This is a genomic window from Porphyromonas bennonis DSM 23058 = JCM 16335 (assembly GCF_000375645.1).
GTDB classification, from domain to species: domain Bacteria; phylum Bacteroidota; class Bacteroidia; order Bacteroidales; family Porphyromonadaceae; genus Porphyromonas_A; species Porphyromonas_A bennonis.
Map to the genome: position 1 here is coordinate 1 of NZ_AQWR01000011.1, position 54237 is coordinate 54237.

General features: G+C 57.7%; 44 protein-coding genes and 4 tRNA genes. 37 read left to right on the top strand and 11 right to left on the bottom strand.

The features are described 5' to 3' along the window. Positions 1-253 precede the first annotated feature (253 nt). The 5 genes from sppA to dnaJ all read left to right on the top strand — a co-directional run bounded on the left by sppA (position 254) and on the right by dnaJ (position 5525). Positions 254-2110: a signal peptide peptidase SppA gene (gene sppA, locus B088_RS03190; RefSeq protein WP_025081987.1), complete on the top strand. Its 1857-nt coding sequence runs from the start codon at positions 254-256 to the stop codon at positions 2108-2110. A 24-nt stretch (positions 2111-2134) separates the two neighbouring features. Next, a complete protein-coding gene (lpxK, locus tag B088_RS03195) occupies positions 2135-3211 on the top strand; it encodes a tetraacyldisaccharide 4'-kinase (protein ID WP_018106966.1) in 1077 nt (358 codons plus the stop codon). A gap of 23 nt (positions 3212-3234) precedes the next feature. Then, positions 3235-3675, top strand: coding sequence for a dUTP diphosphatase (gene dut, locus B088_RS03200; RefSeq protein WP_018106967.1), 441 nt, complete (start codon positions 3235-3237; stop codon positions 3673-3675). 108 nt (positions 3676-3783) lie between these two features. Next, positions 3784-4356: a nucleotide exchange factor GrpE gene (locus B088_RS03205; protein WP_018106968.1), complete on the top strand. Its 573-nt coding sequence runs from the start codon at positions 3784-3786 to the stop codon at positions 4354-4356. Positions 4357-4361: 5 nt separating this feature from the next. Further along, positions 4362-5525: a molecular chaperone DnaJ gene (gene dnaJ, locus B088_RS03210; protein ID WP_018106969.1), complete on the top strand. Its 1164-nt coding sequence runs from the start codon at positions 4362-4364 to the stop codon at positions 5523-5525. A 661-nt stretch (positions 5526-6186) separates the two neighbouring features. Here the strand turns inward: dnaJ and B088_RS03215 are convergent. Further along, positions 6187-7449: a phosphoglycerate kinase gene (locus B088_RS03215; protein WP_018106970.1), complete on the bottom strand. Its 1263-nt coding sequence runs from the start codon at positions 7447-7449 to the stop codon at positions 6187-6189. Positions 7450-7572: 123 nt separating this feature from the next. On the opposite strand from B088_RS03215, the gene B088_RS03220 reads away from it, so the two are divergent. From B088_RS03220 to B088_RS03230, 3 genes are all read left to right on the top strand, one after another. Next, the gene (locus B088_RS03220; protein ID WP_018106971.1) at positions 7573-8553 is read left to right on the top strand and encodes an aminodeoxychorismate synthase component I; all 981 of its coding nucleotides are present in this window, start codon (positions 7573-7575) and stop codon (positions 8551-8553) included. After that, entirely contained in the window at positions 8550-9197 is a 648-nt protein-coding gene (locus B088_RS03225) for an aminotransferase class IV (RefSeq protein WP_018106972.1), read from the top strand. The genes B088_RS03220 and B088_RS03225 overlap by 4 nt, the downstream gene beginning before the upstream one ends. 82 nt (positions 9198-9279) lie before the next feature. Further along, entirely contained in the window at positions 9280-11418 is a 2139-nt protein-coding gene (locus tag B088_RS03230) for a DUF349 domain-containing protein (RefSeq protein ID WP_018106973.1), read from the top strand. A 443-nt stretch (positions 11419-11861) separates the two neighbouring features. On the opposite strand, the gene B088_RS03235 is transcribed toward B088_RS03230, so the two are convergent. The 3 genes from B088_RS03235 to rpsA all read right to left on the bottom strand — a co-directional run bounded on the left by B088_RS03235 (position 11862) and on the right by rpsA (position 15593). After that, positions 11862-12947 carry a hypothetical protein gene (locus B088_RS03235; RefSeq protein ID WP_018106974.1) on the bottom strand — a complete coding sequence of 362 codons (1086 nt, stop codon included), beginning with the start codon at positions 12945-12947 and terminating at the stop codon, positions 11862-11864. After that, positions 12944-13357 (bottom strand): FeoB-associated Cys-rich membrane protein, encoded by a 414-nt coding sequence (locus B088_RS08285; RefSeq protein WP_018106975.1) that lies wholly within the window; start codon positions 13355-13357, stop codon positions 12944-12946. Before B088_RS08285 ends, B088_RS03235 begins: the two co-directional genes overlap by 4 nt. A gap of 457 nt (positions 13358-13814) precedes the next feature. Beyond that, on the bottom strand, positions 13815-15593 hold the full coding sequence (gene rpsA, locus B088_RS03245; RefSeq protein WP_018106976.1) for a 30S ribosomal protein S1: 1779 nt from the start codon (positions 15591-15593) through the stop codon (positions 13815-13817). Between the two features lie 381 nt (positions 15594-15974). On the opposite strand from rpsA, the gene B088_RS08560 reads away from it, so the two are divergent. Beyond that, a complete protein-coding gene (locus tag B088_RS08560) occupies positions 15975-16142 on the top strand; it encodes a hypothetical protein (protein ID WP_018106977.1) in 168 nt (55 codons plus the stop codon). 101 nt (positions 16143-16243) lie between these two features. Here B088_RS08560 and B088_RS03250 read toward each other — a convergent pair whose 3' ends face one another. Beyond that, positions 16244-17341, bottom strand: a complete 1098-nt coding sequence (locus B088_RS03250) for a PspC domain-containing protein (RefSeq protein WP_018106978.1) — start codon at positions 17339-17341, stop codon at positions 16244-16246. A 30-nt stretch (positions 17342-17371) separates the two neighbouring features. Further along, on the bottom strand, positions 17372-17791 hold the full coding sequence (locus B088_RS03255; protein ID WP_018106979.1) for a PadR family transcriptional regulator: 420 nt from the start codon (positions 17789-17791) through the stop codon (positions 17372-17374). A gap of 455 nt (positions 17792-18246) precedes the next feature. Here B088_RS03255 and B088_RS03260 point away from each other — a divergent pair, with 455 nt between their 5' ends. From B088_RS03260 to B088_RS03310, 11 genes are all read left to right on the top strand, one after another. Further along, positions 18247-18615 (top strand): DMT family protein, encoded by a 369-nt coding sequence (locus tag B088_RS03260; RefSeq protein WP_025081994.1) that lies wholly within the window; start codon positions 18247-18249, stop codon positions 18613-18615. 151 nt (positions 18616-18766) lie between these two features. Continuing rightward, positions 18767-19354 (top strand): hypothetical protein, encoded by a 588-nt coding sequence (locus B088_RS03265; RefSeq protein ID WP_018106981.1) that lies wholly within the window; start codon positions 18767-18769, stop codon positions 19352-19354. An 11-nt stretch (positions 19355-19365) separates the two neighbouring features. After that, on the top strand, positions 19366-19953 hold the full coding sequence (locus B088_RS03270; protein WP_050560117.1) for a PepSY-associated TM helix domain-containing protein: 588 nt from the start codon (positions 19366-19368) through the stop codon (positions 19951-19953). Then, positions 19950-22736 (top strand): TonB-dependent receptor, encoded by a 2787-nt coding sequence (locus B088_RS03275; RefSeq protein WP_018106983.1) that lies wholly within the window; start codon positions 19950-19952, stop codon positions 22734-22736. The genes B088_RS03270 and B088_RS03275 overlap by 4 nt, the downstream gene beginning before the upstream one ends. Continuing rightward, complete coding sequence (locus B088_RS03280; RefSeq protein ID WP_018106984.1) at positions 22733-23101, top strand: hypothetical protein; 369 nt, start codon at positions 22733-22735, stop codon at positions 23099-23101. The genes B088_RS03275 and B088_RS03280 overlap by 4 nt, the downstream gene beginning before the upstream one ends. Further along, the gene (locus B088_RS03285; RefSeq protein WP_155802276.1) at positions 23098-24624 is read left to right on the top strand and encodes a DUF6850 family outer membrane beta-barrel protein; all 1527 of its coding nucleotides are present in this window, start codon (positions 23098-23100) and stop codon (positions 24622-24624) included. The genes B088_RS03280 and B088_RS03285 overlap by 4 nt, the downstream gene beginning before the upstream one ends. 13 nt (positions 24625-24637) lie before the next feature. Then, positions 24638-25855 (top strand): DUF4876 domain-containing protein, encoded by a 1218-nt coding sequence (locus B088_RS03290; RefSeq protein WP_018106986.1) that lies wholly within the window; start codon positions 24638-24640, stop codon positions 25853-25855. A 22-nt stretch (positions 25856-25877) separates the two neighbouring features. Continuing rightward, positions 25878-27122: a DUF4876 domain-containing protein gene (locus tag B088_RS03295; protein WP_155802278.1), complete on the top strand. Its 1245-nt coding sequence runs from the start codon at positions 25878-25880 to the stop codon at positions 27120-27122. 4 nt (positions 27123-27126) lie between these two features. After that, positions 27127-28017, top strand: coding sequence for an ABC transporter ATP-binding protein (locus B088_RS03300; protein ID WP_018106988.1), 891 nt, complete (start codon positions 27127-27129; stop codon positions 28015-28017). A gap of 6 nt (positions 28018-28023) precedes the next feature. Further along, the gene (locus tag B088_RS03305) at positions 28024-28692 is read left to right on the top strand and encodes a hypothetical protein (protein WP_018106989.1); all 669 of its coding nucleotides are present in this window, start codon (positions 28024-28026) and stop codon (positions 28690-28692) included. After that, positions 28689-29816, top strand: coding sequence for a DUF4857 domain-containing protein (locus B088_RS03310; protein WP_018106990.1), 1128 nt, complete (start codon positions 28689-28691; stop codon positions 29814-29816). Before B088_RS03305 ends, B088_RS03310 begins: the two co-directional genes overlap by 4 nt. An 817-nt stretch (positions 29817-30633) precedes the next feature. Here the strand turns inward: B088_RS03310 and B088_RS03315 are convergent. Both B088_RS03315 and B088_RS03320 read right to left on the bottom strand, forming a co-directional pair. Beyond that, positions 30634-31104 carry a hypothetical protein gene (locus B088_RS03315; protein ID WP_018106991.1) on the bottom strand — a complete coding sequence of 157 codons (471 nt, stop codon included), beginning with the start codon at positions 31102-31104 and terminating at the stop codon, positions 30634-30636. Beyond that, positions 31073-31462, bottom strand: coding sequence for an ISAon1 family transposase N-terminal region protein (locus tag B088_RS03320; RefSeq protein ID WP_018106992.1), 390 nt, complete (start codon positions 31460-31462; stop codon positions 31073-31075). The genes B088_RS03315 and B088_RS03320 overlap by 32 nt, the downstream gene beginning before the upstream one ends. Positions 31463-31689: 227 nt before the next feature. Here B088_RS03320 and B088_RS03325 point away from each other — a divergent pair. The 17 genes from B088_RS03325 to B088_RS03405 all read left to right on the top strand — a co-directional run bounded on the left by B088_RS03325 (position 31690) and on the right by B088_RS03405 (position 51145). After that, positions 31690-31771: transfer RNA gene (locus tag B088_RS03325), tRNA-Tyr, on the top strand. 54 nt (positions 31772-31825) lie between these two features. Then, a tRNA-Gly gene (locus tag B088_RS03330) sits at positions 31826-31898 on the top strand. Positions 31899-31939: 41 nt separating this feature from the next. Then, positions 31940-32011: transfer RNA gene (locus B088_RS03335), tRNA-Thr, on the top strand. Positions 32012-32149: 138 nt separating this feature from the next. Next, positions 32150-33424 carry an elongation factor Tu gene (gene tuf / locus B088_RS03340; RefSeq protein WP_018106993.1) on the top strand — a complete coding sequence of 425 codons (1275 nt, stop codon included), beginning with the start codon at positions 32150-32152 and terminating at the stop codon, positions 33422-33424. Positions 33425-33508: 84 nt separating this feature from the next. Then, a tRNA-Trp gene (locus B088_RS03345) sits at positions 33509-33581 on the top strand. 35 nt (positions 33582-33616) lie between these two features. After that, on the top strand, positions 33617-33838 hold the full coding sequence (gene secE / locus B088_RS03350) for a preprotein translocase subunit SecE (protein ID WP_018106994.1): 222 nt from the start codon (positions 33617-33619) through the stop codon (positions 33836-33838). A 239-nt stretch (positions 33839-34077) separates the two neighbouring features. Next, a complete protein-coding gene (nusG, locus tag B088_RS03355; RefSeq protein ID WP_018106995.1) occupies positions 34078-34653 on the top strand; it encodes a transcription termination/antitermination protein NusG in 576 nt (191 codons plus the stop codon). A gap of 217 nt (positions 34654-34870) precedes the next feature. Continuing rightward, positions 34871-35317, top strand: coding sequence for a 50S ribosomal protein L11 (rplK, locus tag B088_RS03360; protein WP_025082107.1), 447 nt, complete (start codon positions 34871-34873; stop codon positions 35315-35317). Positions 35318-35338: 21 nt separating this feature from the next. Then, entirely contained in the window at positions 35339-36037 is a 699-nt protein-coding gene (gene rplA, locus B088_RS03365; RefSeq protein ID WP_018106997.1) for a 50S ribosomal protein L1, read from the top strand. 52 nt (positions 36038-36089) lie between these two features. Beyond that, entirely contained in the window at positions 36090-36638 is a 549-nt protein-coding gene (gene rplJ, locus B088_RS03370) for a 50S ribosomal protein L10 (RefSeq protein WP_018106998.1), read from the top strand. A 189-nt stretch (positions 36639-36827) separates the two neighbouring features. After that, positions 36828-37208, top strand: a complete 381-nt coding sequence (gene rplL, locus B088_RS03375; protein ID WP_018106999.1) for a 50S ribosomal protein L7/L12 — start codon at positions 36828-36830, stop codon at positions 37206-37208. A 118-nt stretch (positions 37209-37326) separates the two neighbouring features. After that, entirely contained in the window at positions 37327-41145 is a 3819-nt protein-coding gene (gene rpoB / locus B088_RS03380; RefSeq protein WP_018107000.1) for a DNA-directed RNA polymerase subunit beta, read from the top strand. Positions 41146-41193: 48 nt separating this feature from the next. Beyond that, entirely contained in the window at positions 41194-45507 is a 4314-nt protein-coding gene (rpoC, locus tag B088_RS03385) for a DNA-directed RNA polymerase subunit beta' (RefSeq protein ID WP_018107001.1), read from the top strand. A 359-nt stretch (positions 45508-45866) separates the two neighbouring features. After that, complete coding sequence (locus tag B088_RS03390) at positions 45867-46439, top strand: RNA polymerase sigma factor (protein ID WP_018107002.1); 573 nt, start codon at positions 45867-45869, stop codon at positions 46437-46439. Continuing rightward, on the top strand, positions 46412-47566 hold the full coding sequence (locus B088_RS03395; protein ID WP_018107003.1) for a hypothetical protein: 1155 nt from the start codon (positions 46412-46414) through the stop codon (positions 47564-47566). Before B088_RS03390 ends, B088_RS03395 begins: the two co-directional genes overlap by 28 nt. 146 nt (positions 47567-47712) lie before the next feature. Beyond that, positions 47713-48549: a GLPGLI family protein gene (locus B088_RS03400; RefSeq protein WP_018107004.1), complete on the top strand. Its 837-nt coding sequence runs from the start codon at positions 47713-47715 to the stop codon at positions 48547-48549. Further along, positions 48473-51145: a carboxypeptidase-like regulatory domain-containing protein gene (locus B088_RS03405; RefSeq protein ID WP_155802280.1), complete on the top strand. Its 2673-nt coding sequence runs from the start codon at positions 48473-48475 to the stop codon at positions 51143-51145. The genes B088_RS03400 and B088_RS03405 overlap by 77 nt, the downstream gene beginning before the upstream one ends. 54 nt (positions 51146-51199) lie before the next feature. On the opposite strand, the gene B088_RS03410 is transcribed toward B088_RS03405, so the two are convergent. From B088_RS03410 to B088_RS03420, 3 genes are all read right to left on the bottom strand, one after another. Then, the gene (locus tag B088_RS03410; protein ID WP_245546719.1) at positions 51200-51694 is read right to left on the bottom strand and encodes a nucleoside deaminase; all 495 of its coding nucleotides are present in this window, start codon (positions 51692-51694) and stop codon (positions 51200-51202) included. Beyond that, positions 51651-53117, bottom strand: a complete 1467-nt coding sequence (locus tag B088_RS03415; RefSeq protein ID WP_018107007.1) for a CCA tRNA nucleotidyltransferase — start codon at positions 53115-53117, stop codon at positions 51651-51653. Before B088_RS03415 ends, B088_RS03410 begins: the two co-directional genes overlap by 44 nt. A 120-nt stretch (positions 53118-53237) precedes the next feature. After that, positions 53238-54237, bottom strand: a 1000-nt coding sequence (locus B088_RS03420; protein ID WP_018107008.1) for an ABC transporter permease, incomplete at its 5' end; no start/stop codon positions are given.

Consider the following 54237-nt stretch of genomic DNA (forward strand, 5'->3'; position numbering starts at 1 on the left):
GCAACGCCTGACCCCCGGGTCGTCGGGGCTACGCCCCTCGACCCGGGGCTAAAAAGCGGGCACCCCTGTCGGGGTGCATCGTTCACCACTCTTCACAATGAGTGGAGTGGCTCCTGTAACGCTTAAATGCGTTACCCCTGGAGAATCGGGGACAGTCTGTCGTCCAAATTTGCTAAAGATTGGTAAGTTTGTGGATGATGGGAAGGGTGGAGCCTTCGCACGATCAATCAATGGACTATATACAACTTCGGCAATGAAAGATTTCTTCAAAATGGTAGGCGCATCCTGTCTGGGATTTGTGCTGGCCAATGTGGTAGTCATCATCCTCTCGATGCTCATCCTCGGGGCGATGATCGGCGGTATCACCGACCTGATCAAGAGCAATAAGACCAAAACAGAGGTGTCCCTCTCCTCCGGCAGTGTCCTGCTGCTCGACCCTATAGGCGAGATCGCAGACACCTCCGCGGACGACGCCTTCACCTCGATCCGCTCCCTGGGTGGAGACAATAGCAAGAAGAGCTACACTCTCCCTGAGATCGTCGGTGCGATCGAGGAGGCGCGGTCCAATGCGAAGGTGGATGCCATCGTGCTGAGACTGGACAAGTGTTTCATGAGCTTTGACACCGCACAGGCGATCCGTGACGCACTGCTGCGCTTCAAGGAGGGTGGCAAGCCGATCTACGCTTATGGTAAGGCTTTTACCCTCGGCAATTACTACATCTCCTCCGTGGCGGATAAGGTCTACGCCGGTCCGGAGGCAATGATGGCGCTGTCGGGTCTGAGCTCGCAGATCCCCTTCTACACCGGTCTCCTGCAGAAGCTCGGGGTGAAGTTTCAGATCTTCAAGGTCGGTACTTTCAAGAGCGCCGTGGAGCCCTATATGCTCGACCACATGAGTGAGGCCAATAGGCTGCAGACGCAGACTTTCTTAGACGGTCTCTGGCAGGGTACGGTGAGCGAGATGGCTGCCTCGCGCGGGATCGATGAGTCGGTCTTCCACCGCTACGCTGATGAGGGACTCTTCATGAGCCGCATCGATACCGCCTTAGTGTATGGGCTGGTCGACTCGCTCGTCTACGAGACCGACATCGAGCAGGTACTTGCCTCCAAGATCTACGACGATGAGGATGAGGACGAACTGGACGAGGTGCGGGCAGACCTGGTACTCAATGCGCGCAAGCCGGTGAAGTCTGTGAATAAGATCGCCGTCGTCTACGCCGAGGGCAATATCGTGGATGGTCGTCCGGCGAGTGACAACCCCTTTGCCACTCAGTCCAAGCTGATCGACCAGCGTATCGCCGACAAGCTCCACGAGCTTGCCGATGACGACGACATCAATGCCGTGGTGCTGAGAGTCAACTCCGGTGGCGGCTCCGCCTCTCAGTCGGAGCTGATCTGCCGCGAGGTGATCCGGCTCAAGGAGCAGAAGCCGATCGTCGTCTCTATGGGCGGTATGGCTGCCTCGGGTGGGTACTACATCTCGTCCAATGCGAGCGAGATCATTGCCGGGCCCTACACGCTGACCGGTTCGATCGGCATCTTCGGCATGTTCCCCACCTTCAAGGGTACAGCGGACAAGCTGGCACTCACCTTTGACACCGTGAAGACGAATAATATGTCAGACTTCGGTGACCCCATGCGCGAGATGCGCCCCGAGGAGCAGGCACTGATGCAGAAGTATGTGGAGGAGGGGTATGACCAGTTCCTCACCCGCGTCTCGGAGGGGCGCGAGATGACGAAGGCGCAGGTCGACTCGATCGGTCAGGGTCGGGTATGGCTCGGACAGGACGCCCTTCGTCTCGGACTTGTCGACAAGCTCGGTACCCTTGATACGGCGATCCGGGAGGCTGCCCGACTCGCCGACCTGGACGACTACAAGGTGGTTGATATGGTGGAGAAGGAGGACTTCTGGTCGTCCCTCTTCGGTACCAGCATAGAGACTCGCCTGCGGATGATGACCGCCAGCCGGGAGGATCGACTGATGGAGTACGCCGCCCGGATGCTGGACAGCCAGATGGGTGTCCGCGCTCAGGTGCCGTACGAGCTGCAGGAGGGCCTCTGGATGAGCAAGCCCCGGGAGAGCAGTCTCGTGCCGGCTCTGCTGCGGTAAGGATAAGGATAAGCGTCACTCGTCGTGAGGATCGGAAGCCACAATATCCTACTCAAGGTTCCCGCCCTGCTCTATGGGTGGGGCGTAGGGGTGCGCAACTTCCTCTACGATGAGGGTATGCTCAAGGGGTACAAGTCCTCCATCCCCGTCATCTGCATAGGCAACGTCGCTGTCGGGGGGACAGGCAAGACGCCGCATGTGGAGCGGGTGATCCGGATGCTTCGCGACGAGTATCGGATCGCCGTGCTGACTCGGGGCTATGGTCGGTCGGGCAAGGGACCTGTGGTGGTCTCGGCCACGGATGATGCCTCGAGGGTGGGAGACGAGCCGCTTCAGATCAAGCGGAAGTTTCCCGAAGTGATCGTCTACGTCGATGGTGATCGGAAGCGGGCGCTGCAGAGTCTGGAGCTGATGCCGGAGGAACTGCGCCCCGACGTGGTAGTGATGGATGACGGATTTCAGCACCGGGCGGTGATCCCTGCCTACAGCATCGTCCTCACCGCCTACGACCGTCCCTTCACGCGCGACAGCTACATGCCCTATGGTACGCTTCGTGACGATCCCTCCTCGGTGGATCGGGCGGAGTCGATCATCGTCACCCACACACCGGACGACTGCAAGCCGATCGACCTGAGGATGATGATGGGCGAGCTTCCGCTCAAGGACTACCAGGATGTCTACTTCAGTCGTCCCATCTATGGCGCCGTGACCCCCCTCTTTGACACTGATCAGCCTGCACCGCTCCCGACTTGCGAGTCACGTGTCTCCGCCGTTGCAGGTATTGCCGACCCGGACCACTTCTTCGACAAGGTGCGGGAGCTCTATCCGGAGACGGAGGAGCTGATCGTGTACGACGACCACCACAGCTACGACGAGGATGACCTGGAGGAGCTTAGGGAGCTGATCCGAGAGCCGGACTGCTTCCTCATCACTACGGAGAAGGATGGGATGCGGCTCCTGAGCCACGCCGACAGCCTTACGCCCGAGGAGCGCAGCCGGATTCTCTACCTCCCGATCGAGGTAAGTCTGTCGCCGAAGCAGGAGCGGCGGTTCCTGGAGCGGCTGCACCGGGCGATCAAGAATAACGGACTCCACCTCTGACCCCACTTTTATCCCATTTACCCATGTCTACGACCATTCGGATAGTGAATAAGAGCGGACACCCGCTCCCCACCCACGCCACAGCCGGATCTGCCGGGCTCGACCTCCGTGCCGCTCTCGAGGAGCCGGTGACGCTGGAGCCACTCGATCGCGCGCTGATCCCGACCGGGCTCTACTTCGCCATCCCGGCGGGGTACGAGGTACAGATACGCCCCCGCAGCGGACTTGCGATGAAGCACGGCATCACGGTGCTCAATACCCCCGGCACCATCGACAGCGACTACCGTGGAGAGATCCGCGTGGCGCTGATCAACCTCTCCCGTGAGCCCTTTACCATAGAGCCGGGAGAGCGGATCTGCCAGATGGTCCTCGCCCGCTATGAGCAGGTGGAGTGGGTCGAGACCGAGCAGCTGGACGATACTGACAGGGGCGAGGGCGGCTTTGGTCACACCGGTCGCAACTGACAGCGTAGGAGATAGTCGGGCGGTCTGGTACCCTTTTTGCATACCCAAGGATGCCGACCGCCCCTCTTGTGTGCGGTCACGTAAGAGACAATAGTATTTTATCGAGATATGAAGGAGAATAAGAAGCATAAGAAAGACCCCCACCAGGAAGATCCGGTGGAGCAGGTAGAGCAGCAGGAGACCCCTACAACCGACGAGGAAATGGCTGCTCCCGAGCCCAAGGGAGAGGAGGAGTCCAAGGTGGACGACCTGCTCGACAAGTACGCCGAGCTGCAGGACAGCTATCTGCGACTGAGGGCAGAGTTTGACAACTACAAGAAGCGCACCCTCCGCGAGAAGTCCGACCTCATGAAGTATGGCGCGGAGCGCACCGTGGTGACGATGCTCGACGTGCTGGACGACTTCGATCGCGCCGTCGAGAGCATGGATCAGGCGGCCGACGTCGATGCGGTGAAGGAGGGTGTCCTACTGGTGAGGGACAAGTTCATCAGCGCCCTCCGCTCCGAGGGCGTGCATGAGATGGAGGTACAGGGCGTCGACTTTGACCCCGAGCTGCATGAGGCTGTCGCCATGAGCGACGGCACGGAGGAGCAGAAGGGGAAGATCATCGACTGCGTCCTCAAGGGCTACGTGCTCAATGACAAGGTGATCCGCCATCCTAAAGTGGTGGTCGGCAAGTAAGAGATATGGCGACGAAGAGAGACTACTACGAGATACTGGGGCTCACCAAGGAGGCCTCGGCCGATGAAATCAAGAAGGCGTACCGGAAGACTGCCCTCAAGTACCATCCGGACCGCAATCCGGGCGACAAGAGTGCCGAGGAGAAGTTTAAGGAGGCCGCCGAGGCTTACAGCGTCCTGAGCGACCCGGAGAAGCGTCAGCGGTATGACCAGTTTGGTCACGCCGGTGTGGACGGTGCCGCCGGTGCGGGAGGCTTCGGTGGCGGAGGCATGTCGATGGAGGACATCTTCAGCCAGTTTGGCGATCTCTTCGGAGGCTTTGGCGGTTTTGGTGGCTTCGGAGGCTTTGGCGGAGGCGGCGGCAGCTACAGCCGTCAGATGCGCGGATCTGACCTGCGCATACGGGTTCACCTCACTCTGGACGAGGTGCTCAAAGGGACGACGAAGAAGCTTAAGATCAAGAAGCAGGTCCCCTGCGAGCACTGCCACGGCTCCGGCGCGGAGAGCCCGAGCGACGTCGTCACCTGCCCCACCTGTCAGGGATCGGGTACGGTGATCCGGACCCAGGAGTCCTTCTTCGGACAGATGCAGACTCAGAGCGTCTGTCCCACCTGCCACGGCACCGGCAAGGAGATCCGGAAGAAGTGCTCTCACTGCTCCGGTCAGGGGGTAAAGTCGGGCGAGGAGGTGCAGGAGATCCGCGTCCCCGCCGGCGTCGAGGATGGCATGCAGATGCGCATCCGAGGCGGTGGCAATGCGGGACCCAATGACGGCGTGAGCGGCGACCTGATCGTCGAGTTTGCCGTCCGCTCCGATGAGCGCTTTGTCCGCCACGGCAGCGACCTGCTCTACAGCCTTCTCCTGCCGATCGACGAGGCGATCCTCGGTGGCAAGGTGATCGTGCCGACCCTCGAGGGGGATGTCAAGGTGACGATCAAGCCGGGGACACAGCCGGGAGAGATCCTACGACTGCGCAATAAGGGACTGCCCTCCGTCGATGACGCCCGGAGGGGAGACGAACTGATCTCCATCCAGGTCCACATCCCCTCACGTCTCAGCGGCGACGACCGCAAGTTGGTGGAGCAGATGGCGACACGGTCGGCATTTCACCCCACGGAAGCGGACCGCAAGGCACACGCCTCCAAGCAGCGCAGCCGTATGGAGCTGTAAAGGGTCGCGAGACAAGTGTCAGAGAATCAGCTCCCGGACTAATACAGGTAATAGAAATTTCCCTCCCCTGTAAGGCATCAGCACATCAGGGCTGACGCACTTGAGCTCATCGTGAAGAGTAAGGACCGATGCGCCCCTGCGGGTGACCGCATACCATCTACTTACTGGCGCCCCACCATAATCCCAAGGATGAGGATCACTCGGCCGCGTGGCACCCCGGCAGGGGTGCTCGTTGTTTAGCCCGGATGTCGAGGGGCGCAGCCCCGAAGACTCCGGGTTACGATGGGGCTTTAACCCAGCGACCCCGCTAGGGTGTCGCACTGATTGCCTGACTGGTAAGTGCGACACCCTGGCGGGGTCGGATATCATTCCCGAGGTCGTCTTTCCCGGGGTCTTCGGCACTTCGTGCCTCGACACCCGGTCTAAACAACGATGATCCCTCCGGGGCTGCGCCCCTGCGGGATCAATAGGCGGAGAGGCGCTCAAAGAGTTGCTTTCTTCTCAGTTGTAAAGCTCAAATGCGCCACTCCGGATCAGCGCATAGGGGGGGCGATCCCTTTGGGGTCGGTAAGAGCAGCTCTCGCTGCACGATGAACGAAAAAAGGCGGGCACCCTCCACACCGGAGGATGCCCGCCTTTTTCTTTTATCCTAATAGAGAACTTACTTCTCGATCGCTGCGATGCCGGGAAGCGTCTTGCCCTCGATAGCCTCGATGAGTGCGCCGCCACCGGTGGAGACGTAGCTCACCTGGTCAGCGAGGTGGTACTTATTGATCGCCGCTACGGAGTCGCCACCGCCGACGAGGGAGTAGGCGCCGTCCTTCGTCGCCTCAGCAACCGCCTTAGCAACCGCCTCGGTGCCCTTGCCGAACTTGTCAAACTCGAAGACCCCCGCAGGACCATTCCAGAGGATTGTCTTAGACTGCAGGATCACCTCACGGAAGAGCTCGATCGTCTTGGGACCAATGTCCAGACCCTCGCGATCATCGGGGATGTCGTTGCAGGGGACGACCTTGCTGTCAGCATCGGGAGCGAAGTCTGTGGCTGCGACGCAGTCGGCGCCGAGTACGAGACGGACGCCATTCTTCTTGGCCGTCTCCTCGATCTCGCGCGCCACGTCGAGCTTATCCTCCTCTAAGAGAGACTTGCCGACCTTGCCGCCACGAGACTTCATAAAGGTGTAGGTCATGCCGCCCGTGAGGATCAGGTTGTCCACCTTGCCGAGGAGATTCATAATCACGTCGATCTTTGTGGATACCTTGGAGCCACCGAGGATGGCGGTGAAGGGGTGCTTGGCGTTATTCAGGATCTCATTGACCGCATTTACTTCCTTCTGCATCAGGTAGCCAAACATCTTGTGCTCCTCATCGAAGTAGTCGGCGATCAGCGCCGTGGAGGCGTGGGCGCGGTGAGCGGTACCGAAGGCGTCATTGACGTACACCTCGGCGAGGTCTGCCAGCTCCTTGACAAATCCCTTCTGGCTCGCCTTGACAGCCTTCTTGGCAGCTGCGGTCTCCTCCTCGGAGGCGTCCTTGGGGAGTCCCATCGGCTTGCCCTGCTCCTCAGCGTGGAAGCGAAGGTTCTCCAGGAGGAGCGCCTCGCCGTCCTTGAGCTCCATTGCCATCCGCTTCGTCTCCTCACCGACGCAGTCGGGAGCGAGCTTCAGGTCCACGCCGAGCAGCTCAGAGACGTGGGATAGGATGTTCTTCATGGAGAGCTTGGGGTCGGCGCCGGTCTTCGGGCGACCGAGGTGGGATGCGATGATGAGCCGACCGCCGTCACCGATGACCTTCTTGAGGGTGGGGAGGGCGGCACGGATGCGGGTGTCGTCCGTGATCTGGAGATTATCGTCCAGAGGGACGTTGAAGTCGACACGCACGAAGACGCGCTTACCGCCGAAGTTGTAGTCTTGGATCTTTGCCATAGCTATAGGGTTTATTAGTGTATTGATCTCTTTCTTACCCTACAAATTTAGTAATTTCTTGGGGAATAAAGGGAAGGGCTATCCTATCGTGAGGATTGTCCAAAGGTCGTGGTACATTTGTCCATGCTTCAGGAAATCATCGATAACTTCAATCATCTGGGCGCCTCCAGTACGCCCTTCTACTTCCTCATCAATTATCGGGGGGATAGCTGCTACATCGATCGTATTGACCGGTCGGGCGAGACGCCATTTTTCCTCTCCATAGAGGGTCGGGCGAATCGTCCGCCGGAGAGCCTGCCCTACGACGGCTCACCGGCACCGCTGACGCTGACCGCTCACCCTGAGAGCTATGACCGCTATGCGGAGCGCTTTGCCGTGATCCGAGAGGGGCAGCTGCGGGGGGACTCCTTCCTCGCCAATCTGACGCTCCGGACGGCAGTAGACTTCGCCGGAGACCCGCGTGAGCTGCTGAGCCGGGTGCGGACGAAGTACTGCGCCTGGCTGCCGGGGCACTTCCTCTGCTTCTCCCCGGAGATCTTTGTCCGGATCTCCTCCGACGGGGTGATCAGCTCGTATCCGATGAAGGGGACGATCGACGCCACGCTGCCGGATGCGGAGCAGAGGATACTCTCTGACCCTAAGGAGCAGGCTGAGTCGGCGACGATCGTCGACCTGATACGCAACGACCTCTCTTCGGTGGCGGAGCATGTGCGGGTGGAGCGGTACCGCTACATCGATCGCGTGGAGACGCGGGGCGGAGCGCTGCTGCAGGTCAGCTCGGAGGTGACGGGACAGCTGCCCTCGGGATGGCAGGGAGAGCTGGGCACCATCCTGAGCAAACTCCTGCCGGCGGGGTCGATTACCGGAGCACCTAAGGCTGCCACGCAGGCGCTGATCGCACGAGCGGAGCAGCATGAGCGGGGCTTCTATACCGGGATCTGTGGTTTCTTCGACGGAGAGAGTCTCGATACGGGCGTAATGATCCGCTTCATCGAGAGGGATGGCGAGCACCTCTACTACCACGCCGGCGGCGGCATCACGATCAATAGCGACTGCCGCAGTGAGTACGAGGAGGTGATCGAGAAGATCTACTTACCCCTATGACCTACTACATTGAGACCATAGGCGTGGAGGAGGGCGACCGGATGCCCCTGGCAATGTATCACCTCCGTCGGGTGAGCGAGACACTGTGCGGGGTGCCGCCCTTCCTCTCGTCTGAGGAGCAGCTGAGAGCGCTTCTCAGGGCAGCTCGACCGGAAGGGGCAGCCGCACCGCTCAAGATGCGCATCGTCTACTCCTCGGTCGGGATCGACGAGGTGACCGTGACCCCTTACACCTACGACATACGCACGGTCAGGAGACTGCAGCTCTACCGTGTGCCGGACGGCTATCGGTACGACCGTAAGTACCTCGACCGGACACTCCTTGACCGCATCGCCTCTTCGCTACCCGATCACGAGACGGTGGCTCTCCTGATCCGTGGAGATCGGGTCACCGACACCACCTTTACCAATATCTGTCTGCGGAGAGCAGGGCGGTGGGAGACCCCCGACCGCCCACTCCTGGAGGGGACTCGCCGGCGCTCCTACCTGGAGTCTGGTGAGATCAGTGCCGTTTCCGTGACGATAGACGATCTCCTCGCTGGACGCTGGAGCGAGATCTCGCTCATCAATGCCCTCAATCCCCTCGGTCGCCTGATCCTCCCGGTCACCGCTATACGTGGTCCCATCATCGAGGGGTGGTCATAGTGTGATAAAATGTGTACCTTAGGGGGCTGATCGAGGTATATTCGACCAGCCTGCAATAATCTATCTAACGTATATTTGAGCCATGGACTTGAATCCCACAGACATGAATACCGCTCCCCAAGACGAGGAGCAGAAGACCATCACCGGAGCAGAGGCAGAGCCGACCGGAGAGACCCAGACCACCGAGACCGTAGAGACAGAGGAGGCTGAGGTCCCCGAAGCTGAGCCTGCCACAGAGACGACCCCGACGGAGGAGAAGATCGTCACACCCGACGAGGGTGAGCCCGATGAGCAAGATGAGGAGGATGAGTCCGAGGAGAGCGAAGAGGGTACACGGAAGCCCCGTACCGATCTCTCCAAGCTCAGTGGCGACGAGCTCTATGAGGCGATCAATGCCATGGTCGAGGGTGGTACCGTCCCGACACAGCGCGATATGCGTCGTCTCGAGCGCCAGATGATGCCTAAGGGCGGCGTCACCCCTGCGCCTGCCGCTGAGGAAGGTGCCGAGACAGAGTCGACCCCTGAGGACGAGGCAGCGATCCGCTTCATCAACCTCAAGACCCGCGCACAGAAGCTCCGCAGCGAGCAGCGCGAGCAGGAACGGTCGGAGCGGGAGGCCAATCTTGCCGCCAAGAGACAGCTGGTCGAGCGACTGAGAGAGCTCCTCAGCCCCACCAATACGATGAATCCGATCACCCTTCGCAACGAATTCTTCAACATCCGTCACTCCTGGAGCGAGGTCGGTCGTGTCCCCGATAACGATCGCAACGCCCTGATGGACGAGTACTCCGGTCTCCTCGACCGTTTCTATGAGGAGAAGGAGATCGGCGAGGGAGAGCGGATCCAGGACTACGCCGACAACCGCGCTCAGAAGGAGGAGATCATCCGCAAGGCAAGGGCACTCAGCGAGGAGCCAGATGCGGTCAAGGCCTTCCGCAAGATGAAGGGTCTCCTCGATGAGTGGAAGGAGGTGGGACCCGTGGCACCCGAGTTTAAGGACAGCCTCTGGAAGGACTTCAAGGACGCCCAGCAGGTGGTCTATAAGCGTCACGACGACCACTTCAAGGCGATCCACGAGGACGAGAAGGCCAATTATGAGAAGAAGAAGGAGCTGGTAGAGACTCTCGAGAAGATGCTCGTCACCCTTCCCGACAGCCGTCAGGGCTGGCGGCGTTATGAGAACGAGCTGAAGAGGATCCACACCCAGTGGATGTCCATCGGTCGCGTCCCCAAGGACCTCTTCATCGAGCTCAGGAGCCGATACGACCTGGTGAGGGACGAGTTCTACATGCAGCGCAAGGCTTTCCTCAAGGAGCTCTCCGCAGAGATCACCCCCAAGCTGGAGCGTCTCCGCGAGCTGGTGGACGAGGCCGACGCACTCAAGGACAGCGAGGACTGGGGACCTACGACCGAGAAGCTCAAGGCTCTGCAGAGAGAGTGGACGGAGAACTCCCGCTTTGGCACTCAGGTGGGCGAGGCACAGCGTCTCTGGAAGCGCTTCCGCGCATCCTGCGACAAGTTCTTCGAGCGTAAGGCGGAGCTTCACAAGCAGCGCAATGCCGATCGTAAGGAAAACCTCCAGGCCAAGTACGATGTCGTCGATCGTCTCGAGGCGCTCCTCGACCGACGTAATGATCCCTCCATCGCTGACGAGGTGAAGGCGCTCGAGCAGGAGTGGCGCTCCATCGGACCGGTGCCCAATGACGAGAAGGACGATGTGCTCAATCGCTACTTTGGTGCCATGCGCATCCTCAATGGCAAGGGCGGTCGCCGAGGAGGCAACCGTCGTGATGGGGGCAATAGAGACCGCCGCGGGGGCAACCGCCGAGACGATCGCCAGAGGGAGCCGAAGTTCTCCAAGGTCAATCTCGATAAGGACCTCACCAAGCTCTCCAAGGACGACCTAAAGGACGAGCAGAAGAATGTGAAGCACGGCATCTCCAAGCTGGAGGACGAGCTCCTGCAGTTGGAGACCAATTTTGGATTCTTCTCCGGCGACCCCAGCAATCCCATGGTCAAGCATGTACAGAAGAAGATCGATGAGGTCAAGGCCAAGATCTCTCAGTACCAGGATCGCGTAGGAGAGATCAAGGAGGAGGTGAAGAAGCCCGAGGAGGAGACTCCGACCAAGGCACCTGCTGAGACTCCCGCCGAGACTCCCGCCGAGACTCCCGCCGAGACACCCGCCGAGACTCCTGCTGAGGAGAAGGCAGAGGAATAATCCCATCTAGACCCTATAAGCGGGGGCTGCATCCGATTAGGGTGCAGCCCCCGCTTTTTCTTCTCTGGCGGTGGGGTGCCTACTCACCAAGGTGTGACGAATTTAAGCTTTACATAAGTGATTCGACTCATCGTGAGAGCGAAGCACCCCGGCAGGGGTGCCCGTTTCTTAGCCACGCGGTCGAGGGGCGTAGCCCCGATGACCCGTGGATCAGGCATAGCAAGCGACCCCGCGACCCCGCCAGGGTGTCGCACTGATTGCCTGACTGGTAAGTGCCCCTCCCCCCTTCACCTCGACTGACGTTCCCCCTCACTTATCCGTGAGCTTCAGCGGTGCAAATATAGCACCCCCACCGAGAGGAGTTGTCTCACAGAGTCTTTATATGTCTCTTCCTGTCTCATCCTAAACAAAATTGCGTTTCCTGCGGTCTTCGTCATCCCTGCTTACTCCCCGAGGAGAGCCGCAGATACCTGACGCCTCAGCTCCTCATACTCCTCAGGGGTGAGCCGCCGGGAGAGGGAGACGGCGCTGTATCCCCCATAGTTCATTGCCCAGTTATTGACATTCCGCACCGAGCCAAAGCGCTCCACAAAGCTTCGCCCTTCGACTCCACTCTCCCCCTCTACAGCAGGGACTTGTTCCTCCGGCTGCGGTCTCTCATACGCTGCCAGTAGGGCAATCTCCCGCTCGTGAGATAGGATCTGCGCATGCTGCTCATCCGGCAGACGCTGCTGCACCTCCAGCGCCTCAGGCCAGAGACACTGCCGCCACAGCTCCTCGCGCAAGTCCTCCAGCACGCCGCGCTCCAGGAGTGAGCCCCTGCGGAGTGTGCCGAGGAGGAGGGACGTCTCTCTCCGGAGTTCGTCCGGCGAGAGCTTCGCACCGCTCAGCAGCTCCGCCCACTCCCTCAGCGGACCCCGCTCGCCCAGCTGGATCAGCTGCTCCACCGCCTTTGCCCGATCGGACCGGTATGCCGTAAGCGCCCATGCTGCCAGCCGCTTCGTCTCCGGCGGATACGAGTCAGCGGTCAGCACCTCAGTCAGATGAGAGCGGGCCGCAAGCGTATCCCCCTCCATACGAGCCAGCGAGTAGGCCATCGCCGGGTCGGGAGCAAGCTCCAGGAGTCTCCTCAGACGGACGGTGTCACCGAGGAGTGCCGCCGCCATCATCGCCTGACGTTTATCCTGCGACTCCAGCGCCACCTCAGGGTGTCCCGTCCTTAGCCCGATCCGCTCCAGGAGAAGGGTATCCCCCAGAGCGTCGGCGGTGCGGAAGAGTTTCTCCCCCTCCCCGGCAGGTAGAGATCTGAGCGGATAGAGCAGGAGCGGGTAGTCCGTCAGCTCCGCGGGACGATCCTCATGCGAGAGGTCGTCAAGGGAGCGCCGGAGATAGGTCCGGGCGTTGAGCCGCTCCACCCGGTCGAGTAGAGAGCAAGAGGAGAGAAGTAGGGGAAGGAGTAGAAGGAGCACGCCGCAGCTCCTTGCCCATCGGCTGAGAGGAGAGCAGAGGTCCACGGCGTACGATCTCACTGATTCATCACCACGCTGAGGCGGTGCGTTACCTCGTCAGCGACGCCGGCAGGGAAGTGGATCCCCCGCCGATGGATACTGGTCACCCAGCCGGGCACATCCGCATCCTGCAGCGTCCGGAGGACGTGGCGAAACTCCTGAGTCTCCATCTCAGTATAGAGGTCTGCTGCCCGACCGCGGAAGCGATCCAGCTCCTCATCCTCGTAGTAGAGGATCATCGGTCGCCGCTTGTCCGTGAGATCGATCGGTGTCGTGCAGCCGACCGAGCAGGAGAGACAGCCACCGCCACACTCAGCCGACACCGCCGCGTCGGGTGCCTCACCGCCATTTTGCCGGATCATACGCACCAGCCGCCGGATCAGGAGTCCGACAGCCACAGCCAGTATCAGTAGAGTAATGAGTGTAGACATATATTATAGGGTGTTTCTTATGCAAAGGTACCCATTTTACCGTAAGGTAGGGGGTAAAGGGAGTCGGACGATCCCGCAGGGGCGAAGCCCCGGATGGATCATCGATTTTTAGACCGGGTGTCGAGGCACGAAGTGCCGAAGACCCCGGGAAGAGGATCCCGTGAAAGATATACGACCCCGTCAGGGTGTCGCACTTACCAGTCAGGCAATGAGTGCGACACCCTAGCGGGGTCGCGGGATCGCACGCAATGCCGGATCCCCGGGTCGTCGGGGCTACGCCCCTCGACCACGGGGCTAAAAAGCGGGCACCCCTGCCGGGGTGCTTCGCTGTCCACTCTTCACAATGAGTTGAATGGCTTATGAAAACTCAAATGCGTCACCCCTGGGTAAGCAGAGCGAGGGCTGCCTCCCGGGTGGGAGACAGCCCTCGCTTAGTGTTTCCTATAGGGTCCGGAGATTACTCCTGTCCCTCAGCGTCCTCCATCTTCTCGCGGAGCTCGGCAAGTGCGTCGAGGTCTCCGAGGGTAGACTTCTCTGCCGGAGCAGAGGGGGTGTTGCTAAAGTCTGCTGCGGTCGTCGTCTCAGCGCTGATGCCCTTAGCAGCGTCCTCGTAGGTGCGAGTGTGGCTGACGATGATGCGCTTGGCGCTGCGGTTGAACTCGAGCACCTTGAAGTCCAGCTCCTCGCCGGTCTCTGCCTGAGCGCCGTCCTCCTTGGTGAGCTGCTTCAGGGGTGCAAAGCCCTCGATCTCGTCGGGGAAGTTGATCACGGCACCACGTGCGCTGATCTCGCCTACCTTACCCTTGTGTACAGAGCCGATGGCGTAGACGCCCTCGATGCTGGCCCAGGGATCGGGTGTGCACTGCTTGTGTCCGAGTGAGAGACGGCGGCTCTCCTTATCGACATCCAGTACGACGACGTCGATCTTAGAGCCGATGGTGGTGAAGTCGCTCGGGTGCTTGATCTTCTTGGTCCAGGAGAGGTCGCTGATGTGGATTAGACCATCGATCCCGTCCTCGAAGGTGACGAAGATACCGAAGTGGGTGAAGTTGCGCACCTCAGCGGTGTGCTTGCTTCCGATCGGGTAGCGCTCCTCGATGCTCTCCCAGGGATCGGGAGTGAGCTGACGGATACCGAGGCTCATCTTGCGCTCCTCGCGGTCGATGGAGAGGATGACGCACTCGATCTCCTCGCCTACCTTGAGCAGGTCAGAGGGGTGGTGTACGTGCTTCGTCCAGCTCATCTCGCTGACATGGACGAGACCCTCTACACCGGGCTTCACCTCTACGAAAGCACCGTAGTCGGTGAGGACAACGACCTTGCCGGTCACCTTGTCGCCCACCTGGAGACCCTCCTCGAGAGCGTCCCAGGGGTGGGGAGTGAGCTGCTTCAGACCAAGAGCGATACGCTTGCGATCCTCATCGTAGTCGAGTACGACGACATTGATCTTCTGTCCGATCTCGACCACCTCCTCGGGGCTATTGATACGACCCCAGGAGAGATCGGTGATGTGGACGAGACCGTCGACGCCACCGAGGTCGATAAAGGCACCGTAGGAGGTGATGTTCTTCACCGTACCCTCGAGTACCTGACCCTTCTCGAGGTGAGAGATGATCTCGGCACGCTGTGCCTCGAGCTCCTCCTCGATGAGTGCCTTATGGGATACGACGACATTGTGATAGTCGGGATTGACCTTGATGACGCGGAACTCCATCGTCTTGCCGACAAACTCCTCGAAGTCGCGGATCGGACGGACGTCGATCTGCGAGCCGGGGAGGAAGGCATTGACACCGAAGATATTGACCAGCATACCACCCTTGATACTCTTGTCGATGTATCCGGTGATGGTCTCCTTGGTCTCCAGTGCCTCCTCGATGCGCTTCCAGGCGCGGTCGCGCATCGCATCCTCGTGAGAGAGCAGAGGACGACCGTCCTTGGCCTCTGTCTTGCGGACGTACACCTCTACCTCGTCACCGACCTTGAGATCCTTATTGTAGCGGAACTCGCTTGTGGGGATGACGGCGGGAGCGCGCAGACCCACGTCTACCTTGACCTCACGCTTGTCCATGGCGATCACCTTACCGGTGATGATCTCGTCCTCGTTGATGTTGGGGATCGTCTCAGCGTACTTCTTCTTCTCCTCCTCCAGCTGCTCAGCTGAGATGTCGGACTCGCGATTGTACTTGTCCCAGTCAAAGTCCGCGTTGGGCTTTGTCTCGTCGTACTTTGTAATCATGCATTAATAGCTCTACGCTATCATGTTTTTAAAAGGGTTAAACAATACGTTACTATGCCCGTCCGCCCCTTTCCCTCGGGAAATCGGTGGACAAGCACGGCGCAAAGGTAACGTAAATAATTGAAACCTAAAACCCTGTCCTCTTAATTGCACCCACGCCGCCGTCTCCTGCCGACCCTTACGCCGGAGCCTATCCGGGACAAGCCTTGGATCTAATATACAAATGTATGCATAAGTCGAGAGGCTACAGGACATCTTCGCGGGTCTCAATAGAGTGCTTGTTCTTTAGAATAGGTTATCTTTGCCATTGCATTTCGTTAGTATAACGACCCATTCTGTATGCTGAGACATCTTATTCCGGTCCTTATAGGGCTGTCCGGGATGATTATCTATATCCGTAATCTCATCGGACTTGAGCGAGAGAAGGAGTCGCTGGACAATCCCCTCTATGTGTCGGCGCGCCGACGGGAGATCTACCTCTGGCTCGTGATCTTCTTCGTGATCATGGTGGACCATATCGGACCGTTAGTTCAGCTGCTCTTCCATTGAGCAAAGTAGAAGAAGCCCGCCCCTCGATGTCACATCGGAGGGCGGGCGGATTCTTAAATAGTTCTTGGCTGTATGAAAAGATGGACCTTGCTACTAAGGTCTTAGAATATTATGTGCCAAAGGGCAAGCAGGATGATGACCCAGAGGGCGATGCTGACGGTCTTGACCGTCGTGCTGCTGTGCTTGCTCCGGAGGATCATCCCGATCGGAATCACCCCGACCACGTAGATCAGCAGGGCGGCGATCGGTAGGGCGGCAAGACCACCAGCGATGGAAAAGAGTAGCCCGGCCGCTGTGCTGCGGAAGTACTCCCCGTCGTGGAAGAAGTCGTACTGGAAGAGATCCCCGTCGGCGAGACCTGTGATGACTCCTCCCATGGCGACGAAGAGTCCCAGGATAAGCAGAATGGAGCCTGTCCAGAGTAGTCCCTTGCGCCAGCCGGGGGAGAGGAAGTCGGAGGGGCGGGGGAAGGCACTCTTACGATCACCCGACTCCTTGCCCTCCGCCTCGCTCTTGGTGATCGTCTCGTCGATGTCCTGCCAGATCGTCGAGGGGGAGACCGGCTTGCCGTGGAGCTCCAGCCGCTGGGTCACTGTCTTGGCCTGAGGGACAAAGATTGCCATTGCCAAGTAGACGAGGATGATCGCCGGTGCGACGGGGGTGAAGAGTAATAGGATGAAGGTGAGGCGGAAGAGTAGGGCGTCCATGCCGAGGTACTCTCCGAGACCACCGAGGACACCGCCGAGCCAGCGGTCCACGGTGGAGCGGTAGTAGATGTGTCGGGGACGCGGCCCCTCCATGGCGGTCGGTGGGATCGGTGGGGTGGGGATCCTCCTCTGCTCCGTCTCGGTCTCGGGGGCAGCGGTGTCGTAGTGGATAGACTCATCGGCTGCCGGTATCTCCTCCTCAATAGGATGCTGCTCCTCCTCGTCGTCGAAGAGGCGATCCAGCGAGCCGACCCGCTCTATCGTGCGGCGAACGGCATCGATGGTGATAGTGGCTCCGGGCCCCTGCTGCCGGATCTCGTCGGCAAAGAGGTCGGCGATACGGCTCTCGAAGTCGGAGACGATCTCTCCGTCTGGATCCTCGGGAGCATAGTGTGACCGGATGCCCTCGATGTAGGCATTGAGGGCGAAGTAGGCGTCCTCATCGATCGTGAAGGAGCGGCCACCAAGGGTGACTGAAAGGTTCTTTTTCATGATGCTCTGTTTTTTTGCCCTTATGGTTCTCTATTCCTTGTCTGTCGGTCGCATCTCATCGACGGGCTCCTGCATGGGAGCGGGGGTGATCTGCGGACCGTTATTCTCATGCTTGGCAGCTCGTATGCGGTCGACCTGAGCATTCATCTCAGCCCAGTTCTGATTGAGCTTATCCAGTATGCTTCGCCCCTTGTCTGTCAGGGTGTAGTACTTGCGAGGAGGTCCCTGGGTACTCTCCGCCCAGGTGTAGCCAATGATGCCGGCACGACGCATCTTGCTCAGGAGAGGGTAGAGTGATCCCTCCACGATGAGCAGGTCGGCCTCCTTGAGCAGATCGATGATGTCTGCCGAGTAGGCCTGGCGACTGTCGAGCAGGAGAAGTAGGTAGTACTCCAGGAGCCCTCGTCTCATCTGTGAGCGGAACTTGTCCGCCAAGTCAGTCTTTGCCATGATGCTCTTACTATCGTTAGTGAAAATGATTCTATCTCTATATTGTACGGCAAAGATACGTATAATCTTAGTACCTTGCAAATATAAGGTAGTACGAAGTGGATGGTGAGAGTCGGACAAGTCGGACGGGTCAGACAGGTCGGACAAGTCGGGAGTGAGACCAAGGGCAGGTAGGGGCGCAGCCGGAGCAGCAGCGAATGAGCTCCCCGGAGGAGCCCTCAGACTAATATCGGTATTAGAGATTACTATAGTCGGTATTAGTGATCACTATTATCGGTAATAGTGTTCACTAATACCGGTAATAGATCTGCGCCTGCGCAGACAGCTGGTAGCCAGTCTTCTGTGAGTCGGTCTTGGAGCACCATTGCCGGCGGCTCATTACTTCGTAACTTCGTGGGCTCGATGGGAGGGCATCTTTTTTTCTTTACCCTATATATTAATGTGTACGTGCTGATATGAATGGATGGCTAACGGTGGCGATGCTGCTGGTCTCAAATGTCTTCATGACCTTTGCCTGGTATGGGCATCTTAAGCTCCAGGAGCTCCATATCCTCCGAGACAGTACGCCGCTCTATGTGGTGATCCTGCTGAGCTGGGGGCTGGCGCTGATGGAGTACGCCTTTCAGGTGCCGGCCAATCGGTACGGCTTTGTGGGCAACGGGGGAGCCTTTACGCTGCTGCAGCTCAAGGTGATCCAGGAGGTGATCTCGATCACCGTCTTTACGCTCTTTACGGTCATCTTCTTCCGTGGCACGCCGCTGCAGTGGAATCACCTCGCCGCCTTTGTCTGCCTCGTCCTGGCAGTCTACTTCGTTTTCCGGTAATTATCGGGCTTTACCGGTAGAATACCCTAAAGAGGGTAGGTGTTGAGTCATAAAATACCCACTTTTGGGAATGGGCTCACGTCTTGATTAGGGTCATCTTTGCAGCGATATGGGGCATGGTCCCTAATTGCATAACTAAAGATTAAGAAAGATGACTTCGATCAGCAAGTGGAGCCTCACGCTGCTCCTCGGTATGACCCTCGGCCTCGCATCCTGCGGGGATGATAGTAATAAGAGTAAGGAGCAAGCCTCCTCGGAGGAGGTGGCTGCTGCCGCCCTCGAGGTGGATCAGGTCTTAGCCGACCCGGATAGCCTGGTCGGTGATACCATCGAGATCGAGGGGATCTGTACTCATATATGCAAGCATGGAGGAGGAAAGATCTTCCTCATGGGCAGCGACGATACCAAGACCCTCCGTGTAGAGGCGGGTGAGTCGATCGGCAGTTTTCCTCAGGAGACCGTCAATAGCATCGTACGGGTGACCGGTGTCCTGGTGGAGGACCGCATCGACGAGGACTACCTCGCTCAGTGGGAGGCTCGGATCGCTGATCAGGCTAAGGAGACTCAGGGGGAGGGTGGCTGCGCAGCCGACATGAAGGCCAATGCGGAGGCGGCGACCAATAGCGTCCTGGAGCGGATTGCCAATTTCCGGTCCCGCATTGCAGAGCGTACAGAGAAGGAGGGTAAGCCCTACGTCAGCCTCTACCACATGGAGGGACTCTCTTACGAAATCCGCTGATCCCTCGGACCATGGCAAATAGTCCCGGATGGGACCGGTCTAAGAGTATGGTGAAGGCGTGCCGGTGGATCCACAGGCACCTCTCCTTCTTCTTTGCCGGTATCGTCATTATCTATGCCCTCTCCGGCATCCTGATGAATCATCGGGATGAGATCAATCCTACCTACTCCGCGAGGAGGATAGAGCTCCCCAGTGTACTCGCCGAGACCCCTCGGGCGAAGGGGTCAGTCACCGTGGCAGAGATAGAGACACTCCTCGGTGAGATCGGAGAGAGAGGGCGCTATACGAAGCACTACTATCCGGATGAGAGGACGATGAAGGTCTTCCTCAAGGGCGGCTCCACACTGGAGGTGGATCTCCAGACCGGCGCCGGCGTGTATGACCGCTTGCGGAAGCGGCCGCTCCTGGGCGACCTTGTCCGCCTTCATTACAATCCCGGTCGCTGGTGGACCTACTTCTCTGATCTCTTTGCGATAGCCCTCATCATCATCACCCTCTCGGGTCTCTTCCTCGCTCGTGGCAAGAAAGGGCTCAGAGGGGTAGGCGGACTGGAGCTTGTCTTAGGGATACTCATTCCCCTCCTTTTCCTACTTCTATGAGGCGACTTAGCTTGCTTCTTCTATCCCTCTTCTCTCTGCTCTTAGCGGTGCAGGGGCAGACGGCTGTGACGCTCACGGTCGTCGACTCGAGTGATGGGATGCCTCTCCCCGGGGCGATCGTGAAGATGAAGTCCGGAGAGCAGGAGTACAAGGGCGCCACGGACGTGAAGGGTATCCTAACACTCCGGAGAGTGCTGCCGGGGGAGTACATGATCCGCGCGACCTACGTAGGGTATCAGCCCTGCGAGCGACGGGTCCGCGTCACCCCGGAGCAGCACGCCTTTACTCTCAAGCTCCGGGACAGCACCGACGAGCTACAGGAGGTGGTAGTGACGGCTAAGCCCTCCAAGGGTATGGTCACCTCGTCTCTCATAGGGAGAGAGGCGATGACGCTGCTCCAGCCATCCAGCATCGGCGATGTGCTGGAGCTGCTCCCGGGAGGCTTCTCCTCCGATCCGCTCCTCACCTCGCCGGATATCGTCCGGCTGCGGGAGGCGTCCCTCCCCATCGTAGGACAGCATAATCTACTCCCGAGGGTCAATCAGTCGCAGTACAATACCTCCTCCATGGGGACGAGATTTCTCATCGATGGCGTACCGGTGCAGATGGATGCCGGACTCAAGGGGATGTATGGGAGTGGTGGGGCCTACTCGACTCAGGTGCCGATCAATGCCGGCGTGGATATGCGCTCCATCTCCACCGATGACGTGGAGAGCATCGAGGTGGTGCAGGGGATCCCCTCCGTGGAGCACTCCGACCTGACGAGCGGTCTCATCAAGGTGAAGCGTAAGCAGTGGACCGACGAACTCACCGGGCGCTTCAAGTCGGATATGTCCAGCAAACTCTTCTTCCTCTCCAAAGGGGTCGACCTCCTCCCCGACCGGCTCAATCTCATCAGCAGCATCGGCTATCTCAGTGCCTACTCCGATCCCCGGAGCGTACGTGACTGCTACGAGCGCATCACCGGTTCGCTTCGTCTCTCCGGACGATGGTCGGGGACGATAGGCAGTCTCTCCTCGCTCTCCAGCATCGACTATACCGGTTCGCTTAATGACCGCAAGCGGGATCAGGACCTCGATGTCACTCCCTTGGATACCTACCGGTCGGGAAGCCATCGCCTCGCCCTCTCAGAGAGTCTCTCCCTGATCCCGACGGAGAATCCCTGGCTCAGTGCCGTGGATCTGACCCTTTCGCTCTCCCACACTTGGGACCGGACCGCCATCACCAAGGATATGGTGATGAGCCGCGATGTCCCCTACCTGACTACCCGCGAGGAGGGAGAGCATGAGGGGAGGTACTATCCCCGCACTTACTTCGCCTCTCACACCGTCGACAGCAGACCGCTTTACCTCTATCTCAAGCTCAAGGGCAGTAGTCGTCTCGACCTCGGACCCGGCCGGCATCGGCTGAAGTATGGAGCTGACTGGAGCTACAGTAAGAATATCGGGCGAGGAGCGATCTTCGATCTCGATCGCCCCCTCTTCTGGCTCTCCGGTAGTCGCCCCCGACCCTTCTACGATGTCCCGGGTAAGTCGGTCCTCTCCCTCTTCGCTGAGGATGAGATGACGCTGCCGATCCGAGAGCACGCCCTGACCCTAATGGCCGGGGTGGTGGCAAATAGTCTCCTCGCCCTCGATCGCTCCTACCGTATGTCTGGTCGGTGGTATCCGGACATCCGACTCAACGCCCGCTGGAGCTTCGCCCCGATAGAGGTAGCCGGTCGCCCTCTGATGGTCCGGGTGAATGGTGGGGTGGGGAGCCTCAGCATGTTTCCCTCCATGGAGCAGCTCTATCCGGATACGATCTACGACGACTTTGTGGAGCTCAATTACTACCACAGCAATCCGGACTATCGCCTGGTCTATATGCGAACCTATATCTATGATCCGGATAATAAGCAGCTGGCGCCGGCGAAGAACGTCAAGGGTGAGCTCCGTCTCGATCTCGACTATGCCGGCTACTCCGCCACTCTGACCTGCTTCCGGGAGCGGATGCGGAGTGGCTTCCGCAAGGATACGGAGCTACGGATCGCGGACTTTCGGTACTACGATCCGCAGTCGGTCGACTATGCTACCCTGACAGCTAAGCCGGACATCAGGGACTTTGAGTACAGGGATACACGAGACTTCCGCCTGCTTCCTCTCGATACGAATGGAAGCGAGACCGATAAGAGTGGCGTGGAGTGGGTGATGAGCACTCCGAGGTACCGCTTCCTTAATACCCGAGTGACGCTATCGGGAGCGTGGTTTAGGACCACCTATCGGAATAGTCTCCCGCAGTATGAGCGCCCCAGAGCTGTCATCGGCGGGCGCGAGGTTCCCTATGTGGGCATCTATCAGGATAATGAGATACTGGTCCGCGAGATCCTCAATACCGACCTTCGGCTCGACAATTACCTCCCTAAGATCGGACTGGGACTATCGCTCTCCTTTCAGTCCAATTGGTTTTCCTCCTCGCAGAAGATGCCTCTCTCCAATTATCCCGACTACTTCATCTCTCTCTCAGACGGAGAGCGACGCCCCTTCACTGAGGCGGATAAGGGCGATGATCAGCTGCAGTGGCTCAAGCGAACCTACACCGAGAGCTCCTTCGAGCGGTACGTGGTCCCCTTTATGATGATCACCAATCTGAAAGCGACGAAGTCCCTCTTTGAGAATAAATTGCGGGTCGCGCTCTTCGTCAATAAGATCTTCGACTACAGTCCGGACATAGAGCGAAAGGGCTTCGTGATCCGGCGAAATCAGACCCCCTACTTCGGTATGGAAATGATGATCAATCTATGACAAAGGCTCAGACTCTGATCGCACTCCTGCTCCTCGTGGGCTTATCTGCGTGCCACCTGCCGGAGCATCCGGACGTGATGAGCCACGTGACGCTCCGGCTGGACTACAGCGCCCCCTCTCCCGTGGTCCGCCAGAGCTATAAGATCGAGTGGGAGAATCTTAATACCCGCCGTACCACCACCCGCAACTCCGTCACCACCTCTACCTATACGGACGAGCTCTACCGCGGACTCTATGATGTCCGGGTGGAGGGGACGCTCCTCCTGGAGAGCGGCGAGACGGTCTGGATCAGAGGGTCGGCTACTGAGCAGCTCTTTCTGGATAAGGAGGAGACCTGTAGGATCAAGATGCTCCGGATGCTATGAGACGTCATCTCCTTTTTCTCCTCGTCCTAATGGCCGTGATGAATGCCCACGCTGCGGATACGCTCAGCGTGGCTGATCGGTCCTACGAGAGCGCGATCGCCTGGCAGCAGGTGTGGCTCCGCTATACCGATCAGGTGGCGCTCCATCATAGACAGTACCGCAATGCCCTCTCCTCCTTCGCTGCTCAATACGAGGGGCGTAGCGAGACAGAGACGCTCTATGATGAGCGGGGACGGGGCGAGAGCATTGCGCGGCTCCGGGCGAAGACCTATCTCCTCCCGTCGGCAAGGGAGCACCTCTGGGGCTATGCCGACTATGCCAATGGACGTGTGAAGGAGGTGAAGTGGCGCAGCACCTCTGACTACGATCGACTCTACCCCTATATCATGGCTGACGAGAAGGGCGGAGACCTGTCGCTGGAGAGGTATACCTTCGGTGGGGGCTACAGCCATCAGCTCTCCCGGCTCCGACTATCCGGGGAGCTGTACTACCGCTCTCAGCAGGAGCACCGCGCGGTGGATCCGAGACCTCGGAGTATCGTCTCAGATCTACGCCTCTCCACCGGGCTCTCCCTACCGGTCGCTGCCTGCGAGATGGGACTCTCACTCGACTATGGGCTCTACAAGCAGCGGAGTGGGGTGGCGATCTATAGCCCTATCGGAGGCAGTCTCCAGCGGTTGATGAGTGGTCTCGGGGGCAGCTTCCGGAGGTTTGATACCAATGAGCCCTCTCTCCACTATCGTGGCCGGTCGCTCGGGGCTGCGCTTCATCTCCTGCCCCGGAACTCCGACGAGGGCGTGCGAACTCTTCTTGTCTACCGATATAGCCACCTGGAGCAGGCGGTGAGTGATATGAATGAGGTGCCGATCCACCACTATGCCGATCATCAGGGGACGCTATGTGTCGGCTACCAACACCGGGTGGGGGCACTCATGGGTGCACTCGATCTCGAGGCAAGTGTCGAGAGCCGCTCCGGAGTAGAGCATATCGTAGGCGAACCTAAGGCCGGGACCTATCCCGTCGTGGGGTACAATGCCAATTTTCACCGCGGCACCGTGGAGGGAAAGCTCTCTTTCTCCCTCGGCGATGCAGCTTATCGGCAGCCGGGCTGGCACTGGCTTGTGCAGCCCGAGGTGGCCTATCTTCATCTCCGGACGAGGGTACTCGAGCCGGAGAAGGAGCTTCGTCTCGACCGTTGGCGTGCGGTCCTCTACGGAGAGGTCTCCCATCGTAGCGAGCGGAGCTACGGCATTCTCTCCCTTGAGGCGGGCTATGCCCCCGAGGCTGTCGGCCTGCTTACGCTCCCTATGGCAGAGATGGAGGAGTCGGTGACGGCTCACCTCCGGCAGAGCTATCGGTCCGCTACAGCGAGGTGTCTCAGCCTCAGCATTGCACCCAGGTACCACCTCCCTATGCCGCTCAAGCCCTCTTGGGGACTCGAGGTGGGCGGTCGCTATCGACTCGACCACTTCCCCTCCTCGCTCCGTCACTCCATGCTGGTAGAGATCCGGCTAACCCTATAGACCCATTTAGTTTATGAAGAAAACTCTTTTTATCGCATTTGCACTGCTCCTCTCAGTCCTCTTCACGGGCTGCCGTGAGGACACTCCTGTGCAACCGGGTGAGGCTCTTGTTACCTTCGAGGTGAAAAGCCCGCTTGGCATCGAGGGGCAACTTACCAACCTCCGCGGCGAGATCGTATCCAAGGCTAAGGGGACGAAGCAGTCCCTCACCTTTGAGCAAAATAAGGCGAGGGTCACCCTCTCTCAGGGTACCTCCTACACCCTCCATCTCATCGGTGACTTCGCCACGAAGGGAGTCCTGACGACGCTGGAGTACAGCGAGGACCTTGTGACCAAGAGTGAGCAGAGCTACACCCATACCTGTCAGCTTACCTTTGTGATGCCCAAGGAGAGCTTCGTCATCAGCGAGATCTTCTTTGCCGGGACGCTCAATAAGAATGGAGAGCAGTATGATGAGGATAAGTTCATCCGCATCACCAATAATAGCCCCGTGACCCGCTATGCCGACGGCCTGGCGCTGGTCCGCTCCACCTTTCAGTCGGACGACAAGAAGGAGCAGATCCAGCCGGATGTCCGCTCGACCCACATGCCGGTCAGTCTCGTGATGCAGATCCCCGGCGACGGCACCACCTATCCCGTCAAGCCGTATGAGAGTATCATCCTCTGCCACTCGGCGATCAATCATGCTCAAGCAAATCCTAACTCGATCGACCTCTCCGGGGCCAATTTTGAGTGGATGAGCGAGAAGGGCTATACCGACTCCGAGACGCCAGACAATCCCCAGGTACCCGATATGAGGCTGATATTCATCAGCGATCCCTACGGTGACGGCGTGCAGAACTGGGCGATGAGCACCAATGGTCAGCACACCTACGCACTCGTTGATCTCCAGGGGCTCACGGCAGAGGAGCTCGCTAAGAAGTACAGCTACCCCTACGAGGAGGTGATGATCATCGAGGGGATGGATCCGATGAAGATGCCGGGCGAACCGGCCCTCCAGATCCCCAATGAGTGGGTCCTCGATGCGGTCAATCTCAGTATGAAGAATGACTTCCAGTGGCTCCCCGTCTCCGAGAAGCTTGATGCCGGCTACGCCTCCGTCGCGCCAGCCCTTGGTGACGACTCCAGATATGGGAAGAAAGTCGTCCGTAAACCTCTCAACGAAACTTCTAAGGTCCTCCAGGACACCAACAACTCCTCCGAGGACTTCCGTGCAGTCAATCTGAAATAATAATCTCAAGTATAAAATGATCATGAAACAACTTCATCACCTCTGTGCCCTCGTAGCCCTCCTGTCTGTCCTCCTCGTAGGCTGTAAGCCTGAGGAGACCCGTAAGCCCGCCATCGAGAGCGAGTGTACCTTCACCATCGAGGCGCCTGTCGGTCTCAAGGACGCTACCTACAGCGACCTCCAGGTGACGATCAAGGGCAGCCAGGACGGTAAGGAGATCGTCCTCAAGCCGGAGTCCGCTACCTTCCACCAGAAGCTCCTCGAGGGCAAGTACCAGGTCTCCCTCACCGCGGGACTCTCCTATCAGTCCGATCGCCTCGGCAAGGTCCGGACGACCGTCTCCATGGAGGAGAGCATCGTCGTGAAGGGCGAGAAGAGTACCTTCACCCTTATCCCTCAGTATACGGAGAATGTCAGCTCCGGCTTCGTCATCGAGGAGCTCTTCATCAGCCCTACCTATAATCCCGAGACTAAGAAATCCTATACGTACGGCGAGCAGTACATCAAGATCACCAATAACTCCGACGTCACTCTCTATGCTGATGGACTCGGTATTGCGCAGTCTGCCCTCCAGTGCAATATGAAGCAGGACTATGTGGATAAGAATGCCATCAAGGACCTTCTCCCGGTCGGATTCCTCTCCATCATCCCCGGCGATGGGACCACTTATCCGGTGAAGCCTGGCGCCTCGATCGTCATTGCCAATGATGCCCGGGACCACTCCAAGGTCTTCCACGGAGCCGCAGACCTATCCCATGCCGACTTCGAGATCTACGATCTCTCCTCCAATCCCCGCTTCCAGGATACAGACAATCCTGAGGTGCCCAATCTGATCTCCTACTACAAGTCCTCCCGCACCGTCTCCTCTTTCCATCAGGCGGGCTGCACCACTATTGCCCTCGTTAGAGTTCCGGTCGATGTCGCTACCTATGAGAAGGACTATGCTTGGTCGGCGAAGTATCTCTTCCGCTTCAAGGACTTTGTCAAGGAGATGGAGACTAAGGCCTACAAGGTCCCCCACGACTGGATCGTCGATGCTGTCTTCCTCGGTATTAAGGATAAGATCGACTGGCGCTATATTCCTGACACCATCGATGCCGGCTTTACCGGTTGGCGAAATAGTTTTCAGGACAATAGCGGCCAGGGTACCGCTGTGATCCGCAAGGTGGAGCGTGAGGCCAACGGGCGGAAGTACCTCAAGGATACCAATAACTCAACAGAGGACTTCGAGGCTCGCGTACAGCCCTCTCTGAAGGCAGGCAAGTGACACTATGCAGGACAGCATCATCCAGTGTGACCACCTGACCCACTACTACGGGAAGCGTCTCATCTACGAGGACCTCTCCTTCGAGGTCCCTCGGGGTCGCATCCTCGGTCTCTTGGGGAAGAATGGCACCGGTAAGACCACCACGATCAATATCCTTGCGGGATATCTCCGCCCCGCCGGAGGCACTTGTCGGATGCTCGGCTACGACATCCAAGCCATGCCTCCCTCCGTGAAGGCACAGATCGCGCTCCTCATCGAGGGGCATGTGCAGTACAGCTTCATGACCGTCACGGAGATCGAGCGCTTCTATGCACGGTTTTACCCCCGCTGGAAGCGTGAGATCTACTATGACCTCGTCAGCAAGCTCCAGATCGCTCCCCGGCAGCGGATCAGCCAGATGTCCTGCGGACAGCGCTCCCAGGTCGCCCTCGGACTGATCCTCGCCCAGGATGCCGATCTCCTGATCCTCGACGACTTCTCCCTCGGGCTCGACCCCGGCTACCGGCGCCTCTTCATCGACTACCTCAGGGACTACACCGCTGGGCGGGACAAGACGGTCTTCCTCACCTCCCATATCATCCAGGATATGGAGCGGCTGATCGACGACTGTATCATCCTCGACTACGGGAAGATCCTTGTCCAGATGCCGGTGAGGGAGCTGATGGAGACCTTCCACCGCTACACCTTTACCGTTGGCGAAGGGGTTACCACCCTGCCGAGGGATGAGAAACTCTACCACACCGCCGTCATCGGTCGTGCTGCAGAGCTCCACACCTTCCTGTCGAGAGAGTATGTGCAGGCCTACCTGCAGAGAGCAGAGATCCCCTACGACCGACTCGTGGAGGAGAAGATGACTCTCGAGGATGCCTTCATCGGACTAACCGGTAAGTACTGAGTCGATATGATACAAGGACTACTATATAAGGAGTGGATCAAGACCCGATGGGCGCTCTTAGTGCTCTACATCGTAGGGCTCGCCATCACCGCCTACGCCCTCCTCACCCTCCAGAGGGTCTTCACCCTCCGCGGAGCGGCACACCTCTGGGAGATCCTCCTCTCCAAGGATGTGCTCTTCCTCAATGTGCTGCAGTATCAGCCCCTCTTCACGGGTCTGATACTCGCCGTGACGCAATTTGCTCCTGAGATGACCCGGAAGCGGCTCAAGCTCACTCTCCATCTGCCTATGGCTCAGGGAACCATTGCCCTCACCATGCTCACCTATGGGGTGGGAGCCCTGGGGCTCCTCTGCCTCACGCAGCATCTGGTGCTTGCCCTCTACCTCCGGAGCATCCTCGCCCCGGAGCTGGTGACCCATCTGCTCGTCAGCACCGCCCCGTGGTTTATGGCCGGCTTCACCGCCTATGGACTCACCGCTCTCGTGGTGCTCGAGCCCACCTGGCGCCGACGTGTGCTCTACATCCTCCTCAGCTACGCACTCGTCCACTTCTACTTCATCAGCGCGACCCCTCGCTTCTATCAGGAGGCGCTCCTCCCGATGGGGCTGGTGACGCTGCTGCTCTGCTACGTCTCGATCCTCTCGATCCAACGCTTTAAGGAAGGAGTACAATGAAGCCACTATACACCATTTTGCTTACCCTCCTTGCCGCACTGGCGCTGGTCTGGGGCATCACCTCGCTCGGCGATATGACGGCACCCAAGGGGGACTATGTCCCCTTCACCCTCTACAGTGAGGTGGTGGGGGACTTTGCCTCGCTCGATAATCGAGATGGAGAGGGGACTCGCTACTACGACTACGCCGGCCGGGAGTACACGGATAGCGAGTTTGATAGCATCCTCCCCTCCTTCTACTACCGCCAGCTGGTGATGGATGGACGACTCCCGGATAGCATCAGAGGCATCGCTGTGGATCAGGGACTGCTGGAGCGTGAGAGCTTTATCTTCGTCTCTCACCCCGCGAGTCTCAATACGCACGACACCCCGCTCTACTTCCTCTTAGAGTCGATGTCCAAGAGAGTCAATCTGGAGATGCCGGAGGATGTCTTCCGCTTCACAGATCGGCGGATCGAATTTGTCAACATGGAGTCCAACTCGATCGAGGAGGAGAAGTCGGCTCTCTACCAGCGGGCGCTGGAGGAGAAAGGCGTCACATTCCCCATCCGCCTCGTGGCCGGTAATCCGACGACCCGAAAAGCGTATGACAATGGCTACCTCTTCGTCGACGCTGCGGACCGCCTCTACCAGCTGAGACAGACTGTTGGTCGTCCCTTCGTACGACCGATCGACTTACCGGACGGAGTGCGGCCTGAGTACCTCTTCGTGACGGAGTATCCCTCCAAGCGGTTCCTCGGCTTCGTCGTTGATCAGGAGGGCTCGCTCTACGTCATACAGATGCCGGAGTATCGGCTCCTGAAGGCCAATCTCCCCGCGCTGCGGATGCGAGATGAGAAGCTGACCATCCTCGGTAATCCCTTCTTCTGGACTGTGATCCAGAGTGATGCTGAGGGGGCAGAGTACACTGCGCTGGATGCCCGGACGCTCGCGAGCGTCAAGAGCCTCCACTTCGACACCCCCGGTGGTCGAACCTTCGCGGACTACGTCGTGCCCTTCCAGCTCCGCTTCGAGTCCGGGGAGTACAATTACCTCCACCCGACTGTTAGCCAATTCTCCTGGATCGGTACACTCGTCTGGCTCCTCGCCATCGGCGGCATTGTCTGGTACCGCCGAAGGAAGTAAGGACCATATTATACTTGCTCGAGGTCGCTCTGCTCTCTCAATGACGGGCAGGGCGACCTCGTCTATTACGCCCTGTCACTGTGCAATTTCGTCGACTGATCCTTCCCCTGCTGTGACCGCCTGCCGATCCCGCAGGGGCGAAGCCCCGGAGGGATCTTCGCTTTTTAGACCGGGTGTCGAGGCACGAAGTGCCGAAGACCCCGGGAAAGAAGATCTCGAGAAAGATATACGACCCCGCCAGGGTGTCGCACTCCCCAGACAATCAGTGCGACACCCTAGCGGGGTCGCAGGATCGCTTGCAATGCCTGATCCCCGGGTCTTCGGGGCTGCGCCCCTCGACCCGGGTCTAAAAAACGGGCACCCCTGTCGGGGTGCTTCATTCCCCACTCTTCACAATGAGTTGAATCGCTTCTGTACCACTCATATGCGCCCTCCCCTGGACATTTTCCTAACCCGTCCCCCACAGACTCTGATCTAATACCGATATTAGTTGACACTAATATCGGTAATAGAAATACCTCTGAGGTATCAGCCTGTTTCTGGGCAAGAACAGCTGCGCACACGCCTGCCGAACTACCGACTATACCTTATATATATAGGGCCTTAGCCTATTTTGGCTAATTCGCATTTTGATGTGCTGGGACGGGGAGTAAAAAGAGATTACCTTCGTTGAGGGGAGGGCGTCAGGAGAAGTGGAAGGCGACTCGGTAGAGAAAGAAGTCGGTGCTTCTGGCTCCGTAGTTGACGCGGATGAAGCGCAGAAGGTTTTGGTTGAGAGCCTCCGCCTTGGCGTTGCTCTCCCGGCGGTAGAAGTATCTCAGAATGGGGGGGACCGGAGGAAGTTGGCGATGTTGCGTATCTCCTCCACCTTGCTCTCCATTCCTTCCTTAGTGATGAGCATAAGATCTGTCTCCTTATTGACCTGCATCTTGGTCTTTACAGAAAATCTCGAGAGGACCTCTCGGAGTTCAGAGGTCCTGAGCGTGTCCGCCATCAGCGCGATCTTGCTCGTCTCCCGGTTGCTGATGATCGTGTTGCAGACGCCGTCGATCGTCTTCTCATCGATCGCCATGTAGGAGCCTACGTTAGACTCCTTCAGGATCGGCACCCTTATCTTCTTTCGTCCGCCCGCTCGCCGGGCCTCGATGTCGTCACGTCCGATCCTGCCGTCTCGCTCTGCCTCACGGAAGCCACTCAGGTAATCCTTGTACCACCGGTCGAGACGCTTCGCATCCGTCCCGAGGACATAGGCGATATTACCAATGCTTATCGGCTTCCCCTCGACCAATTTCTTTTAAAAAAGCACCGAACTTCGGTGTGCACTTGATCCCTTCGATCGTATATTTATAGGTGTTGAAAAAGGACTCTCGACCGCCCTTCTCCTTCCACCTCCGGCGGCGTATGTAGATGAATGCCTCGCGACTGGCTATGGGGAAGGTCTGGATCTCGCAGGGATTCATGTAGCCGCATCGGACCACCTCTTTCGCCTCCGCCAGCTCCGGGGGATAATGGCTCTCGTCGTCCTTCTCGTCCATATAGAGTCGGTAGACCCCGCACTCCTTTTTTACCTTCTTCAGCTCGAAGTCGCGGAGGATCTCCTCCGGAACAAATGCTGATATCAGATCCGTTATCTCTGCTGTTTCCATATGCTCTAACTACTTCCTCATCTACTATCTATTGTCTCCTCAACAAAGGTAATCTCTTTTTACTCCCCGTCTCAGCACATCAAAATGCGAATTAGCCCCTATTTTTTGCGATAAAGTGGCACATAAGAGTCAGAGGTACTTGCCGGATCTGGATTTTTGTCGTACATTTGCAACCACATTCGAGAGATATGCGGGCGGAGGTCAGCATAGCGGGTGTGAGATAAGACGCGCAGATACCAAAGTGGCCAACTGGGGCTGACTGTAAATCAGCTGGCTTTGCCTTCGGTGGTTCGAATCCGCCTCTGCGCACAGACAAGGGGAAGGAGGTGTCCGAGTGCGGACATTGATTCTCTTCTTGGATCTGCGGAAGTAGCTCAGTTGATAGAGCATTAGCCTTCCAAGCTGAGGGTCGCGGGTTTGAGTCCCGTCTTCCGCTCTTAGTGCAGTCCCTTCGGGGCTTGCGATCATGGCACAAATGCCGCTTTAGCTCAGTGGTAGAGCGCATCCTTGGTAAGGATGAGGTCCCGAGTTCAACTCTCGGAAGCGGCTCTTATACGAAGTGTGAGGGAGTAGATGAGACGGCGTTACTCCGTTGGTCTCCTTAAGGGGGAGAAATGGGAGTATTGCCGGCTACTATTGCCCTTATGTGGGTAGAGAATTACTTAACTCAACTATATTTTTTGTATTATGGCAAAAGAAGAATTCCAGAGAACGAAGCCGCATGTCAACATCGGTACCATCGGTCACGTAGACCACGGTAAGACGACTCTGACGGCGGCCATCACCAACGTACTTGCCAAGGCTGCTGGTAAGGACGCTGAGGCTCGCTCTTTCGACCAGATCGATAACGCTCCGGAGGAGAAGGAGAGAGGTATCACCATCAACTCCTCACACGTGGAGTACGAGACCATGGATCGCAAGGGCAAGTCCCTCGATGATCTGCTGGATCCCGACGCCGTAGAGGGTGCTGAGCGCGGTACCGACATCGTAGGACGTCACTACGCTCACGTGGACTGCCCCGGGCACGCCGACTACGTCAAGAACATGGTTACCGGTGCCGCTCAGATGGACGGTGCCATCCTCGTAGTGGCTGCTACCGATGGTCCTATGCCCCAGACTCGTGAGCACATCCTGCTCGCTCGTCAGGTGAACGTCCCCAGCATCGTCGTATTTGTCAACAAGTGCGATATGGTAGAGGACAAGGAGATGCTCGAGCTCGTCGATATGGAGACTCGTGACCTCCTCTCTAAGTACGACTACGATGGTGACAACACCCCCATCATCCACGGATCTGCTCTCGGCGCCCTCAATGGTGAGGAGAAGTGGGTCAACACCGTTATGGACCTGATGGATGCTGTCGATCAGTACATCCCCACCCCTCAGCACGAGCTGGACAAGCCGTTCCTGATGCCTGTCGAGGATATCTTCTCCATCACCGGTCGTGGTACCGTAGCTACCGGCCGTGTAGAGACCGGTCGCATCAAGCCCGGTGACGCTGTAGAGATCATCGGTCTCGGTGCTGATGGCCTGAAGTCTACCGTAACCAGTGTGGAGACCTTCCAGAAGAACATGTCCACCGGTGGTGAGGCAGGTGACAACGTAGGTATCCTCCTCCGCGGTATCGACAAGGATCAGCTGAAGCGTGGTATGATCGTCTGCGCTCCCGGCACCGTGAAGCCGCACTCTGAGTTTAAGGCTTCCATCTACGTCCTCAAGAAGGAGGAGGGTGGTCGTCACACCCCGTTCCGTAACCACTACCGTCCGCAGTTCTTCATCCGTACGCTTGACGTAACCGGTGACATCGAGCTGCCCGAGGGTCAGGAGATCGTGATGCCGGGTGACAACGTGGAGATCAAGGTGAAGCTCCTCTCTCCGGTTGCATGTGACGCAGGTCTGCGCTTCGCCATCCGTGAGGGTGGATGCACCGTCGGTGCAGGTCAGATCACTGAGATCCTCGACTGATCTCACGGTCTGTAGACCTAAGTAAGTAGATACTACGATAAGCCGTCCCTCGGGACGCAGTGTCTCCGGAGACGGCTTATCTATAGGGGATTAGCTCAGTTGGTAGAGCACCGGTCTCCAAAACCGGGTGTCGTGAGTTCGAGCCTCGCATCCCCTGCTGTAATAAAAATGTGTAAGTAGATATTAGGCTTTATGGCTGAACCTGAGAGCAAGAACATCTTCCAGCGCAGCGGCGCCTACGTCAAGGCGTGCTTCGACGAGCTGCGCTACAAGGTGTCATGGCCGACGCCCAAGGAGTTATCCCAGAGCGCGGTGATTGTACTGGTAGCTTCCGTCATACTATCCCTACTCATATTTGGTGTAGACCAGATCCTCGAGTATGCGATGAGTGGACTTTATCGTCTCATCATCTAGTCCTCGCGGTGCGGATAGGAGACTGTCGGACGAGATGAGGACTCATCACGTGCCGCAGTCTTACTGCACTATATGATAGGTACCATGGCAACCCTTGCGAGGTGAAGTGCGCGACCGACAGGTCGTACCGCATGTCCCCGCTCCCTATAGGGCTTCCTGCCTTGCCAGACTTACTTTAGTTTCACACCAGTCCAGGCGTATGGTCCTCCGGGATCATCGGACTGACAGATGCTTTGACAATGTCTCACGACGATCAAGATCAGGTATTTAAGTACTATGTCCTCCAGACTATCTCCGGTAAGGAGGAGTCTGTCAAGGACTATATCAACGGCATGCGTGACGTAGAGCCGTTCTTCGACAAGAATGTCGGAGAGATCCTGGTCCCGATGGAGACGACCTACACCAAGCGTCGCACAGCCTCGGGCAAGCGCGTAGAGCGGGTAAGACCATACTACAGCGGCTTTGTCTTCGTGGAGGCGCGACTCGCGGGTGAGACGACGCATAAGCTGCGTCGTGTTCCCGGGGTGCTGGGATTTATCGGTGGCGACGTCCACCCGGAGCCCCTGTCTGACCTTGACGTGAAGCGTATCAAGGAGATCTCCGACCGTCTCGCTGAGGGACCGGAGGATCTCGATGTGAGCTTCGCCGTGGGTGATCGTGTGAAGGTCAACGAAGGTCCCTTTACGGGGTTCTTCGGCGACGTTACTGAGGTATCTCCGGACAGCAAGAAGCTGAAGATCTTGGTGAAGGTCTTCGGGCGAGACACTTCGATGGAGGTGGATTACACACAGGTAGAAAAGGAGAGTGAGTCATAGCCGTCTCATCTGCGAGAGGTGAGCCCGGGCAGTCGTCCCGGGGTGAGCTGATCGCAGGTATCCCGGCATCATCGATCCGGGGAGATACCCCTCCCCTCCTCGCGAGAGGAATGGACGGAGGAAGGACCTTCTCAGTCGGATCAGATGTCATTAAGGGTGGCGGTTCCTCGAGTGTACTTTTCGCCAAATTATTGTTTGACAATAAACTGAAAGAATCATGGCAAAAGAAATTGCCGGTCAGTTGAAACTTCAGATCCGCGGTGGAGCAGCTAATCCTGCCCCTCCGGTTGGTCCTGCACTTGGTGCCAAGGGGATCAACATCATGGACTTCTGCAAGAGATTCAATGCTGAGACACAGGACAAGGGCGGACAGCTCCTTCCTGTCGTCATCACGTACTATGCGGACAAGTCCTTTGACTTTGTCATCAAGACGCCGCCTGCTGCCGCTCAGCTCATCGAGGCCTCCAAGGTCAAGAAGGGTAGTGCACAGCCTAACCGCAATAAGGTGGCCAGCGTCACTTGGGACCAGGTGAAGGAGATCGCTCAGAATAAGATGAGTGACCTCAATTGCTTCACCGTGAAGAGCGCCATGCGCCTGGTTGCCGGTACGGCACGGAGCATGGGGATTACCGTAAAGGGAGACTTCCCCGAGGATGTCGAGTAATATCAGAAGGAGAATACGATTATGAGTAGAATATCTAAGAATCGCAAGATCGCTCTGAGTAAGGTCGACAACACGAAGGAGTACTCTCTCAAGGAGGCCTCTCAGCTCGTCAAGGAGATCACCACGACGAAGTTTGACGCCTCTGTGGATATGGACGTACGCCTTGGCGTCGATCCTCGTAAGTCCACACAGATGGTGCGTGGTACCGTCACCCTGCCTCACGGTACGGGAAAGACGGTCCGTGTCCTCGTCCTCTGCTCTGCCGATAAGGAAGAGGAGGCTAAGGAGGCAGGTGCCGACTATGTGGGTCTCGACGAGTATATCGAGAAGATCAAGGGCGGATGGACCGATATCGATGTGATCATCACTATGCCCGCCATCATGGGTAAGATCGGTGCCCTCGGCCGTGTACTCGGTCCGAGAGGTCTGATGCCTAACCCCAAGAGCGGTACGGTGACCAATAACATCGGTGATGCTGTCCGTCAGGTCAAGGCCGGTAAGATCGACTTCCGTGTCGACAAGGCCGGTATCGTCCACACCTCCATCGGTAAGGTCTCTTTTACCCCCGAGCAGATTGCTGATAACGCACGTGAATTCCTTCGCACACTGGAGCGCCTGAAGCCCACGTCTGCCAAGGGAACGTACATGAAGAGCGTCTATCTTTCCAGTACCATGAGTCCGGGTATCAAGATCGACACCCGAGCATTGACTGAGGCGTAACGTATGTCTCCCACGGAGATATATCCATCCCTCTTTTGTCCTATAGATAAGTATGAAGAAAGAAGATAAAGCGAAAGTCATCGAGCAGCTCAAGGAGCTCCTCGAGACTTATCCCCACGCATATTTGGTCGACGCCATGGCTCTCGACGCTGAGCAGACTACTGCTCTCCGTCGCCAGTGCTTCCAGCATGGTGTCAAGATGATGGTCGTGAAGAATACGCTCCTACATCGCGCCTTTGTTGACATCAACGAGGAGCAGTATGAGCCCTTCCACCCCTACCTCAAGGGCACCAGCGCGCTGATGCTCTCTGAGTCTGCCAATGCCCCCGCCCGTGTGCTCAAGGACTTCCACAAGGAGCTCAAGAGCGCCGGCGCCGATATCGAGAGGCCGAGCCTGAAGGCTGCCTACGTCTATGACACCTTCTACCTGGGTGCCGGTGAGCTGGATACGCTCGCTGCCCTCAAGAGCAAGGAGGAGCTCATCGGAGATATCATCTCCATGCTCGAGTCTCCGATCATGGACGTCATCTCTCAGGTCAGCTCTGCAGGCAACACCATCCACGGTGTCCTGGAGACTCTCGAGAAGCGAGCAGAGGCGTAAGAGACGTGCGCGGAGGTCTACCACCCCTATGCGAGGTGGCGTGATCCTCACCGCAGATCATCGATATCGGGAGCGGATCTGTCCTCCCTCTCACATAGAGAGGGGTGCACCCGATAGGATAGACCAAGCGACAGGTCACACATACAATTATAGTAACGTACACAATAACTTTAGATATAAAATAACGATATGGCTGACGTAAAAGCAATCGCTGAGGAGCTGGTCAATCTGACCGTCAAGGAGGTAACTGAGCTGAAGACCATCCTGAAGGATGAGTATGGCATCGAGCCCGCTGCTGCCGCTGTAGCAGTAGCCGGTCCTGCCGCTGCTGCTGGTGCAGGTGATGCAGCTGCTGAGAAGTCTTCTTTCGACGTAAACCTGAAGGACGCCGGTGCATCTAAGCTCCAGGTGATCAAGGCTGTCAAGACGGCTCTCGGGCTCGGTCTGAAGGAGGCTAAGGAGCTTGTAGACGGTGCGCCCTCTGTCATCCAGAAGGATGTGGACAAGGCTGCCGCTGAGGCTCTGAAGAAGACTCTTGAGGAGGCCGGAGCTACTGTTGAGCTTCAGTAATCCTCACTTACTACCCCTGTCTCTCTCGTGGAGGCGGGTGAAGGGTTAAGGACCGGCCATTACCGGCAGGTTCTTAACCTTTTCGTGTCTTTTACTACTCCTTGAATTAAAGAATTTTATGTCCTCACAATATAAGCCTGAGAGAGTCACCTTTGCCTCTTCCAAGCATCCATTACCTTTCCCGGACTTTCTCGACATTCAGCTGAAGTCTTACAAGGACTTTATGCAGCTGGATATCCCTGCCGGAAAGCGGAAGAGCCAGGGACTGTATCAAGCATTCCTGGATAACTTTCCAATCACCGACACGAGAAACAACTTCGTCCTCGAGTTTTTGGATTACTTCGTGGATCCTCCCAGGTACACCATTGAGGAGTGTCTGAGTAGAGGGCTGTCCTACACGGTCCCTCTCAAGGCTAAGCTCAAGCTGTATAGCACAGACCCTGAGCACGAGGACTTTGATACTTCGATTCAGGACGTCTACCTGGGGCAGATCCCTTATATGACGCCTGCAGGTAGCTTTATCATCAATGGCGCTGAGAGAGTTGTGGTGTCCCAGATGCACCGCTCACCGGGAGTATTCTTCTCCGTGAGTGTGCACAATAACGGCACCAAGCTCTTCAACGCCCGTATCNTTCCCTTCAAGGGATCTTGGATCGAGTTTGCGACAGACATCAATAACGTCATGTACGCTTACATCGATCGCAAGAAGAAGCTGCCCGTGACTACTCTGCTGAGAGCCATCGGCTACGAGACCGATAAGGATATCCTGAGTCTCTTCGGTATCGCCGAGGAGGTGAAGGTGAATAAGACCAACCTAAAGAAGAACATCGGTCGTAAGGTAGCAGCACGTATCCTGGATACGTGGGTCGAGGATCTCGTGGATGAGGAAACGGGTGAAGTAGTCTCCATGGAGCGCTACAATGTAGTGGTAGATAGAGATGAAGAGCTTACAGAGGAGAATATCCAGGCGATCCTTGACCTCAAGAATGCGCCCAAGACGATGCTCCTCGAGAGAGAGTCCGACTCGGGTCTCGACTATAGTGTCATCACCAATACGCTGCAGAAGGATCCCTCCAACTCTCAGAAGGAGGCGGTCTACCATATCTACCGTCAGCTCCGCAGCCAGGACCCTATGGACGAGCAGTCGGCTCAGGAGGTGATCAATAACCTCTTCTTCTCCGACAAGCGGTACGACCTCGGCGATGTCGGTCGCTACCGTATCAATCACAAGCTGGATATCGATATCTCTGAGGAGACGAAGGTCCTGACCAATGAGGATATCGTCGCCATCATCGACTATCTGGTGAAGCTGAAGAATGGTCGTGCCAATATCGACGATATCGACCACCTGAGCAATCGTCGCGTCCGCACCGTCGGCGAGCAGCTCTATCAGCAGTTTGGCATCGGTCTCGCTCGCATAGCCCGTACGGTCCGCGAGCGTATGAACGTGCGGGACAATGAGGTCTTTACTCCTGTAGACCTGATCAATTCCAAGACGATCAGCAGCGTGGTCAATTCCTTCTTTGGGACCAACCCGCTGTCCCAGTTTATGGACCAGACCAATCCTCTTGCGGAGATCACGCATAAGCGTCGTCTCTCCGCACTCGGTCCCGGCGGTATCAGCCGTGATCGTGCAGGGTTTGAGGTGCGAGACGTCCACTATACCCACTACGGTCGTCTCTGTCCTATCGAGACCCCTGAGGGTCCGAATATCGGTCTGATCTCCTCGCTCTGTGTCTACTCCAAGGTGAGCGATATGGGCTTCCTCGCCACGCCGTACTTCAAGGTCGATGGCGGCAAGGTAGACTTCAGCGACTCCGGCGTCCGGTACTACACCGCTGAGGCGGAGGAGGACATGACGGTGGCGCAGTTTACTCCCAATATCGGTGACGATGGGACGCTCCTCGATGGACAGATCAAGAGCCGTCACGGATCGGACTTCCCCGTCGTGGATGCCGATGACGTCGACCTGATCGACGTGGCGCCGATGCAGATCTGCTCCATCGCCGCTGCGCTGATCCCCTTCCTCGATCACGATGATGCGCACCGTGCCCTCATGGGTAGTAACATGATGCGTCAGGCTGTACCGCTCCTCCATGGTGAGTCACCTATCGTCGGCACCGGTCTCGAGGGACCGATGGTTCGCGATGGCCGCTCACAGGTAATGGCAGAGCGCGATGGTGTGGTCGAGTATGTCGATGCCAATAAGATCCGCATCCGCTACGACTACACCGAGGATGAGCAATTTGTCCGCTTCGACGATGAGGTGACCGAGTATCACCTCTCCAAGTGGCGTCGTACCAACCAGAGTACCACTGTCGATCAGCGACCGATCGTCATGGAGGGTGACCGCGTCACCGCGGGGCAGATCCTTACGGAGGGCTTCGCCACAGAGCGTGGTGAGCTCGCCCTGGGACGTAATATCCTCGCCGCTTACATGCCGTGGAAGGGGTACAACTACGAGGATGCGATCGTCATCAACGAGCGTCTCGTCCGCGAGGACTTCTTCACCTCCGTCCACGTCGACGAGTACAATCTCGAGGTGCGCGACACCAAGCGCGGTATGGAGGAGCTGACCAATGATATCCCCAACGTCAGCGAGGACGCCACCCGCGAGCTGGATGCCAATGGTATCATCCGCGTCGGTGCACACGTCCACCCGGGAGACATCATGATCGGTAAGATCACGCCTAAGGGTGAGAGCGATCCCACGCCGGAGGAGAAGCTCCTCTTCGCCATCTTCGGTGAGAAGGCGGGCGATGTGAAGGACGCTTCGCTCAAGGCCGATCCCTCTCTCAGCGGCGTCGTGATCGACACACACCTCTACTCTCGCGCGATCAAGACCGGCAACAGCCGCAAGACGATCCGTGATCTCAAGCAGCAGCTCGACGAGGAGCAGGAGAAGGAGCAGGAGCAGCTTATGAAGCTCTTCCTCTCCAAGCTTACCAAGCTGACCAGCCGCAAGGTGAGCCAGGGGATCAAGGACTATGTCGGTACCACTGTTGTCGCTAAGGGCGTCAAGATTACCGGACCGGTCCTCAAGCAGATCATCTACGAGGAGGTGGTCCCGGACGACTGGACCTCTGACGAGCACGATAATAAGCTGATCGCTCAGCTGATCGTCAATTACCTCCACGAGTCCAAGGTGATCGAGAGCAAGTACTACCGCAAGCAATTTGATGCCACCATCGGTGACGAGCTCCCCAATGGTGTGATCCAAAACGCCAAGGTCCTCATCGCTAAGAAGCGCAAGATCCAGGTGGGCGACAAGATGGCAGGACGCCACGGTAATAAGGGTATCGTCTCCAAGATCGTCCGCACTGAGGATATGCCCTTCCTCGAGGACGGTACTCCGGTGGATATCTGTCTCAATCCGATGGGTGTGCCCTCGCGTATGAACCTGGGTCAGATCTTCGAGGCAGTACTCGGATGGGCAGGATACAAGCTGGGGGTAAAGTTCTCCAGCCCCATCTTCGACGGCGCCTCTCTCGACGACCTCAACGAGTGGACCGACAAGGCCGGTCTTCCTCGCTACGGCGTCTCCTATCTCTACGATGGTGAGACCGGGCTCCGCTTCGACCAGCCCGCCACCGTCGGTGTCACCTATTTCCTCAAGCTGGACCATATGGTCGAGGATAAGATGCACGCCCGCTCCATCGGTCCCTACTCCCTCATCACACAGCAGCCACTCGGTGGTAAGGCACAGTTTGGTGGTCAGCGCTTCGGAGAGATGGAGGTGTGGGCCCTCGAGGCCTACGGCGCTGCCTACACATTGCGTGAGATGCTCACCGTCAAGTCAGACGACGTAGTAGGTCGCTCCAAAACCTACGAGGCGATCGTCAAGGGCTCCCCCTTCCCGGAGCCGGGCATCCCTGAGTCACTCAACGTCCTTGTCCACGAGCTTCGTGGCCTCGGGCTGGGATTCAATCTCGAGTGATCGACCGGTGATTTTTTGAGACGCATAAAGTAGAGAGAATCATAGCTTATGGCTTTCAAGATAACAAATAAGATCAACCCCAACTTCTCCCGCATCCGCATCGGGATCGCCTCTCCTGAGGAGATCCTCGAGAATTCGCACGGTGAAGTAACCAAGCCGGAGACGATCAACTATCGTACCTACAAGCCGGAGCGCGACGGACTATTCTGTGAGCGCATCTTCGGCCCGGTCAAGGACTACGAGTGCCACTGTGGTAAGTACAAGGGGATCCGCTACCGCGGCGTCGTCTGCGACCGCTGCCAGGTAGAGGTGACGGAGAAGAAGGTGCGTCGTGAGCGCATGGGACACATCAAGCTGGAGGTGCCGATCGTGCACGTCTGGTTCTTCCGCTCTGTCCCCAATAAGATCGCCTATCTCCTCGGCATCCCCTCCAAGAAGCTCGAGAAGATCGTCTACTACGAGTCCTATGTGGTGATCAATAAGGGTGTCGCCGAGGACGTCGAGGATCTCGACTTCCTCTCTGAGGAGGAGTACCTCGACATCATCGATCGTCTGCCGGAGGGCAATCAGGATCTTCCCGACAGCGATCCGGATAAGTTCATCGCCGGTATCGGCGGTGAGGCGATCCTGAAGCTCCTTGAGCGGGTCGACCTCGACAAGCTCTCCTATCAGCTCCGTGCCAGCGCCTCCAAGGAGACCTCGCAGCAGCGCAAGAAGGAGTCCCTCAAGCGCCTCCAGGTGGTCGAGAGCTTCCGTGCCTCCAATGGCTACTCTCGTCCCGAGTGGATGGTGATGAAGGTGATCCCCGTGATCCCCCCGGAGCTCCGTCCTCTCGTGCCGCTCGACGGTGGCCGCTTCGCCACCTCGGATCTCAATGAGCTCTACCGCCGGGTGATCATCCGCAACAACCGCCTCCGTCGACTCATCGAGACGAGGGCGCCTGAGGTGATCCTCCGCAATGAGGAGCGTATGCTCCAGGAGTCGGTGGACTCACTCTTCGACAACAGCCGTCGCTCCGCTGCTGTCAAGAGTCGCAGCAATCGTCCCCTCAAGTCGCTTACCGACTCCATCAAGGGTAAGCAGGGACGCTTCCGCCAGAATCTCCTCGGTAAGCGCGTCGACTACTCCGCCCGCTCCGTCATCGTCGTCGGTCCTGAGCTGAAGATGTACGAGTGCGGTCTGCCGAAGAATATGGCAGCCGAGCTCTACAAGCCCTTCATCATCCGTCGCCTCATCGACCGCGGTATCGTCAAGACCGTCAAGAGTGCCAAGCGCATCGTCGATCGTCGTGAGCCGGTTGTCTTCGACATCCTCGAGAATATCATCAAGGGTCACCCCATTCTCCTCAATCGTGCCCCTACGCTCCACCGACTCGGTATCCAGGCCTATCAGCCCAAGCTTATCGAGGGTAAGGCTATCCAGCTCCATCCGCTCTCCTGTACGCCCTTCAATGCGGACTTCGACGGAGACCAGATGGCAGTCCACCTCCCCCTCTCCAATGAGGCGATCCTCGAGGCACAGTTCCTCATGTTTGCCTCACAGAATATCCTCAACCCCGCCAACGGAGCCCCGATCACCGTACCTACCCAGGATATGGTACTCGGACTCTATTACATCACCAAGACGCGCTCCGGAGCCAAGGGCGAGGGCAAGGTATTCAGTGACTTCGAGGAGGTACAGGTCGCTTACGACCAGGGCTCCCTCGATATGCACGCCGTCATCAAGGCACGTGTAGAGGATCTCGACGAGCAGCGTAAGCCGATCACCCACGTCATCGAGACCTCCTACGGTCGTATGCTCTTCAATCAGATGATGCCCAAGGGTGAGCTCCCATTCTACAACGGAGTGGTGGGTAAGAAGAACCTCCGACTCATCATCGGTGAGGTGATCAAGTACTGCGGTATCGCTGAGAGCTCCGCTTTCCTCGACCGCATCAAGAACCTCGGCTACTACATGTCCTACAAGGCAGGACTCTCCTTCAACCTCTCCGACGTCATCGTACCTAAGGAGAAGGAGGAGATCATCGCCGACGGCTTCAGCCAGGTCGAGGAGATCATGGATAACTTCAATTTCGGTATCATCACCGACAACGAGCGTTACAATCAGATCATCGACGTCTGGACGAACGTCAATAATAAGATCTCCCAGGTGCTCATGCAGCAGCTCAAGGAGGACGAGGACGGCTTCAATTCCATCTACATGATGATGGACTCCGGTGCCCGTGGATCTGCCAATCAGATCCAGCAGCTCTCCGGTATCCGTGGTCTGATGGCCAAGCCGGTCCGCAGCGGTGAGGGAGCCCAGACGATGGAGAATCCTATCCTGACCAACTTCAAGGAAGGTCTCTCCGTACTCGACTACTTCATCTCCACTCACGGTGCGCGTAAGGGACTCTCCGATACGGCACTCAAGACCGCCGACGCCGGTTACCTGACCCGTCGTCTCGTCGATGTCTCCTCCGATGTGATCATCACCGAGGAGGACTGCGGTACGCTCCGCGGTATCGTCCGTCGTGAGATCAAGGAGGGTAAGAACGTCGTCGCATCGCTCTACGAGCGTATCCTCGGTCGCTGCTCTGTCCACGATATCATCCATCCGATCACCGGCGAACTGATCGTCCGGGCCAATGAGGAGATCGATGAGGACGCTGCCACCAAGATCCAGGAGTCGCCTATCACCGAGGTCGAGATCCGCTCCGTCCTCACCTGCGAGAGCAAGGAGGGTGTCTGCGCCAAGTGCTACGGTCGTGACCTGGCACACAATCGTCCCGTACAGATGGGCGAGGTGGTCGGCGTAGTCGCTGCTCAGGCGATTGGTGAGCCGGGTACTCAGCTGACCCTCCGTACCTTCCACGCCGGTGGTGTCGCCTCCTCCGATACGGTGGAGCGCTACATCAAGGCTCAGTACGACGGTATCCTCGAGATCGATGAGCTCCGTACCGTGGACTCCAAGGACGAGGATGGCAGGAGCTTCAAGGTGGTTATCGGCCGACAGGCAGAGATGCGCATCGTCGACCCCAATACCCACATGTCGCTCATCAGCAATAATATCCCCTACGGTGCCCACCTCTTCATCGAGCCCGGCACTGAGGTGAAGGCTGACGACACCATCTACGAGTCCGACCCCTTCAACGCGGTTATGGTGGCTGAGGCAGAAGGTACGCTCCACTACGAGGGACTCAAGGAGGGCATCACCTACGAGGTACAGAGCGAGTCCAATGTCGCCACCGGACGTAGCGAGTGGGTCATCATCGAGAGTAAGGACAAGAACACCACCCCCGCCTACAGCGTGATCCGCAAGGGCGAGGAGAGTGCCACCTCCTATGACCTCCCTGCCGGTGCCCTCCTGACACAGCGAGATGGTGCTAAGCTCAAGGCCGGCGACATCATCGCCAAGATCCCCCGCGTCGTCGTCAAGACCGGCGATATCACAGGAGGTCTCCCCCGTGTCACTGAGCTCTTCGAGGCTCGTAACCCCACCAATCCTGCCGTCGTCTCTGAGATCGACGGTGAGGTGGCCCTCGGACGCATCCGTCGCGGTAATCGTGAGATCATCGTCACCTCCAAGACCGGTGAGGAGCGCAAGTATATGGTGCCGCTCTCCAGACAGATCCTGGTTCAGGAGAATGACTTCGTCCGTGCCGGCGATCCCATCTCCGACGGACAGATCTCTCCGCAGGATATCCTGGCGATCCTCGGCCCCAATGCGGTGCAGAATTATATCGTCAATGGTGTCCAGGACGTCTACCGCAAGCAGGGTGTGGCGATCAACGACAAGCACTTCGAGATCATTGTCCGTCAGATGCTCCGCAAGGTCCTCGTCGAGGATGCCGGCGATACCAACCTCCTCGAGCAGGACATCGTCGACAAGCAGGACATCAAGGACGCCAACGATGCTCTCTGGGGCAAGAAGGTGATCACCGATCCGGGTGACTCTGAGGAGTACAGCGAGGGTCAGATCATCACCCTGCGCCGTCTGCGCGACGCCAATAGCCAGCTTCGTCGTAAGGATCTCCGCACGATCGAGGCGCGCGATGCGATGCCGGCGGTCAGCAGTCAGATGCTCCAGGGTATCACCAAGGCTGCCCTGCAGACCAAGAGCTTCATGTCCGCTGCCTCCTTCCAGGAGACGCCTAAGGTGCTCAATAACGCCGCCATTGAGGGACGGATCGACGCACTCGACTCCATTAAGGAGAATGTGATCGTCGGCCACCTCATCCCGGCCGGTACCGGACAGGCTGCCCGCAAGGATTTCGTGGTGGCCAATAAGGCAGACCTCGAGGCGAAGCGTCTCTTAGAGACTGCCAAGGCTTCCGGCCAGCGTGTCCAGTCACCATTGGAGGACATCATGCCTGAGGACTGATCTTCGGTCCTCCCGAGTCTGAGTTAAGTAAGATCGGCTCCCGATGGGGTTTTTCCCTGTCGGGAGCCTATCTTTTTTTTTGCCCTACAGGATGCTCAAGATCAGGCCTCGGACTAATACCGGTAATAGTCATCACTAATACCGATAATAGTCGAGCCTAATACCAGTAATAGATTTCAGTCGATCCCTTCCGTAGACAGCCGGTGATTTTTTTTCAGCCTTTTTGCACTTCTACTTTTTCCACAACTTTGTCCAAGTAGGGATGCAGTATTTGGAGGGTTGAGTTGTTAGTAGGATAGAGCACCGGAGAGTGGTCCCGTTAAGTAACTGTCAGCCGGGTTATATGGATCCAAGGACCTATGAGCGATAGAGAGATAGCAGATCTGCTACGGACCGATGAGGAGGCGGCATTCCGTCTCCTGTACCGTCGGTATGCCGGTCAGCTGAGGGCGGTCGCCTATCGCTACACCGGTGACAGCGACAAGGCTGAGGACGTCCTCCAGGAGGCGATGATCAAGGTGTGCCGTCATGCGGACTCCTTCTCCTACAGAGGAGATGGCTCCCTCTATGGCTGGATCAAGCGCATAGTGGTACACACCGCCCTCAATTCCCTCAAGAGCTTCCACGAGGCACGGATGTGTCCCATGGATGACCTGACGGAAGTGGCGACACCGGAGACAGAGGAGGATAGTGAGGAGGAGGTGTCCCTCCTCGACCGGATCAGTCCGGAGCTGCTCCTGCGGATGATCGGAGAGCTGCCTGAGGGCTACCGTCAGGTCTTTAGCCTCTACGCCGTGGAGGGACACTCGCACAAGGAGATCGGCGCAATGCTGGGGATAGGGGAGCGCAGCTCTGCATCACAGTACTGCCGCGCCAAGAAGAGACTTAAAGAGAAGCTGGAGCTATGGATAAGAGAAACAAAGAGAGAGTGAGCGCCGCTCCCGGAGCGTGGGAGGCTGCTCTGAGAGAGAGACTCCGGGGGATGGAGCTCCCGGGAGAGACTACACCCCCTGTGGTGATCCCCGGGACGCTATCGGCTCGGAGACGTCGTCGGCGTCTCGGATGGGTCGCCGGTATGGTGGCCTCGGTGGCGGTAATCCTGCTGATCGTCCTTCTGTCACCACAGCAGGAGCAGCTGCAGACACCCCTTCCCGTCGACGATCCTGTCGCTGTACTCCCGTCGGAGCAGCTACCCTCAGTCGAGGAGACCCCGGTGACGACTCCTGTGGAGCGTGGTAGGGTGGGTGGTCGCAAGACTCCTGTACGGAGGGACCCACATCTCCTCTCTCCGATACGGTCGGGGGCGGCACTACTCGTCGCGGACGGGAGAAGGATCACTCCCGGACGTCCGAGACGCTTTGTCTCGAAGGGTGGGGCAGACGAGGCTCCCCCCATACAAGCGATCGGCTCCTCCGACTTCTCTCTCCCGGAGATGCCTTCCCGCACCTCATCCTCCCGCCTGCTTGCCTCAGCACTGATCCCGGGAGGGGGTGTAAGCGGTGGGGTACAGCGTGAGATGTTTACCTCCACTGCGCCCGGTTATAGGGAGAGGAAGATCCAGCTCTCGCGTCGCCCGGTACTTGAGCTGGAGGCTCACCTGATGAAACCAATCTGGGGCGATAGGCTCTATGCCGACATGGGAGTCTTCTTCTCCTGGCAGAGGGTCGAGCTTGCCGATGGAGAGGAGCAGATAGGCTACTTCACACAGGATATGCGGTCGATCGGAGTCAGCCCCGGACTCACCGCCCGACTGCTCCGTCTCGGACCGACCGAGGTGTCGGGCTATGGAGCGGTGGGGCTTGCTCTGCCTCTTGGGAGTGAGACTACGAGCGATCTGCCTCTGTCGGAGGGGGTGAGGGAAAAACGGGCGATCGTCGACCTCCGGACGGGTCTCCGCCTCTCAGCCTCGGTGGGCGGAGGACTGAGAGCCTACGCATCAGCGGGACTGGTCTATGACCTGGTGCCGCCTGTCGTGGCACTGCCTCACGCCGAGCTGCCCCGAGTAGCCCCGCAGATCTCCCTGGGACTCTCGATGGATCTCCCCGACCTGGGTCGATAGAGTACTACCGCTTATCGCGGAAAAAGCGGTTATTGTAGGGGGCGGTTTGGGAATGTGTTAGTTTTACCGTTTTCTCTCCTCCTGTAAATAAGCTATATTTGTCTGAGGACGGTAGATAAGTCCAGCCTTTAATAGCTTTACAGAAAATGAGACAACGCCACATATGGTTGATCGGACTCATCTGTACCTGCTGCCTTCCTCTGATGGGGCAGAAGAAGATGGTCTATGGTAACGTGCAGGAGGTAGGTCAGGCGAAGGCACTGTATTACTACTCTCTTACGGATAATGAATTGTCGAGAGAGAGATACATGGCGATGGTGCTTCAGAAAGGGACAGAGGTAAGTCGCTTCGGTGCCGTCTCTGCCTACCTGAGGGACTCCCTGGCTCTTGCCCTCGGTGGCAAGCCCTACGACACTCGCTTCCTGGGAAGAGAGAGCGCAAAGATCGCCAGACGCCCTGATGCCGAGGGGGATCCGGGGTGGACCCTTATCGTAGGATACCCGGACGGAAACCGTACCATTACGGATCGGATACTGATAGACTACTACCTTACCGAGGAAAAAGACACCAAGCCCATATGGAAACTCGGTAGCCAACAAAAGACCATCTCAGGATACAAGTGTATGCAAGCGAGTACACTCCTTTTCGGCAGGCAGTGGACAGTGTGGTACACCATGGACATAGATGAGTCTGCCGGACCATGGCTGCTGTACGGTCTCCCGGGTGTAGTGGTAGACGCAAAGTCAGATGATGGGGACTTCCGATTTGAGCTGTCCAAGATTGAGCATCGCCCGACGCCTATACTGCTGTCTAAGCATATGTTCAACAAAGTAAGTCGTAAACAATTCTTGGAGCAAAAACAAAAGTACCACGGCAATACGAAGAGTTACGTCAAGGGAACATCCTATGGACACGAGGTCTCCGATCTTCCAAATAGTTCACCTAAGAAGTATAACCCACTGCGTAAGTCAGGTCACCGGTAACTCTCTTCACCGGTATCTCTGCATAGCTCTCCTGTCAGTACTTCTTTACGTGCCATTCTCCGCAAGAGCAGACGATGGTGCGATTATAGTGGAGGGACAGGTCACAGACAGTATCACAGATACTGCGCTTCCCGGTGCCATCGTCACACTTCACCGCTCTGCAGAGGAGAGTGTCCCCATTGCGTTTTGCCAAACTGACGACAGAGGGATGTTCTCTCTGTCTCTTAGCGGGGATCAGGAGGCAAAAGTCTGCCAGGTGCGTCTACTGGGATACAAGGCTCAGACCATCGCTATCGATAGCTCCGACCCCCTCACCCACTTAGTGATAAGGCTTGCTCGCTCTTCTGAGCAATTGCCCGAAGTGGTCGTCGTAGGTCCACCTATCACGCATAGCGGTGATACACTGACTTACCGTGCTGACGAGTTTCGTACCAATAATACATACTCTGCGGAGGATCTCCTCAAGCGTCTACCCGGCATAACGGTCGATACCCATGGGGTGATCAGCTATATGGGAAAGGCTGTACAAGGTGTCATGATCGAGAGCAGGGATCTGGTCGCTGACAACTACCGCACCGCTACGCGTGTCGTAAGAGCGGAGGATATCAAGTCGATAGACGTCCTCGAGCACTATCAGCGAGTGAAGCTCCTAAGGGGACTGAAGGATGGGGAGGGGGCAATGATCAATATCAGGCTTAAGGACAACACTATGCACCACCCTGCAGGCTCTGTCTCTCCCGGTCTCGGTCGTACTCACCATAGGGTGATCCATGAGCTGTCCGCCGATGCCCTGCTGGTACGTCCGACGCACCAGACCCTCTCTGCCATGTACGTAGGGAATAGCGGGAGCTCTAATACCCCTGATATTAGCTCCCAAAACAAAATACCATCGACAGAAACCGTTGGTATCCTGGACAAAGATGTATCCGGTAGGAATTCCTCTGCGGGGAGTCTCTCATCGTATAACTACGGAGGTACGATCAATCAATTGCTTGCCCTTACAAACGATCGCACCATTAAGTATAACGGGGGATATGCGTGGACAGGTAGTGAGAGACAGCAAGATCTAAAGGGAAGTCTCTATAATGGGGAGCGCAACGTCCCCTTGATCCAGTCCAAGCGATCACAATATAAGGATCAGCAAGGATATCTGACAATAGACTACACCGTCAACGATATGACAACCTATTTTAAGAATGACTTCCGCATAGAGCTGTCTAAGGATCACAAGACCCATAATATCACTCGTAATGAGATCCCGCTCGTGGAAGAGATCCGTGGCACAGAAGTACGTATCTCCGACAAAATATCCGGCATTAGACGATCGGGACAAGAGATCAAGCAATTCCGAGGGGCTATCCGATACTCACGTCTCCCATCTCTCTACCGGGAGGTCCCAAGCGGTCCGCTGGCCTATAGGACGGATGGATCAGGTCAGAACGTATACGGAGAGAGCTCTCTGTCCTATGGGCGTCTGCTGTCTGACCACCTGATCCTGAGTGGAAATGCAGGACTCTCTGCCTCTTACGGATCGGTCCTGATCTCTTCTCTTCAGAGTCTTATGGTACAGGGTGGATGGGTAATGGCGGAGAGCAGCCCGGAGCTATCCTATCATGATCCCCGACTTAAGTGGGGTTTCTCTCTGCCCCTCTCTCTGTCTGTCAGCCGCTTTGTCACCGACTCGTCCCGGCAGAGCGGTCAACCGATGAGGGCAAGGCTCGGCTTTGCTACACACATTTCCTATCGCCCCACTGTACGATGGCGGATAGCAGGCAGAGCGAGCTATAGGGATCAGGATAATCCCCGCCTGTACGACTACCTCACCGGCACCTATCAGTCTTCATTTGACCAAGTGATGAAGAAAACATCGGTTGCGGTACGGCGCATTAAGACCTTAAGCTCGACCGTTGACATAGAGTATCGCTCTGCAATAGACGGGATCTTTGCCTCCTGGACATCGACGGCAATAAGTCGGAAGAGTAATAATCTATCGGATGTCATCTATCGCGGGACGGCAAGAGAGCATATCATTACGGAGAGAGCTTCCTCCTCCACACTCCTCATTTCCGAGACACACTTTTCCAAGTACTTCTCCGGTATATCTACCGTGCTGACACTTAGCGCCGGATATAACTACTCTGACCTTCCCATCCTCCGGAGAGGTGAGGAGAGTCGTGTGCGTAATCACACTTTTACCTGCTCCGGTAAGGTCGATGCAAATAGTCCGTCGTGGATAGAGCTGATAGGATGTGCTGAGGTGCTATGGATGAGCTCTTCCGGACGCTTCGGCACGCAGAGGGGAGGTGATGTATCCTGCTCCGTAACCCTGTCTGCATTTCCCTCCGAGCAATGGTCCTTCTCAGCGAGCTACACAGGGAGTCGGATCCTAATGGCACAGGAGAGGATCCCGTTTCGATCTTTCTTAGACACTGACATTACCTACCGGCATGGGAGGCATCGGATAGTGCTTGCCTGCTCCAATCTACTGAACACCCAACGGGATCCCCTATTGTCTTTTGACAGAGGCGACCAGTCTATTATTAATAGTGTCAGTAGGAGAAGGCAAACCATGCTGACCTATACTCTAAAGTTTTGAAGCAGGGAGACTCAAGGCATTGCCAAAGGGGCTGGTCCGAATCGTCAGTGATGACTACCGCTTGTCGCGGAAGAAGCGGGACATCAGCTCCCGACAGTCGTCCGCAAGGATGCCGGAGGTGATCTTGGTCTTGGGGTGAAGGATCTCCCGGCTGACAGTGGTAAAGCCGAACTTTGGCTCATCGGCGCCCCAGACGAGGCGCGTCGGGCGGCACCAGCGGATCGCCCCGGCACACATGACGCAGGGCTCTATGGTGACGTAGAGGGTGCAGTCTGTGAGGAGCTTAGCACCCAGGTGTCCCTGTGCAGAGGTGAGGGCGATCATCTCCGCATGCGCCGTCACATCCCTCAGCCCCTCGGTCTGATTGTGTCCCCGACCGATGATCTCTCCATCCGGCGAGACCACCACGGCACCGATCGGCACTTCGCCCTCCTCGCGTGCCAGCTCTGCTTCCCTCAGAGCCTCCCGCATCAGCGCCTCATCGCTTGTCCTCATCATCGCATCGTCACTCGAGGGGTAGGGGCTTCTGCGGGGTGAGTCCCAGTTCATCGGACGCCCACTGCTCCATATACCTGAGCGCCTCCTGACGATCGTTGTGGATCAGACCGTCGAGGATCGCATTCTTGATCGCTTCCTTAATCTGTCCCACGGCGGAGCAGGGCTCCAGTCCGTAGAGGTCCATGATCTCCCGACCATCCACCGGGGGCTGGAAGTTTCGGATCCGATCCTTCTCCTCTATCTCCTTGAGCTTCTCCCGGACGATGGCAAAGTTATTGAGATACCTCTCCACCTTACGTGGATTCTTGCTCGTCAGGTCGCTCTCGCAGAGCAGCATCAGATCCTCGATGTCGTCCCCCGCATCAAAGAGCAGCCGTCGCACCGCCGAGTCGGTCACGCCGTCGTCCGCCAGCTGAGCGGGGCGCATGTGGAGGGAGACCATCTTCCGCACATACTTCAGCCGCTCATCGGTGGGAAACTTTGCCCGTCGGAATATCTTGGGCAGCATCCGCTGTCCCAGGTAGTCGTGGTTGTGGAAGGTCCAGCCGCCCCGGACAAACTGCTTCGACCGCGGCTTGCCGATGTCGTGGAAGAGTGCCGCCATCCGGAGCCGAAGGGAGTCCGATCGCTCTGCCACATTGTCCACCACCTGGATGGTGTGGTAGAAGTTGTCCTTATGCCCCACGCCATCCTGTGTCTCCGCACCCTGCAGTGCCGACACCTCAGGGAGGTAAATGTCCATCAGCCCGGTGCGATACATTAGGTCGAGCCCGACGGAAGGCTTGCGGCTGGCCATGATCTTCATAAACTCCCCCTCTATCCGGTCCGCTGAGACGATCCTCAGTCGGTCGGCATTCCGCCGAATGGCTGCAAGCATATCCGGGGGAATGGTAAAACGGAGCTGTGCGGCAAAGCGAACCGCCCGCATCATCCGGAGCGGATCGTCCGAGAAGGTGATGTCCGGGTCAAGCGGCGTGCGGATGATCCCCATGCTGAGGTCTCTCAGCCCGTCGTAGGGGTCGTGAAGGGTCCCCGCCTCGGGACCGGTGACGGTGACGGAGAGCACATTGATCGTGAAGTCGCGCCGCGCCTCGTCCTCGGCAAAGGTCCCCTCCATCACCTCTGGCTTCCGCGACGACTCCGTGTAGCTCTCTCGCCGAGCGCCGACAAACTCGAGCTCCCGACCGCGGTACTTTACCTGAGCGGTGCGGAAGTTCCGGAATACAGTGGCTTGCGATCCCTTCCCCAGCAGCTCGGAGATCCGGTCGGCGACCCGCTCGCAGTCGCCCTCGAGGACAAAGTCCAGATCCGTCGTTGGGCGGTCGATGATCAGGTCGCGCACCGCCCCGCCGATGAGGCGTATCTCCACGCCGGTCTCCTCGGCAGCTCGGTCAAGTACCTCCAGCAGGTCTCGGCCGATTAGTAGCTGTATATCCTCCCACAGGGGCTCCTCTATCGTTTCTCTTGTGATCACGGTTTGTCTCATCTCTAGAGAGCAAAGTTAACCATTTTGCCTCGGACAAGTCGGACAAGTCGGACGGGTCGGACAAGTCTAAATGAGAGGATGGTAAGGTGGAGATGGTGGGAGGGTAGGCTACTGCCGCTTGCGGTGGGTGAGGACGGCGAGGAGGGCATTGACCAGCCCGATGGCCGTGAGGGCGGCAAGGTAGGGCCAGAGGTCGGTGAGTGGACTACCCTTGAGGTAGACCATCCGCATGATGATGTTGAGGTAGGTGATGGGATTGATGTAAGCGATCACCTTACTCCACCACGGCATCGTACTGATGGGGGTGAAGAGCCCACTGATGATAAAGAAGATCATCACTGAGAAGAGCTCCATAAACATCGCCTGCTGGACCGACTTGGCAAGGTTGGCAATCGCCACGCCCTGGAAGGCGATCACCCCCGAGAAGAGCAACGCACTGAGGAGGATCAGGAGGTAGCTCCCGACCGGTGCCAGCCCGTAGATGAGGTAGATCAGCAGCGTGCCGAGGAGTGTCGTGCTTATCCCGATCAGCCAGTAGGGGAGTACCTTGGCGACGATGTAGGTACTGCTGCGGAGAGGGGAGAGATTGATCTGGGTGATGGTACCCACCTCCTTCTCATTTGCTAGTCCGATGGCGGGGTAGATGCCGCAGAGCATCGTCAGGACCATCACGAGGATCGCCGGCAGCATGTAGTACTTGTAGTTGAGCGTCGGATTGTACCGGTCGAGCATGCGGATCTCCACCGGTCTGCCGCTGCCTGACGACAGTCCCACTTTCTCGGTCAGGATCTCCTCAGACGAGTCGGCGATGAGTCCGCTCATGCGATTCATCGCCATGACGGCATTGGTGCTATTGACCGCATTGGCGATCACTCGGACCGAGGCGTGGCGGGAGAGCTCCATGTCACGGGAGAAGTCCGGCGGGATCACCAGGATCATCTCCGCCTTATTTCGATCCACCGCCTGGTATGCCGGCTCCTCGGAGGTGTAGAGCCCGATGATGTCGATGTCTGGCGATGCCTCCAGCTTCTGTAAGAGGAGACGACTGTAGTTTCCTCCCGGGTCGTGGCTCACGACCGCCAGATCGAGGTGGCGGAGGTTGAAATTG

Bases quoted from the DNA above. Each gene is read 5' to 3' on its own strand.
- rplL (WP_018106999.1), top strand. From the start codon at position 36,828: ATGGCTGACGTAAAAGCAATCGCTGAGGAGCTGGTCAATCTGACCGTC.
- B088_RS03320 (WP_018106992.1), bottom strand. From the start codon at position 31,462: ATGGAAACAGCAGAGATAACGGATCTGATATCAGCATTTGTTCCGGAG.
- B088_RS03285 (WP_155802276.1), top strand. From the start codon at position 23,098: ATGAGACGTCATCTCCTTTTTCTCCTCGTCCTAATGGCCGTGATGAAT.
- B088_RS03225 (WP_018106972.1), top strand. From the start codon at position 8,550: ATGACCTACTACATTGAGACCATAGGCGTGGAGGAGGGCGACCGGATG.
- B088_RS03395 (WP_018107003.1), top strand. From the start codon at position 46,412: ATGGATAAGAGAAACAAAGAGAGAGTGAGCGCCGCTCCCGGAGCGTGG.
- B088_RS03290 (WP_018106986.1), top strand. From the start codon at position 24,638: ATGAAGAAAACTCTTTTTATCGCATTTGCACTGCTCCTCTCAGTCCTC.
- B088_RS03215 (WP_018106970.1), bottom strand. From the start codon at position 7,449: ATGGCAAAGATCCAAGACTACAACTTCGGCGGTAAGCGCGTCTTCGTG.
- dut (WP_018106967.1), top strand. From the start codon at position 3,235: ATGTCTACGACCATTCGGATAGTGAATAAGAGCGGACACCCGCTCCCC.
- secE (WP_018106994.1), top strand. From the start codon at position 33,617: ATGGCTGAACCTGAGAGCAAGAACATCTTCCAGCGCAGCGGCGCCTAC.
- B088_RS03405 (WP_155802280.1), top strand. From the start codon at position 48,473: ATGGACACGAGGTCTCCGATCTTCCAAATAGTTCACCTAAGAAGTATA.
- B088_RS03300 (WP_018106988.1), top strand. From the start codon at position 27,127: ATGCAGGACAGCATCATCCAGTGTGACCACCTGACCCACTACTACGGG.
- B088_RS03265 (WP_018106981.1), top strand. From the start codon at position 18,767: ATGACTTCGATCAGCAAGTGGAGCCTCACGCTGCTCCTCGGTATGACC.
- tuf (WP_018106993.1), top strand. From the start codon at position 32,150: ATGGCAAAAGAAGAATTCCAGAGAACGAAGCCGCATGTCAACATCGGT.
- B088_RS03220 (WP_018106971.1), top strand. From the start codon at position 7,573: ATGCTTCAGGAAATCATCGATAACTTCAATCATCTGGGCGCCTCCAGT.
- sppA (WP_025081987.1), top strand. From the start codon at position 254: ATGAAAGATTTCTTCAAAATGGTAGGCGCATCCTGTCTGGGATTTGTG.
- B088_RS08285 (WP_018106975.1), bottom strand. From the start codon at position 13,357: ATGTCTACACTCATTACTCTACTGATACTGGCTGTGGCTGTCGGACTC.
- B088_RS03310 (WP_018106990.1), top strand. From the start codon at position 28,689: ATGAAGCCACTATACACCATTTTGCTTACCCTCCTTGCCGCACTGGCG.
- dnaJ (WP_018106969.1), top strand. From the start codon at position 4,362: ATGGCGACGAAGAGAGACTACTACGAGATACTGGGGCTCACCAAGGAG.
- B088_RS03205 (WP_018106968.1), top strand. From the start codon at position 3,784: ATGAAGGAGAATAAGAAGCATAAGAAAGACCCCCACCAGGAAGATCCG.
- B088_RS03305 (WP_018106989.1), top strand. From the start codon at position 28,024: ATGATACAAGGACTACTATATAAGGAGTGGATCAAGACCCGATGGGCG.
- B088_RS03400 (WP_018107004.1), top strand. From the start codon at position 47,713: ATGAGACAACGCCACATATGGTTGATCGGACTCATCTGTACCTGCTGC.
- rpoC (WP_018107001.1), top strand. From the start codon at position 41,194: ATGGCTTTCAAGATAACAAATAAGATCAACCCCAACTTCTCCCGCATC.
- rplA (WP_018106997.1), top strand. From the start codon at position 35,339: ATGAGTAGAATATCTAAGAATCGCAAGATCGCTCTGAGTAAGGTCGAC.
- B088_RS03280 (WP_018106984.1), top strand. From the start codon at position 22,733: ATGACAAAGGCTCAGACTCTGATCGCACTCCTGCTCCTCGTGGGCTTA.
- B088_RS03250 (WP_018106978.1), bottom strand. From the start codon at position 17,341: ATGAAAAAGAACCTTTCAGTCACCCTTGGTGGCCGCTCCTTCACGATC.
- B088_RS08560 (WP_018106977.1), top strand. From the start codon at position 15,975: ATGATTATCTATATCCGTAATCTCATCGGACTTGAGCGAGAGAAGGAG.
- rplJ (WP_018106998.1), top strand. From the start codon at position 36,090: ATGAAGAAAGAAGATAAAGCGAAAGTCATCGAGCAGCTCAAGGAGCTC.
- B088_RS03270 (WP_050560117.1), top strand. From the start codon at position 19,366: ATGGCAAATAGTCCCGGATGGGACCGGTCTAAGAGTATGGTGAAGGCG.
- rpsA (WP_018106976.1), bottom strand. From the start codon at position 15,593: ATGATTACAAAGTACGACGAGACAAAGCCCAACGCGGACTTTGACTGG.
- nusG (WP_018106995.1), top strand. From the start codon at position 34,078: ATGTCTCACGACGATCAAGATCAGGTATTTAAGTACTATGTCCTCCAG.
- B088_RS03295 (WP_155802278.1), top strand. From the start codon at position 25,878: ATGAAACAACTTCATCACCTCTGTGCCCTCGTAGCCCTCCTGTCTGTC.
- B088_RS03230 (WP_018106973.1), top strand. From the start codon at position 9,280: ATGGACTTGAATCCCACAGACATGAATACCGCTCCCCAAGACGAGGAG.
- B088_RS03275 (WP_018106983.1), top strand. From the start codon at position 19,950: ATGAGGCGACTTAGCTTGCTTCTTCTATCCCTCTTCTCTCTGCTCTTA.
- B088_RS03390 (WP_018107002.1), top strand. From the start codon at position 45,867: ATGAGCGATAGAGAGATAGCAGATCTGCTACGGACCGATGAGGAGGCG.
- B088_RS03410 (WP_245546719.1), bottom strand. From the start codon at position 51,694: ATGAACTGGGACTCACCCCGCAGAAGCCCCTACCCCTCGAGTGACGAT.
- B088_RS03260 (WP_025081994.1), top strand. From the start codon at position 18,247: ATGAATGGATGGCTAACGGTGGCGATGCTGCTGGTCTCAAATGTCTTC.
- B088_RS03255 (WP_018106979.1), bottom strand. From the start codon at position 17,791: ATGGCAAAGACTGACTTGGCGGACAAGTTCCGCTCACAGATGAGACGA.
- rplK (WP_025082107.1), top strand. From the start codon at position 34,871: ATGGCAAAAGAAATTGCCGGTCAGTTGAAACTTCAGATCCGCGGTGGA.